General features: G+C 72.6%; 59 protein-coding genes and 1 pseudogene (1 of these 60 only partly in view). 38 read left to right on the plus strand and 22 right to left on the minus strand.

Annotated elements, in window-relative coordinates:
* On the minus strand, window positions 1-595 hold the 5' portion of the coding sequence (locus ACA514_RS16350; protein ID WP_375041975.1) for a class I SAM-dependent methyltransferase. Its footprint begins 215 nt before the window's first position; 595 of the gene's 810 nt are visible here — the first part of the coding sequence; its start codon is at window positions 593-595; the stop codon falls past the left edge of the window.
* Between the two features lie 89 nt (window positions 596-684).
* Window positions 685-1560, minus strand: a complete 876-nt coding sequence (locus tag ACA514_RS16355) for a LysR family transcriptional regulator (RefSeq protein WP_375041976.1) — start codon at window positions 1558-1560, stop codon at window positions 685-687.
* A 75-nt stretch (window positions 1561-1635) separates the two neighbouring features.
* Here ACA514_RS16355 and ACA514_RS16360 point away from each other — a divergent pair, with 75 nt between their 5' ends.
* Window positions 1636-2352 (plus strand): hypothetical protein, encoded by a 717-nt coding sequence (locus tag ACA514_RS16360; RefSeq protein ID WP_375041977.1) that lies wholly within the window; start codon window positions 1636-1638, stop codon window positions 2350-2352.
* A gap of 176 nt (window positions 2353-2528) precedes the next feature.
* Here the strand turns inward: ACA514_RS16360 and ACA514_RS16365 are convergent.
* Window positions 2529-3797, minus strand: a pseudogene (locus tag ACA514_RS16365) (MFS transporter); the annotation flags it as partial.
* A gap of 68 nt (window positions 3798-3865) precedes the next feature.
* Here ACA514_RS16365 and ACA514_RS16370 point away from each other — a divergent pair.
* The gene (locus ACA514_RS16370; RefSeq protein ID WP_375041978.1) at window positions 3866-6769 is read left to right on the plus strand and encodes an AAA family ATPase; all 2904 of its coding nucleotides are present in this window, start codon (window positions 3866-3868) and stop codon (window positions 6767-6769) included.
* Between the two features lie 17 nt (window positions 6770-6786).
* On the opposite strand, the gene ACA514_RS16375 is transcribed toward ACA514_RS16370, so the two are convergent.
* Window positions 6787-7980, minus strand: coding sequence for an FAD-dependent monooxygenase (locus tag ACA514_RS16375; protein ID WP_375041979.1), 1194 nt, complete (start codon window positions 7978-7980; stop codon window positions 6787-6789).
* Between the two features lie 84 nt (window positions 7981-8064).
* On the opposite strand from ACA514_RS16375, the gene ACA514_RS16380 reads away from it, so the two are divergent.
* Genes ACA514_RS16380 through ACA514_RS16390 form a run of 3 tightly spaced genes read left to right on the plus strand, consistent with a single transcriptional unit; the run spans window position 8065 to window position 10408 of the window.
* Window positions 8065-8640, plus strand: coding sequence for a TetR/AcrR family transcriptional regulator (locus tag ACA514_RS16380; RefSeq protein WP_375041980.1), 576 nt, complete (start codon window positions 8065-8067; stop codon window positions 8638-8640).
* Window positions 8641-8673: 33 nt separating this feature from the next.
* Window positions 8674-9315, plus strand: a complete 642-nt coding sequence (locus ACA514_RS16385) for a TetR/AcrR family transcriptional regulator (RefSeq protein ID WP_375041981.1) — start codon at window positions 8674-8676, stop codon at window positions 9313-9315.
* Window positions 9302-10408 (plus strand): winged helix DNA-binding domain-containing protein, encoded by a 1107-nt coding sequence (locus tag ACA514_RS16390; RefSeq protein WP_375041982.1) that lies wholly within the window; start codon window positions 9302-9304, stop codon window positions 10406-10408. The genes ACA514_RS16385 and ACA514_RS16390 overlap by 14 nt, the downstream gene beginning before the upstream one ends.
* Before the next feature lie 57 nt (window positions 10409-10465).
* Here ACA514_RS16390 and ACA514_RS16395 read toward each other — a convergent pair whose 3' ends face one another.
* Window positions 10466-10954, minus strand: coding sequence for a MarR family transcriptional regulator (locus tag ACA514_RS16395; protein WP_344270538.1), 489 nt, complete (start codon window positions 10952-10954; stop codon window positions 10466-10468).
* Window positions 10955-11061: 107 nt separating this feature from the next.
* Between ACA514_RS16395 and ACA514_RS16400 the strand changes: the two genes are divergently transcribed.
* Window positions 11062-11823: a dioxygenase gene (locus ACA514_RS16400; RefSeq protein ID WP_375041983.1), complete on the plus strand. Its 762-nt coding sequence runs from the start codon at window positions 11062-11064 to the stop codon at window positions 11821-11823.
* Window positions 11824-11879: 56 nt separating this feature from the next.
* On the opposite strand, the gene ACA514_RS16405 is transcribed toward ACA514_RS16400, so the two are convergent.
* A complete protein-coding gene (locus ACA514_RS16405) occupies window positions 11880-12731 on the minus strand; it encodes an NAD-dependent epimerase/dehydratase family protein (RefSeq protein WP_375041984.1) in 852 nt (283 codons plus the stop codon).
* 207 nt (window positions 12732-12938) lie between these two features.
* On the opposite strand from ACA514_RS16405, the gene ACA514_RS16410 reads away from it, so the two are divergent.
* Window positions 12939-13451, plus strand: coding sequence for an O-acetyl-ADP-ribose deacetylase (locus ACA514_RS16410; protein ID WP_375041985.1), 513 nt, complete (start codon window positions 12939-12941; stop codon window positions 13449-13451).
* Here ACA514_RS16410 and ACA514_RS16415 read toward each other — a convergent pair.
* From ACA514_RS16415 to ACA514_RS16425, 3 genes are all read right to left on the minus strand, one after another.
* Window positions 13448-13915: a universal stress protein gene (locus ACA514_RS16415; protein WP_375041986.1), complete on the minus strand. Its 468-nt coding sequence runs from the start codon at window positions 13913-13915 to the stop codon at window positions 13448-13450. The genes ACA514_RS16410 and ACA514_RS16415 overlap by 4 nt on opposite strands.
* 63 nt (window positions 13916-13978) lie before the next feature.
* A complete protein-coding gene (locus ACA514_RS16420; RefSeq protein WP_375041987.1) occupies window positions 13979-14767 on the minus strand; it encodes a TIGR03084 family metal-binding protein in 789 nt (262 codons plus the stop codon).
* Window positions 14768-14822: 55 nt separating this feature from the next.
* Window positions 14823-16445, minus strand: a complete 1623-nt coding sequence (locus ACA514_RS16425) for an AMP-binding protein (RefSeq protein WP_375041988.1) — start codon at window positions 16443-16445, stop codon at window positions 14823-14825.
* Window positions 16446-16556: 111 nt separating this feature from the next.
* Here ACA514_RS16425 and ACA514_RS16430 point away from each other — a divergent pair, with 111 nt between their 5' ends.
* On the plus strand, window positions 16557-17372 hold the full coding sequence (locus tag ACA514_RS16430; RefSeq protein ID WP_375041989.1) for a class I SAM-dependent methyltransferase: 816 nt from the start codon (window positions 16557-16559) through the stop codon (window positions 17370-17372).
* Window position 17373: 1 nt separating this feature from the next.
* On the opposite strand, the gene ACA514_RS16435 is transcribed toward ACA514_RS16430, so the two are convergent.
* Window positions 17374-18135, minus strand: a complete 762-nt coding sequence (locus ACA514_RS16435; protein WP_375041990.1) for an SDR family NAD(P)-dependent oxidoreductase — start codon at window positions 18133-18135, stop codon at window positions 17374-17376.
* A 134-nt stretch (window positions 18136-18269) separates the two neighbouring features.
* Here ACA514_RS16435 and mshA point away from each other — a divergent pair, with 134 nt between their 5' ends.
* From mshA to ACA514_RS16455, 4 genes are all read left to right on the plus strand, one after another.
* A complete protein-coding gene (mshA, locus tag ACA514_RS16440; protein WP_375041991.1) occupies window positions 18270-19613 on the plus strand; it encodes a D-inositol-3-phosphate glycosyltransferase in 1344 nt (447 codons plus the stop codon).
* Between the two features lie 53 nt (window positions 19614-19666).
* Window positions 19667-20161: a YbjN domain-containing protein gene (locus tag ACA514_RS16445; protein ID WP_375041992.1), complete on the plus strand. Its 495-nt coding sequence runs from the start codon at window positions 19667-19669 to the stop codon at window positions 20159-20161.
* Between the two features lie 28 nt (window positions 20162-20189).
* A complete protein-coding gene (locus ACA514_RS16450) occupies window positions 20190-21011 on the plus strand; it encodes a phosphoglyceromutase (RefSeq protein ID WP_375041993.1) in 822 nt (273 codons plus the stop codon).
* 71 nt (window positions 21012-21082) lie between these two features.
* Complete coding sequence (locus ACA514_RS16455; RefSeq protein WP_375041994.1) at window positions 21083-21472, plus strand: VOC family protein; 390 nt, start codon at window positions 21083-21085, stop codon at window positions 21470-21472.
* A gap of 3 nt (window positions 21473-21475) precedes the next feature.
* Here the strand turns inward: ACA514_RS16455 and ACA514_RS16460 are convergent, their stop codons facing one another.
* Both ACA514_RS16460 and ACA514_RS16465 read right to left on the minus strand, forming a co-directional pair.
* A complete protein-coding gene (locus ACA514_RS16460; protein ID WP_375041995.1) occupies window positions 21476-22729 on the minus strand; it encodes an MFS transporter in 1254 nt (417 codons plus the stop codon).
* Between the two features lie 92 nt (window positions 22730-22821).
* Window positions 22822-24003: an MFS transporter gene (locus tag ACA514_RS16465; RefSeq protein ID WP_375041996.1), complete on the minus strand. Its 1182-nt coding sequence runs from the start codon at window positions 24001-24003 to the stop codon at window positions 22822-22824.
* Between the two features lie 80 nt (window positions 24004-24083).
* Here ACA514_RS16465 and ACA514_RS16470 point away from each other — a divergent pair, with 80 nt between their 5' ends.
* Window positions 24084-24518 carry a MarR family winged helix-turn-helix transcriptional regulator gene (locus ACA514_RS16470; protein WP_375041997.1) on the plus strand — a complete coding sequence of 145 codons (435 nt, stop codon included), beginning with the start codon at window positions 24084-24086 and terminating at the stop codon, window positions 24516-24518.
* Between the two features lie 14 nt (window positions 24519-24532).
* On the opposite strand, the gene ACA514_RS16475 is transcribed toward ACA514_RS16470, so the two are convergent.
* The gene (locus ACA514_RS16475) at window positions 24533-25411 is read right to left on the minus strand and encodes a LysR family transcriptional regulator (protein WP_375041998.1); all 879 of its coding nucleotides are present in this window, start codon (window positions 25409-25411) and stop codon (window positions 24533-24535) included.
* Between the two features lie 111 nt (window positions 25412-25522).
* Here ACA514_RS16475 and ACA514_RS16480 point away from each other — a divergent pair, with 111 nt between their 5' ends.
* The gene (locus ACA514_RS16480) at window positions 25523-25924 is read left to right on the plus strand and encodes a carboxymuconolactone decarboxylase family protein (RefSeq protein ID WP_375041999.1); all 402 of its coding nucleotides are present in this window, start codon (window positions 25523-25525) and stop codon (window positions 25922-25924) included.
* A gap of 24 nt (window positions 25925-25948) precedes the next feature.
* Here ACA514_RS16480 and ACA514_RS16485 read toward each other — a convergent pair whose 3' ends face one another.
* The gene (locus ACA514_RS16485; RefSeq protein WP_375042000.1) at window positions 25949-26944 is read right to left on the minus strand and encodes a hypothetical protein; all 996 of its coding nucleotides are present in this window, start codon (window positions 26942-26944) and stop codon (window positions 25949-25951) included.
* 106 nt (window positions 26945-27050) lie between these two features.
* Here ACA514_RS16485 and ACA514_RS16490 point away from each other — a divergent pair, with 106 nt between their 5' ends.
* Window positions 27051-27662, plus strand: a complete 612-nt coding sequence (locus ACA514_RS16490) for a TetR/AcrR family transcriptional regulator (RefSeq protein ID WP_375042001.1) — start codon at window positions 27051-27053, stop codon at window positions 27660-27662.
* A gap of 36 nt (window positions 27663-27698) precedes the next feature.
* Here the strand turns inward: ACA514_RS16490 and phoU are convergent, their stop codons facing one another.
* Window positions 27699-28361 (minus strand): phosphate signaling complex protein PhoU, encoded by a 663-nt coding sequence (gene phoU / locus ACA514_RS16495; protein ID WP_375042002.1) that lies wholly within the window; start codon window positions 28359-28361, stop codon window positions 27699-27701.
* Between the two features lie 179 nt (window positions 28362-28540).
* Between phoU and ACA514_RS16500 the strand changes: the two genes are divergently transcribed.
* Window positions 28541-29743: a sensor histidine kinase gene (locus tag ACA514_RS16500; RefSeq protein ID WP_375042003.1), complete on the plus strand. Its 1203-nt coding sequence runs from the start codon at window positions 28541-28543 to the stop codon at window positions 29741-29743.
* Window positions 29740-30420: a winged helix-turn-helix domain-containing protein gene (locus ACA514_RS16505; RefSeq protein ID WP_375042004.1), complete on the plus strand. Its 681-nt coding sequence runs from the start codon at window positions 29740-29742 to the stop codon at window positions 30418-30420. Before ACA514_RS16500 ends, ACA514_RS16505 begins: the two co-directional genes overlap by 4 nt.
* 77 nt (window positions 30421-30497) lie before the next feature.
* Here the strand turns inward: ACA514_RS16505 and ACA514_RS16510 are convergent, their stop codons facing one another.
* Together ACA514_RS16510 and ACA514_RS16515 are read right to left on the minus strand one after the other, a co-directional pair.
* Window positions 30498-31391, minus strand: coding sequence for a hypothetical protein (locus ACA514_RS16510; RefSeq protein ID WP_375042005.1), 894 nt, complete (start codon window positions 31389-31391; stop codon window positions 30498-30500).
* A gap of 123 nt (window positions 31392-31514) precedes the next feature.
* Window positions 31515-32276: a hypothetical protein gene (locus ACA514_RS16515; protein ID WP_375042006.1), complete on the minus strand. Its 762-nt coding sequence runs from the start codon at window positions 32274-32276 to the stop codon at window positions 31515-31517.
* A gap of 409 nt (window positions 32277-32685) precedes the next feature.
* On the opposite strand from ACA514_RS16515, the gene ACA514_RS16520 reads away from it, so the two are divergent.
* From ACA514_RS16520 to rlmB, 10 genes are all read left to right on the plus strand, one after another.
* Entirely contained in the window at window positions 32686-33168 is a 483-nt protein-coding gene (locus tag ACA514_RS16520) for a CarD family transcriptional regulator (protein ID WP_067459337.1), read from the plus strand.
* A gap of 22 nt (window positions 33169-33190) precedes the next feature.
* Window positions 33191-33661, plus strand: a complete 471-nt coding sequence (ispF, locus tag ACA514_RS16525; protein WP_375042007.1) for a 2-C-methyl-D-erythritol 2,4-cyclodiphosphate synthase — start codon at window positions 33191-33193, stop codon at window positions 33659-33661.
* A 159-nt stretch (window positions 33662-33820) separates the two neighbouring features.
* Entirely contained in the window at window positions 33821-35140 is a 1320-nt protein-coding gene (locus tag ACA514_RS16530) for a hypothetical protein (RefSeq protein ID WP_375042008.1), read from the plus strand.
* A 70-nt stretch (window positions 35141-35210) separates the two neighbouring features.
* Window positions 35211-36431 (plus strand): fumarylacetoacetase, encoded by a 1221-nt coding sequence (gene fahA, locus ACA514_RS16535; RefSeq protein WP_375042009.1) that lies wholly within the window; start codon window positions 35211-35213, stop codon window positions 36429-36431.
* Window positions 36432-36820: 389 nt separating this feature from the next.
* On the plus strand, window positions 36821-37726 hold the full coding sequence (locus ACA514_RS16540; protein ID WP_375042010.1) for a DUF6585 family protein: 906 nt from the start codon (window positions 36821-36823) through the stop codon (window positions 37724-37726).
* Between the two features lie 171 nt (window positions 37727-37897).
* Window positions 37898-38254: a YciI family protein gene (locus ACA514_RS16545; RefSeq protein WP_375042087.1), complete on the plus strand. Its 357-nt coding sequence runs from the start codon at window positions 37898-37900 to the stop codon at window positions 38252-38254.
* Window positions 38251-39522: an RNA polymerase sigma factor gene (locus ACA514_RS16550; protein WP_375042011.1), complete on the plus strand. Its 1272-nt coding sequence runs from the start codon at window positions 38251-38253 to the stop codon at window positions 39520-39522. Before ACA514_RS16545 ends, ACA514_RS16550 begins: the two co-directional genes overlap by 4 nt.
* Window positions 39497-40348, plus strand: coding sequence for an alpha/beta fold hydrolase (locus ACA514_RS16555; RefSeq protein WP_375042012.1), 852 nt, complete (start codon window positions 39497-39499; stop codon window positions 40346-40348). The genes ACA514_RS16550 and ACA514_RS16555 overlap by 26 nt, the downstream gene beginning before the upstream one ends.
* A gap of 115 nt (window positions 40349-40463) precedes the next feature.
* Window positions 40464-41861 (plus strand): cysteine--tRNA ligase, encoded by a 1398-nt coding sequence (gene cysS / locus ACA514_RS16560; protein ID WP_375042013.1) that lies wholly within the window; start codon window positions 40464-40466, stop codon window positions 41859-41861.
* A 164-nt stretch (window positions 41862-42025) separates the two neighbouring features.
* On the plus strand, window positions 42026-42946 hold the full coding sequence (rlmB, locus tag ACA514_RS16565; RefSeq protein WP_375042014.1) for a 23S rRNA (guanosine(2251)-2'-O)-methyltransferase RlmB: 921 nt from the start codon (window positions 42026-42028) through the stop codon (window positions 42944-42946).
* Between the two features lie 20 nt (window positions 42947-42966).
* Here the strand turns inward: rlmB and ACA514_RS16570 are convergent, their stop codons facing one another.
* Genes ACA514_RS16570 through ACA514_RS16580 form a run of 3 tightly spaced genes read right to left on the minus strand, consistent with a single transcriptional unit; the run spans window position 42967 to window position 44646 of the window.
* Window positions 42967-44139, minus strand: coding sequence for an RNA polymerase sigma factor (locus tag ACA514_RS16570; protein WP_375042015.1), 1173 nt, complete (start codon window positions 44137-44139; stop codon window positions 42967-42969).
* Window positions 44129-44476 carry a YciI family protein gene (locus ACA514_RS16575; RefSeq protein WP_375042016.1) on the minus strand — a complete coding sequence of 116 codons (348 nt, stop codon included), beginning with the start codon at window positions 44474-44476 and terminating at the stop codon, window positions 44129-44131. Before ACA514_RS16575 ends, ACA514_RS16570 begins: the two co-directional genes overlap by 11 nt.
* Window positions 44473-44646 carry a hypothetical protein gene (locus ACA514_RS16580; RefSeq protein ID WP_375042017.1) on the minus strand — a complete coding sequence of 58 codons (174 nt, stop codon included), beginning with the start codon at window positions 44644-44646 and terminating at the stop codon, window positions 44473-44475. Before ACA514_RS16580 ends, ACA514_RS16575 begins: the two co-directional genes overlap by 4 nt.
* 310 nt (window positions 44647-44956) lie before the next feature.
* Between ACA514_RS16580 and ACA514_RS16585 the strand changes: the two genes are divergently transcribed.
* The 3 genes from ACA514_RS16585 to ACA514_RS16595 all read left to right on the plus strand — a co-directional run bounded on the left by ACA514_RS16585 (window position 44957) and on the right by ACA514_RS16595 (window position 46472).
* Window positions 44957-45427 (plus strand): DUF4352 domain-containing protein, encoded by a 471-nt coding sequence (locus ACA514_RS16585; RefSeq protein ID WP_375042018.1) that lies wholly within the window; start codon window positions 44957-44959, stop codon window positions 45425-45427.
* Between the two features lie 56 nt (window positions 45428-45483).
* A complete protein-coding gene (locus tag ACA514_RS16590) occupies window positions 45484-45891 on the plus strand; it encodes a PASTA domain-containing protein (RefSeq protein WP_375042019.1) in 408 nt (135 codons plus the stop codon).
* 221 nt (window positions 45892-46112) lie between these two features.
* Complete coding sequence (locus tag ACA514_RS16595; protein WP_375042020.1) at window positions 46113-46472, plus strand: excalibur calcium-binding domain-containing protein; 360 nt, start codon at window positions 46113-46115, stop codon at window positions 46470-46472.
* A 97-nt stretch (window positions 46473-46569) separates the two neighbouring features.
* On the opposite strand, the gene ACA514_RS16600 is transcribed toward ACA514_RS16595, so the two are convergent.
* Window positions 46570-46947, minus strand: a complete 378-nt coding sequence (locus ACA514_RS16600; RefSeq protein WP_375042021.1) for an SCO4225 family membrane protein — start codon at window positions 46945-46947, stop codon at window positions 46570-46572.
* A gap of 78 nt (window positions 46948-47025) precedes the next feature.
* Window positions 47026-47187, minus strand: a complete 162-nt coding sequence (locus ACA514_RS16605; RefSeq protein ID WP_375042022.1) for a hypothetical protein — start codon at window positions 47185-47187, stop codon at window positions 47026-47028.
* A gap of 253 nt (window positions 47188-47440) precedes the next feature.
* On the opposite strand from ACA514_RS16605, the gene ACA514_RS16610 reads away from it, so the two are divergent.
* The 8 genes from ACA514_RS16610 to ACA514_RS16645 all read left to right on the plus strand — a co-directional run.
* Window positions 47441-47893, plus strand: a complete 453-nt coding sequence (locus tag ACA514_RS16610) for a hypothetical protein (protein WP_375042023.1) — start codon at window positions 47441-47443, stop codon at window positions 47891-47893.
* Window positions 47890-48057: a hypothetical protein gene (locus ACA514_RS16615; protein WP_375042024.1), complete on the plus strand. Its 168-nt coding sequence runs from the start codon at window positions 47890-47892 to the stop codon at window positions 48055-48057. Before ACA514_RS16610 ends, ACA514_RS16615 begins: the two co-directional genes overlap by 4 nt.
* 91 nt (window positions 48058-48148) lie before the next feature.
* Complete coding sequence (locus tag ACA514_RS16620; RefSeq protein WP_375042025.1) at window positions 48149-48493, plus strand: hypothetical protein; 345 nt, start codon at window positions 48149-48151, stop codon at window positions 48491-48493.
* Window positions 48406-48810, plus strand: coding sequence for a phosphotransferase (locus ACA514_RS16625; protein ID WP_375042026.1), 405 nt, complete (start codon window positions 48406-48408; stop codon window positions 48808-48810). The genes ACA514_RS16620 and ACA514_RS16625 overlap by 88 nt, the downstream gene beginning before the upstream one ends.
* 419 nt (window positions 48811-49229) lie before the next feature.
* Complete coding sequence (locus ACA514_RS16630; protein ID WP_375042027.1) at window positions 49230-49658, plus strand: hypothetical protein; 429 nt, start codon at window positions 49230-49232, stop codon at window positions 49656-49658.
* A gap of 259 nt (window positions 49659-49917) precedes the next feature.
* Window positions 49918-50604, plus strand: a complete 687-nt coding sequence (locus tag ACA514_RS16635; RefSeq protein ID WP_375042028.1) for a tyrosine-type recombinase/integrase — start codon at window positions 49918-49920, stop codon at window positions 50602-50604.
* Window positions 50605-51131: 527 nt separating this feature from the next.
* The gene (locus tag ACA514_RS16640) at window positions 51132-51524 is read left to right on the plus strand and encodes a hypothetical protein (protein WP_375042029.1); all 393 of its coding nucleotides are present in this window, start codon (window positions 51132-51134) and stop codon (window positions 51522-51524) included.
* The coding region (locus tag ACA514_RS16645) for a tetratricopeptide repeat protein (protein ID WP_375042030.1) at window positions 51521-52660 on the plus strand (1140 nt) is incomplete at its 3' end. The genes ACA514_RS16640 and ACA514_RS16645, both read left to right, overlap by 4 nt.

Here is a 52660-nt window from a genome sequence, read left to right on the forward strand (position 1 = left end):
GGAACCCGGCGGCGTCGAGGATCTCGTGGACGCGGGCCGGATCGGCGAGCGAGAGCGGCCCGCCGTGCCCGGTCACGGTCTCGGCCTGCGGCGCGATCGCGGCGAACACGGTGCCGAGGTCGGTGTCGGCGAGCGATGTCATGGCCAGGAAGGCCAGCCGCCCGCCGTCGCGCAGCGCGCGGCGGACGTTGCCGAAGGCGGCGACGGGGTCGGCGAAGAACATGATCCCGGCCCGGCTGACCGCGGCGTCGAACGCGGCGTCCGGGAACGGGTGCACCTGGGCGTCGCCCTGCTCGAACGTCACGTTCGGGACGCCCTCCCGCGCGGTGAGGGAGCGGGCGCGGGCGAGCATCGGCGCGGACAGGTCGACGCCGAGCGCCTCGCCGAGCGGGGCCCGGCGCGCGGCGCGCCGGGTGGTGTAGCCGTTCCCGCAGCCGACGTCGAGAACGCGGTCGCGCGCGCCGATCGCGGCGGCCTCCAGCAGCGCGCCGTCGAAGCCGTTGTTGACGGCGTCGTACCGGTCGTGGTGGTCGGCCCAGTGCTCGCCCTCGTAGCCGTTCCATGCCTCGGCCTGGCCTGTGTTGACGACGTCCATCGGAGCCTCCCGTAGTGTGAACGCATGTTCATGAACGTCTGTTCATAATGAGCGCAGGCCGCCGGAAGGTCAAGCGGGGATGCCTTCGCTCAGCTCAGCGCGCTGACGAACGCGGCTGTCGCGGGGTCGGTGGCGCGGGAGTGCAGCAGCTCCGTCCGGTGGAGGACCCGGGGCGCGCGCACGGGCACCTCCGCGAGCCCCTCGCCGCGCGCCAGGCCCGCAGGGAGGACGGCGAGGCCGTGGCCTGCGGCGATGAGCGCGAGAAGGAGCGGCAGGTCGCCGCCCTCGCAGGTCAGGGACGCGGTGAACCCGTCACGGGACCCGGCGGCCCGGCGCAGCGCGGGGAGCGGGACGGCGACGTCCGGAACGTCCAGCCACAGCGCGTCGACCAGATCGCCCAGGTCGACGCCGGGACGGGACGCCAGCGGATGCGCGGACGGCAGCACCAGCGCGAGCGGCCGTTCCGCGACGGCGACGGCCGCCAGCGGGACGGTGTCGGTCAGCCGGAGCGGGTCGTTCGGGGCGGCGATGCCGTCGACGAGGCCGATGTCGAGATCGCCCGCCGAGACCGCCGCGTCGATCTCCGCGCGGGGCATCACCCGCACGGCGGCCTCGACGCGCGGGTTCGCGCGGCGCGCGCCGGCGAGCGGCGCCGCGACGTGCGCGGCGGCCAGCGGTGACGCGCCGATGCGCAGCCGCGACCGCGGCGCGCCGGACATCCGGACGATCTCGGACCGCGCCGCCTGGAGCCGCAGCAGGATCGGACCGGCGTGCTCCAGCAGCCGCGCCCCCGCCTCGGTCGTGCCGACGGGGCGGCGGTGCAGCAGCGTGACCTTGAGGTCGTTCTCCAGCGCCGCGATCTGCTGCGACACGGCGGCCTGCGTGTAGCCGAGCTCGGCCGCGGCGGCGGAGAACGAGCCCGTCCGCACGACGGTGACGAAGGTCCGGAGCAGGTGCGGGTCCATGAGATAAGTGTTGCTTATGACCGCATCGGAAATCATCGTTGGCGCTTAAGCGGGGTGCGGCGCCAGGATCGTGGCATGACCTTCACGGCACGCATAGCCCTGGTGGGGGAGCGGTCCCCGAACGTCCAGTCGCACGTCAGGATCCCCCGGCTGCTGGAGGCCGTCCGGGAGCGCGACGGCCTCCTCGCGGAGGCGTACTGGATCCCGACCGACGAGGCCGGCGGCGGCCTGGACGGCTTCGACGGCGTCTGGCTGCTGCCCGGCAGCCCGTACCGCAGCGAGGCGGGCGCCCTCGCCGCGATCCGGTCGGCGCGGGAGGGCGGGATCCCGCTGCTCGGAACGTGCGGCGGCTTCCAGCACATGGTCCTGGAGTACGCGCGCGACGTCTGCGGCATCGCCGGCGCCCGGCACGCCGAGTACGGGGCGGCCGGCGACGACGCGGTGATCATGCCGTTGGCCTGCTCCCTCGCGGGGCACGAGGGTGAGGTGAACGTGGCGCCCGGCTCGTCCGCCGAACGGATCATGGGGACCGCGCGCAGCATCGAGCGCTTCAACTGCACGTTCGGCCCGAACCCCGCGTACATCGGGACGCTGGAGGCGAGCGGCCTGCGGTTCACCGGCCACGACGACGAGGGGCAGGTGCGCATCGTGGAACTGCCCGGCCACCCGTTCTACTTCGCGACGCTCTTCCAGCCGGAGCTGGCGGGTGACGGGAGCCGCCCGCATCCCGTGGTCACCGCGTTCGTCGCCGCCGCCTGCGCGGCGGTGGGCGAGAGGGCGGCCGCCGGCTGACCGGCGCCCCGGGCGGCGGGGCGCAGGAAGAGCAGGGCGAGGACGACGGTCACCAGCGTCAGGCCGAAGTCGGCCCAGATCGCGGTCTCGGCGGCGGACGCGAACGCGGCCCGGCCGGGGTGCGCGCCGAGCGCGGCGAAGAAGACCGCACCGAGCACCGCCACGCCGGTCGCGCCGGAGAACTGCTGGGCGGTGCTCAGCACGCCGGACGCGGCGCCGGCCTGGGCGGGCCGGATCCCGGACATGACCGCGCCGATCACCGACGGCAGCGTCAGCCCGCCGCCGAGGCCGACGAGGCCGAGCGGCGCGAGCAGCCCCGCGGCGGTGACGCCGCCGCCGAGGGCGTGCAGCTGGACGGCGAGGGCCAGCACGCCGAGCGCGGTGACGACCGTCCCGCAGACCAGCACCCTGGCCCCGAACCGCGCGACGAGCGGGCGGCCGAACAGCGAGGCGACCATGGTCAGCAGGGCCATCGGCCCGAACTCCAGGCCAGCCTCCAGCGGCGTCAGGCGAAGGCCGCCCTGCAGCAGCATGGTCAGCACCACGTTCATGCTGCCGAACGAGGCGAGGAACGCCACGTTGATCGCCAGCCCGAGGTCGAACGAGCGGGCCCGGAACAGGCCGAGGTCGAGCAGCGGCTCGCCGCCGGTACGGGCGAGGCGGCGCTCCCACAGCAGCGTCGCGGCCATGACCGGGACGGACGCGGCGAGCGAGATCCACGTCCAGGCGGGCCAGCCCTGCTCGCGGCCCATGGCCAGCGGGACGAGCGCGAGCGCGAGGGCGCCGGAGATCCCGGCGGCGCCGGCCGGGTCGAGGCGGGGCCGCCGGCCGGAGCGGGCGCCGGGCAGCGAGCGGGCGGCGAGGACGATCGCGGCGGCGCCGACCGGGACGTTCACCAGGAAGATCGTCCGCCAGCCGAGCCCGAACGGGTCGGCCTGGAGCAGCAGCCCGCCGCCGACCTGCCCGGCGATGCCGCCGCCGCCGAGGACGACGCCGTACCAGGCCATCCCGCGCGGCCGGTCCGCCGCCGGGAACGCGGACGTGATCAGCGCGAGCACCTGCGGGACCATCGCCGCGCCCGTCAGCCCCTGGAGCAGCCGCGCCGCCACGAGCTGGCCCGGCGACTGCGCGAGCCCGCACAGCAGCGACGCGGCGGTGAAGGCGGCCATGCCGAACAGGAACAGGCGCCGGTGGCCGAACAGGTCGCCGAGCCGCCCGCCGGTCACCATCCCGCTCGCGTAGGTGAAGGCGTAGCCGGCGATGACCAGTTCGAGGGCGACCGGCCCGGCGTGCAGGTCGCGCTGGAGGGACGGTGTCGCGACATTTACCACCATGTAGTCGAACGACACCATGAACGTCGCTGAGAGGATGACCGGCAGGACCAGCCGGCCGTGCTTTCCGGATGCCATGCGGACCACGGTCGTGGCGCGGAGCCCGTGCCGCATGGAGAGGAATACGTAGTCCGGCGGGCCGGGTTCTTCAGATTTCCGGGCCGGGTTGCTTAGGGGGTGTGGTGGCGTCCGTCTTCGTCGCCCGCACGGCCGAGCTGGCCGCGCTGTCGGACGCCTTCGCGCGCGCGTGCGAGGCCGGTCCCATGGCGGTGCTGATCGGCGGGGACGCGGGGATCGGCAAGAGCCGGGTGGTCGCCGAGTTCGCGGCCCGGCTGCCGTCCCGGACGCGCGTCGTGCGCGGCGACTGCCTGGAGGCCGGCGGCGGCTTCGCCTACGCGCCGTTCATCGCAGCGATGCGCGCCCTGGTCCGCGACCTCGGCCCCGATCACGCCGCCGGCCTGCTCCCCGGCGGCGGACGGCTCGGGCTGGCGCACTGGCTGCCCGTGCTCGGCGCCGCACCGGACGAACCGGACCCGGTGTACGGGAAGGCCCGGCTGTTCGAAGACGTCCTGACGCTGATCGAAAGGGCGGCGCGGGAACGGCCGCTCGTCCTGGTCGTGGAGGACCTGCACTGGGCCGATCCGTCGAGCCGCGAGCTGCTGGTGTTCCTCGTCCACAACCTGGCCGGGCCCGGTGTGCTGCTGGTCGGCACGTACCGTTCGGCCGACCTGGACGAGCGGCATCCGCTGCGTCCGGTGCTGACCGGGCTGGCGCGGTCGCCGCGCGTCCGGCGGACGGAACCGGCACCGCTGACGTGCGCCGAGGTGCGCAGGTTGGTCGCCGGTCGGCTCGGATACGAGCCTGACCGCGACGTGGTGGAGGAGATAGCGCGGCGTAGCGAAGGCAATCCGCTGTTCGTGGAGGCGTTGGCGGACGCCGGCGCACAGGGCGGAACACCGCGTCGCCTGCGGGACCTGCTGCTGGCGGGCTTCCGTTCCCTGCCGGACGGGTCCCGGAGCGTGCTGCACGCCGCGTCCGTGGCGTCGGCATGGGGTGGTGGGTTGGCGCATCGGTTCCTGGCGTCCGTGACAGGGCTGGACGACCTGGCCCTAGAGGACGCGATACGTCCGGCGGTCGAGCACGGTCTGCTGCTGACGGAAGGCGACGGATACGCGTTCCGGCATGCGCTGCTACGCCAAGCCGTCTACGAGGACGTGCTTCCAAGCGCGCGCGCACGCATGCACAAGCGGTCCGGCGCCGCCTTGCAGGCCGACCCCGACCTGGTGCCGGACGGCCGCGCCGCAGCGGAGGAGGCGGCGCATTGGTGCGCGGCAGGCGAGAAGGAGCGGGCGTTCGACGCCCTGTGGCGTGCCGCCGCAGCGGCGCGCGCCGTCCACGCCCATCCGGAACGCCTGCGGATCCTGGAACGCGTGCTGAGGCAGTGGGACGACGTCGCCGGACCCGAACGCGTCCTGGGCGTGGACCGGGCGGAGGTCCTGCACCGCGCGGCGGAGGCGTGCCTGTCGGCGGGCGAGGCGGCGCGCGGCGTCGCCCTCGCGACCGAGGCGCTGGCGGCGCTCGACCGGGAGAGCGATCCCGGACGCGCCGCGCTGCTCCTCGAACTGCGGAGCCTGCTCCGCCACCGGCTCGGCGACCCGGCGCTCGACGACCTGCGCGCGGCCGTGGCGCTGCTCCCGGCGTGGGCGCCGGCGGCGGTCCGGGGCCGTCCGCTGTCCACGCTGGCGAACCGGCTGTTCCTGCTGTCCAGCCCGGACGAGTCGCGGGCGCTGGCGACCGAGGCGCTCGAGGCGGGCCGCGAGTCGGGGGACGCGCGGGTGCGGGCGTGGGCGCTGCTGACGCTCGGTTCCCTCGACGGTGCCGCAGGCGACCTGGACACCGCGCTCGCGCGGATCGCGGAGGCGGCGCGGATCACCCGGGCGGCCGGGGAATCGGCGGTTCCGCTCGTCATCGCGGCGATGGCGGAGGCGGACGCGCTGCACGGCATGGGCCTGGACGAGCGGGCCGTGGAGGCGGCCACCGCCGGCCTGGAGACCGCGCGCCGTTCCGGCCTGGACCGCGACCAGGGGGCGGGCCTCGCCGCGAAGGGCGCCGAGCCGCTGTGGGCGCTCGGCCGCTGGGACGAGGCGGCCGCGCTGCTGCGGGGCGTCCTCGCGCTCGACCCGCCGCCGCTGTTCGCCGCGCTGGCCCAGGTCAACCTGGGGACGGTCGTGCTCGCCCAGGGCGACGTCGCGGCGGCCGGACAGGCCGCCGATGCCGCGTACGCGATCATGGGGGACACGTACGAGGGCAAGGCGTTCCGGCTGCCGCTGCACGACCTGCGCTGCCGGATCGCGATGGTCCGCGACGACCTCGCCGGCGCGGACGGGATCCTCGGCCGCGCCCTCGACGGGCCCGGGCTGCTCGCCACGTCGCGCTTCGCGTGGCCGCTGCTGCTGACCGGCGCCCGGCTGTGCGGGGAGCGCCTCGCCCGCCCGGACGCGGCGGACGGTGCCCGCGAACGGCTGGCTCAGCTGCATGACCTGGCCGGACGGCTGCCGGTGATCGGCCCCGTCCAGCGGGCGTACCGGACCGGGTTCCACGCCGAGGCGGGCGACGGGACCTGGGACGAGGCGGTGCGCGCCTGGCGCGAGGTCGGCCGCCCCTATCCGCTCGCGCAAGCCCTGTTCCGCGCGGCGGAGGCGCCCGGCGTCCCGTCCGCGCAGGCGGCCGAACGGTGCCGCGAAGCCGCCGCGATCGCCGCGCGGCTCGGCGCGAAACCGCTGCTCAGGGAGATCGAGCGGCTCGCCGCCCGCGCGCGCCTCTCCCTGGCCGAACCCGAACCGGAAAAGGAGCCCGCCGCGCCCGATCCGGCTCGCCGCCTCGGCCTGACGCGCCGCGAGACCGAGGTGCTGCGGCTCGTCGCGGACGGGCGCAGCAACCGGCAGATCGCCGAGGCGCTGTTCATCTCCGTCCGGACGGCGGGCGTGCACGTGTCCAACATCCTGGCGAAGCTCCAGGTCGCGTCGCGGACGGAGGCGGCGGCGCTCGCCCACCGCCTGCGCCTGTTCGACCCGCCCGCCGACTGAATCGCTGCGTTCCGGGCCTAGTAGTCCTTGAGGGCGATGGCGGTGGCGGCGGCGTGGATGGGCGCGATGACCTTCGCCATCATCCGCTCCCGCCCCGGCATCCGACCCATCACGGCGAGCATCGCCATGGAGATGCGGACGCCCCGCGCGGTCCGCATCACCATGCGCTTGAGGTTCGCCGGCCCGAGCTTCTGGTTCCGCGCCACGAACGGCCGCATCTCCCGCTCGTACGCGGCGAAGGCGGCCTCGTGGTCGCCCTGCGCCGCCGCCAGCTCCCCGGCCAGCACGTAAGCGCCGACCAGTGCCAGGCTCGTGCCCTGGCCGGACGCCGGGGACGCGCAGTACGCCGCGTCGCCGAGCAGCACGACCCGCCCGTCCGACCAGCGGTCCATGTGGACCTGGGCGACCGAGTCGAAGTAGAAGTCCGGCGCCGCGCCCATCCCGTCCAGCAGCCGCGGGACCTCCCAGCCCTCGCCCGCGTACGCGGCGGCCAGCGCCCGCTCCTGCGCGGCCCGCCCGCGCGGGACGCCCGCGTCGCCGGACCGGAACAGGAACATCGCCTTGGCGTCCGCGTCGCCGTCGACGCTGTAGGCGAGGGTCGTCCGGCCGGGGCCGATGCAGGTGACCTCCTCGCGGTCCAGGCCCAGGTGGTCGGGGACGCTGAAGATCGAGATGCGGTGGCCGAGGTCGCGGACGAAGCGCTCCTCCGGCCCGAACGCCAGCGAACGGGTGGCCGAGTGCAGCCCGTCCGCGCCCACGACCAGGCCGAACGTGCGCGAGGCGCCGCTTTCGAAGGTGACCTCGACGCCGCCTGCCGTCTGCTTCAGCTCGGCGACGGAGTCGCCGAAGAGGTACTCGGCCTCGGTGCGCTCGAACAGCAGCCGGTGCAGGTCGCCGCGCAGGACCTCCGCGTCGCCGTGGACGCGGCCGCCGAACGTGTCGCCGTCCATGCTCGCGACCCGCCGGCCCGCCGCGTCCACGACCGTCCCGCTCCGCACGCCGGTGCGCATGCCGCGGAGCTCGTCCAGCAGGCCCATGCGCTCGGCGACGGTCAGCGCCGCGCCCCGGACGTCGACCTTGTAGCCGCCCGCGCGAATCGCGGGCGCCCGCTCGACCACCGTCGGCGCGAAGCCGTGGCGGCGCAGCCAGAAGGCGAGGGCGAGGCCCGCGATGCCGGCGCCGGAGACCAGGACGCTCGTGTTCTCGTTCATGCCGCGAACGGTACAGCCGTCTGAGACAAATGTGCAAGACGTGCGTCTAAGACGAATGTGCCAGAAATCGGCTAGGGTCCTCCCATGGGCAACCGCGAGGACCTCCTGGCCGGCGCGAGGCGCTGCCTGCTGACCAAGGGCTACGCACGCACGACGGCGCGCGACGTCGCCACCGAGTCGGGCGTCAGCCTGGCCGCGATCGGCTACCACTTCGGCTCGAAGGACGAGCTGCTGCGCGCGGCGCTGCGCCAGGCGATCGAGGAGTGGGGCGGGGAGATCGCCGCGATCCTGGCCGCCGAGACCGGCCGCGGACTGTCCGGCGCCGAGCGCTTCGAGGCGACCTGGGCGCGGGTGCTGGAGTCGTTCGCGCGGACCCGCCCGCTGTGGGCGATCCAGTTCGAGGTGATCGCGCAGATCGAGCGGACCCCGGAGCTGCGCGACGCCTTCCCGGAGGCGAACCGGGAGGCGCGGCTCGGGCTGGCCGAGCTGTTCGGCGCCGGCGCGGCGGAGCTCGGGGAGCGGCGCGCCGAGCTGGTCGGCGCCTGCTACCAGGCGCTGCTGGCGGGTCTGGCGGCGCAGGCGCTGGTCGACCCGGGCGGCGTGCCGGCCGCGTCCGACCTGCTGGAGGCGGTGCGCGCGATCGCCGCCGGGATTATGTAGAACGGAATTCTTCGTTCCCCTAATATGGACGGCATGGAGACCACGACGCCGGCGCCGATGAGCGGCCGCAAGGCCCAGGCGGCGCGCAACGACGAACTCATCCGGGAGGCGGCCCGGGCGGTTTTCACCGCCGACCCGGGCGCCCCCATCGCGGCCGTCGCCGAGCACGCGGGGGTGGGCATCAGCGCCCTCTACCGCCGCTACAAGAGCAAGGAGGACCTGCTCCAGAAGCTCGCCGACGACGGCATGGACCGCTACCTCGCCGAGGTCGAGGCGGCGCTCGCCGACCACGGCGACCCGTGGGAGGCGTTCGCCGCGTTCATGCGCCGCTGCCTGGACATCGGCGCAGGCTCCCTGACGATGCGGCTCGCGGGCGGCTTCCCGGTCACCCAGGCGATGAGCGACAAGGGTCGCGAGATCCACCTCGCCACGATGCGGCTGCTGGAGCGCACGAAGGAGGCCGGGGCGCTCCGCCGCGAGGTCGAGGTCGGCGACATCTCGGTGATCCTGGAGTACCTGCACGGCATCCGGATCGGCGACGACGACCGGATGAACCGGCTGCAGCACCGCTACCTGTCCCTGATGCTCGACTCGCTCCGCCTGGCCGAGGCCGGGGAACTCCCCGGACCGGCCCCCACCTGGCAGGAACTCCGAGGACGCTATGACGGCCGATAGGCTCGACGGCCGCGCGCTCAACCGGGCGCTGCTGGACCGGCAGCTCCTGCTGCGGCGGCACGACATGACCGCCGTCGAGGCGGTCGAGCACCTCGTCGGGATGCAGTCGCAGGCCCCGAACCCGCCGCACGTCGGCCTCTGGAGCAGGCTCGAAGGGTTCGGCTTCGACGACCTCGCGGCGCCGATGACCGACCGGCGCGTCCTGCGGATCGTGCTGATGCGCGGGACGCTGCACCTGGTCAGCGCCCGCGACGCGCTGATGCTGCGGCCGCTGATCGAAGTGGTCCTCGACGGCCACCTCAGGAGCCCGCGCGCCGCCGGCCTCGCCGCCCTCGACCTCCCCGCCGCCGTCGCCTACGCGCGGAAGATCCTCGAGGACGAGCCGCGCTCGGACAAGGAACTGCGCGCCGCCCTCGGCGAACGCTGGCCGGACGCGGACGCCGCGCTGCTCGTCTGGGCCGTCCGCCTCTCCCTGCCGCTGGTGCAGGTCCCGCCGCGCGGCATCTGGGGCGCGTCCGGGGTCGCCCGGCACACGACGCTGGAGACGTGGCTGCACGGCCACGACGTCCCGGAGCCGTCCGTGGAGGAGATGGTGCTGCGCTACCTCGGCGCGTTCGGGCCGGCGACCGTCCAGGACGTCCAGCAATGGTCGGGCCTGACCCGGCTGGGCGAGGTGGTCGAGCGGCTCCTGCCCCGCCTGCGGGTCTTCCGGGACGAGGACGGCCGCGCGCTGTACGACCTGCCGGACGCGCCGCGTCCCGGCCCGGACGCGCCGGCGCCCGTCCGGTTCGTCCCCGACTTCGACAACCTGCTGCTCTCGCACGCCGACCGGTCCCGGATCATCAGTGCGGAGCACCGCCGCCGGGTCTTCACCGTCAACGGCATCATCCGCGCCACCTACCTGGTGGACGGGTTCGTGCACGGGATATGGAAGATCGAGAAGGAGCGCGGCGAGGTGACGCTGCGGATCTCCCCGTTCGCCCCCGTCCCGGGCCGCGAGCGGGACGCGCTGGCCGAGGAGGGGGCACGCCTGCTCAGCGCCGCGTACCCGGACGCGAAGGCGCGCCGCGTCGAATTCGAGAGGCCGGGCTGAGGGCGGCGCCCGGGGTCAGCCGCACCTCGCGGTGCCCCGGGTCAGCGGCGCCCCGGGTCAGCCGCGCCCCTTCGCGCAGGGTGCCTCGCGGTTCGGGTCGAGCGACTCCAGCAGCGTGCGCAGCGCCTGCTGGAACTGCAGCATCTGCTCGCGGGTCAGCGGGTCGAACAGGTTCCGGCGGACCTCGGCGACATGGCCCGGGGCGGCCTTCTCCAGTGCGGTGAACCCCTCGTCGGTCAGCTCGGCGATCGTCGTCCGGCGGTCCGCGTCGTCCTTGGACCGGCGCACCCAGCCGGCCTCCTCCAGCCGGTTGACCGCGTGGGAGAGCCGGCTCGGGGACGAGTGGACGATCGTGGCCAGCTCCGTCATCGTCAGCGCGCGGCCGGGCGACTCCGACAGCATCGCCAGGATCATGTAGTAGGCGTGCGGCATGCCGGAGTCGTGCTGGAGCTGGCGGTCCAGGGCCTCGCTCAGCAGCCGCGAGGTCCACAGGAACGCGCGCCAGGTCTCCTGTTCCTCGTCGTCCAGCCACCGCGTGTCCGTCATGTCTTTATTTTACGTGATACTTGAAGCCTCAAGGCTTGAACGTTCAATCAATCTGGAGGTATGGTTCAAATCTGAACTTTTTATGGTCTTGATCTCTTGGGGGCGACATGACCCGGATGCCGGTGCTCTACCTCAGCCACGGCGCGCCGCCGCTGGCCGACGACGCCGTCTGGACCGCCGAACTCGCCCGCTGGTCGGCCGACCTGCCGAAGCCCGCGGCGATCCTGATGGTGTCCGCGCACTGGGAGGAGGCGCCGCTGTCGATCGGCGCGACCCGTCCCGTGCCGCTCGTCTACGACTTCTGGGGCTTCCCGGAGCACTACTACCAGGTGCGCTACGCCGCGCCCGGTGCTCCGGAACTTGCCGCTGACGTGCGCAAACTCATTCCCGGCGTGCACCAGGACGAGCAGCGCGGCCTCGACCACGGCGCGTACGTCCCGCTCGTGGAGATGTACCCGGACGCGGACGTGCCGGTGCTGCAGATGTCCATGCCGACGCTGGACCCCGAGCGGCTCTTCGAGATCGGCCGGACGCTCGCGCCCCTGCGGGACCAGGGCGTCCTGATCGTCGGCAGCGGCTTCACCACGCACAACCTGCGCGAGATGAGCCCCGCCCCGGACGCGCCGGCGCCCGCCTGGTCGGCCGAGTTCGCCGAGTGGACGGGCCGCGCCGTCGAGGGCGGCGACATCGACGCGCTCCTCGACTTCCGCGCCAAGGCGCCCGCCGCGCGCATCGCCCACCCGCGCACCGAGCACTTCGCACCGCTGTTCGTGGCGCTCGGCGCCGACGCCGACGCCGCGTCCGGGCGCCGCTCCGTCATCGACGGCTACTGGTTCGGGATGGCGAAGCGCTCGTTCCAGTTCGGCTGAGCGCGCAGCGGAGAAGCCCCGGCGGCGATGTCACGTTCCGCCGGGGCCCTACCTGCTCACTTCATGTCGGCGAAACCGGTGCGCCACGACGGCGTCCGCGGCTTCCAGCCGAGGCCGAGCGCTTTGGCGTTCGACACCGGACGGCCCGTCATGGCGGCGTGCTTGCCCGCGTTGCCGGGCGTCGGGGCGCCCAGGGCCGCGCTGTAGACCGGCAGCCACTCCGCCGTCGTCGCCGGCTCGTCGTCGACGACGTTGACCGGCCCGGCCGGCCAGTCCAGCGCGGCGAGCGCCGCCGCGGCGGCGTCGTCGGCGTGCACGAACGACGTCCACGCGGGCGCCAGCCGCAGGCTGCCCGCCTTCACCCGCTGCGCGATCGCGCCGTCGGGCGCGTACCAGGTGCCGGGGCCGTACAGCGCCCCGTACCGCAGCACCACGCCGCGCGGCATCTCGGCCACCGCGTTCTCCAGCGCGGCGATACCCGCGAAGGGCGGGAGCGAGGGGTCCAGCGGATCGGTCTCGGCCGCGGGCGTGTCGCCCGGCAGGTACAGCCAGGCGATGCTCTGCGCGACCATGGTCTCGACCCCGGCCGCCTTCGCGGCGTCGACCAGGTTGCGGGTGCCCTCGACGCGCAGCCGCGAGTTGGCCTCGAAGTCCTCACCGGTCAGGTCGGTGAGCTGGTGAACGACCGCGTCGGGCCGCGCCTCGGCGACGGCCTCGCGGACGGCCGCGGCGTCCATGACGTCCACGACGACCGGCGCGGCGCCGAGCGCGGCGATGGAGCCGGTGCGCTCCGGGCGGCGTGTCGTCCCTGCGACCTCGTGGCCCGCCTGGACGAGCAGCGGGATCAGCCGGCGGCCGATGACTCCGGTCGCTCCGGCGAGGAAGATCTTCAAGGGGGTAACCTCCACGACTGTCACGCCTTTGTGGTCGTTCGACGGCAGGATAGGCAGGAGTCCTGATCCAGGTCACGCGCGGCCCCGGCGCGGGCCGCCCCCCGTGGCCGCCGGACGACGGGCGGACGAGCCGCACCGCCCCGTGGAGGCCCGTCCGCCACGAGGGTACCGCCGGAGACCGCCCGTGTGCGTTTCGTGCCCGGCCTGGGGACAATTCTGTGCATGCACATCACTCTCGTCCGGGGCGATATCACCGAGCAGGACGTCGACGCCGTGGTGAACGCGGCGAACTCCTCGCTCCTCGGGGGCGGCGGGGTCGACGGGGCGATCCATCGCAGGGGCGGCCCGGAGATCCTGGACGAGTGCCGCAGACTGCGCGCCTCGCACTACGGCGGCGGGCTGCCGACCGGGCGGGCGGTGGCGACGACGGCGGGCCGGCTGCCCGCCCGCTGGGTGATCCACACCGTCGGCCCGGTCCACTCCGCGTCCGAGGACCGCTCGGGCCTGCTGGCCTCCTGCTACCGCGAGTCGCTGCGGGTCGCCGACGAACTCGGCGCCGCCTCGGTCGCGTTCCCGGCCGTGTCGGCGGGGATCTACGGCTGGCCGATGGACGACGCCGCCCGGATCGCGGTGGGCGCGGTGCGGGCGGCGCAGACCAAGGTGGCGGACGTGCGGTTCGTGCTGTTCGGCGAGGACGCCTACGCCGCGTTCGAGCGCGCCGCCGGCGTGCCCTAGCCCTCTTCCTTTGGCGGCGGGACGACCAGCACGGGCCGGCCGGCGTGGTGCAGCACCCGGGTCGACACGCTGCCGAGGATCATCGACCGGGCACCGGCCAGGCCTCGCGAACCCGTCACGACCAGCGAGGCGTCCAGTTCCTCCGCGACGTCGACGATCGCCGCCCACACCGGGCCGCCGCCGCGTTCGGCGCGCGGCGTCACCTGCGTCGCACCGGCGGCCTCGGCGAGTTCGGCGCCCTTGCGGGCGAGCACCTCGGCCTGCTTCTCCTCCTCGAACCTGCCGTCGTCGCCCTGCTCGACGGCGACCGGGACGCCGGCGGCGAGCGGCATCCAGGTGATCTGCGTCAGCAGCGGCTCCCAGACGCTCAGGATCACGATCGGCTCCGGGCTCAAATGCCGGGCCGCGTATTCGATCGCCGTCTTGGCGTCGTCAGAACCGTCAAATGCAATGAGAACTGTCATGCCGTGGATATGTCCAAGATCAGCTCGCGCCGAACCCGTGCCGCTCCGGCAGTGGCCAAGCTCTCACCCGGCCGCCGGCGGCCGCCCGGCGCCGGGCGGCCCCGCGAACGCCTGCGCCACGTCCAGCCACCGGTCGGCGTCCGCGCCCGTCGCGACGACCGCGAGGTCGGCGCGGTTGCGCCGCTGCGTGGCCAGCAGGCAGAAGTCCAGCGCGGGCCCGGTGACGGTCTGCGCCGCGCCGTCCGGCCCCCACGTCCACTTCTCGCCGTCCGGGCCGGTCAGTTCGACGCGGAACTCCCCGGCGGGCGGCTCCAGGCCCCGGTTCCGGAACGCGAAGTCGCGGGCCCGGACGCCGATGTGCGCCACGTGCCGGAGCCGGGCCGTCGGCTCGCGCCGGACGCCGAGCGCGTCCGCGACGTCCTCGCCGTGCGCCCACGTCTCCATCAGCCGCGCCGTCGCCATGGACGGCACGCTCATCGGCGGCCCGAACCACGGCAGCCGCGTGCCCGGCGGGACCTCGGCGAGCGCCTCGACCATGCCGCGGCGCGTGTCCCGCCACCAGGCCAGCAAGTGGACGGGTTCGCGGGCCGCGCCCTCGCGCGCGCCCCGCTCGACATAGCCGCCGGGGTCCGCGGCGGCCTGTTCGAGGTGGTGGGCGAACGTGTCGGCGTCGGTGGCCGCGTCGACGGCCTGCCCGTCGGTCCAGGCGAGGTGGGCGATCTGGTGCGCGATGGTCCAGCCCTCGGCGGGGGTCGGGTCGGCCCAGCGCGCGGCGGGCAGCGGCGCCACCAGGGCGTCGAGGGAGTCGCCTTCGGCGGCGAGGTCGGCGAGCAGGCTGTGCAGATCCGGCATCCGACCAGGATTCCGTGCCGGGCGCCGTCCCGTACAGCCCCGGACAGAACGCGGTTCAGTCCAGGGCGTCCGCGAGCGCGCGGGCGGCGGCGTAGTCGGCCTTGCCGTTGGGCAGCCGCAGCGACGCGTCCGTCCGGGCGAACGCCTTGGGGATCTTGTAGCGGGCCAGGTGCGCGGCGCATCCCGCGCGCAGCGCGTCGTCGTCCGGGGCCGCCGCCGGGCGCACCACCGCGACGATCTCGCTGCCCCAGCGCTCGCTCGGACGGCCCACGACCAGCGCGTCCTCGACCCCGGGTAGGCCGCGCAGCACGCCCTCGACCTCCTCGGCGAACACCTTCTCGCCGCCGGTGTTGATCGTGGTCGCCTCCCGGCCGTGCACCTCGACGGTGCCGTCGGCGAGATGGCGGGCCCGGTCGCCCGGGATCACGAGCCGGTCGCCGCCGATCGTCAGGAACGTCGCGGCGGTCTTGCCCGGGTCGCCGAGGTAGCCGAGCGGGACCGCGTCGCCGCCCTTGGCCAGCCAGCCCAGCTCGTCCTCGCCGGGCGCGAGCTTGCGGGTCCGGTCGGCGCTCACGACCGCGCCGCCCGGCGCCATCGCGAACGTGCGCGCGTCCGCGCCCGCACGGGTCACCGCGAAGCCGCTCTCCGACGAGCCGAGGACGTCGACGATCCGCGCGCCCGGGATCAGCTCCAGCAGCCGGCGCTTCACCTCCGGGCTCACCGCCGCCGCCGAGTTGACCAGCGAGCGGAGGGAGCCGAGGTCGTGCGGGCGGCGCTCCAGCGCGTCCGCGATCGGGCGGGCGAACGCGTCGCCGACCAGCGGCATCCGGGTGGCCCGCTCGCGCTCCGCGGTCGCCATCAGGTCGGCGGCGTCCAGGCCGTCCACCCGGTCGGGGAAGATCACGCAGCCGCCGCCGCACCACGCGCCGAGCGCCGACCAGGTGCCGGCGCCGTGCATCAGCGGCGGCCCGACGACGACCCGATGGTCACTGCGGACGGCCTTCGCGACCGCCTCGTCCAGGTCGTCGAGGGGCGAGCCGTCGCGGCGGCGCATGCCGAGCGGCCCGATCATCAGGTCGCCGATCCGCCACAGCACGCCCTTGGGCAGCCCGGTCGTCCCGCCGGTGTAGAGGAGGTGCAGGTCGCCGGGCTGCGGGCGGACGCCGTCGAGCGGGTCGGCGGACGCCGCCGCGAGCGCCTCCTCGTAGTCGAGCGCCTCCGGCACCAGGTCGCCGCCGGACTCGTCCGCCACCTGGAGCAGCAGCGGCCGGGCGTCGAGCCGCTTGACGACCCGGGCGATCACGTCGGCGAACCGCGCGTGGTACATGATCGCGGCCGGGCGCGCGTCGCCGAACAGCTGCGCCAGCTCGTCGTCGACGTACCGGTAGTTGACGTTGAACGGGGCGACGCGGGCCTTGTGCGCGCCGACCAGTCCCTCGACGTACTCGGGGCCGTTGTGCAGGTAGAGCGCGAGGTGGTCGTGCGGCGACTCCCAGGGGCGGGCCGGGCGCTCGTCGCGGATCCCGAGCCCGTGCGCGTGCAGGACGCGCGCGAGCCGCCGGGTGCGCTCGGCCGTCTGGCTCCAGCTCAGCCGCCGGTCGCGCCAGACCATCGCCTCGCGGTCGGGGACGGCGGCGGCGACGGCCTCGTGCAGGGTCGCCAGGTCGAGCTGGGGCATGCGGGCTCTCCTCGGGGCCAGGGGGCGATCTCGGGAGGACCAGCGTAAACGACCGCTTACCGAATCCGGTTCGATTACCGGCATGTCGCGTCAAAGCCCGACAATCTGGAAGTGGTCGCATCGCAAAAGCCCGTGGGGGAGGTGACCCGCGGCACCACGGCCCCCAACCGCCTGCGCCGGATCGACGGCTGGATCGCCGCCACGCAGGCCGCCGCGCTGCGCACGGGCGAGCGCCCGCTGGCCGTCGACCTCGGCTACGGCGCGTCCCCCGTCACCACCTACGAGCTGCACACGCGCCTGCGCACCATCTCGCCCCGGCTGGAGGTCATCGGTGTCGAGATCGAGCCCGACCGCGTCGCCGCCGGCCACGCCTTCCTCGCGAGGACCGGCCCGCACGACGGGCTGTCGTTCCGGCGCGGCGGCTTCGAGGTGCCCGTGCCGCGCCGTCCCGTCCTGATCCGCGCCTTCAACGTGCTGCGGCAGTACGACGAGGCCGCGGCCTGGCACGCCTGGGACCGGCTCCGCGGGCGGCTCGCGCCCGGCGGCGTCCTGGTCGAGGGCACCTGCGACGAGATCGGCCGCCGCGCCGTCTGGGTCGCGCTCGCCCCGGACGGCCCGCGGACGATCACCTTCGCCGCCCACCTGCCGACCCTCGGCCGCCCCTCCGACCTGGCCGAACGCCTGCCCAAGACGCTGATCCACCGCAACGTGCCGGGCGAGCCCGTGCACGACCTGCTCGTGGCGTTCGACCGCTGCTGGGCGACGGCCGCCCCGCACTCGGCCTTCGGCCCGCGCGCCCGCTGGATCGAGGCGGTCCGCCTGCTGGCCCGCACCCGTCCCGTCCTCACCCGTCCGCCCTACGGCCCCCGCCGGCGCTGGCGCCAGGGCGAGGTCACCTTCCCGTGGGCGGCCGTCTCCCCTCGTTGATTCAGCTCTCGCGGTGGAGCCTGTGGGGGGCCGCCTGGACGCGGGGCTGGACGTCGATCCGGTCGATGTTGACGTGCGGCGGGCGCGTCACCGCCCATGCGACGCAGTCCGCGACGTCCTCGGCCACCAGCGGCTCCGGCACGCCCTCGTACGGCTTGGCGGCCCGCTCCTCGTCGCCGTGGAAGCGGACCAGCGAGAACTCCTCCGTCTTCACCAGCCCCGGCGCGACCTCCGTGACCCGGACCGGCTTCGCGACCAGCTCCAGCCGCATGACCTCGTTCACCGCGTAGGCGGCGAACTTCGCCGCGTTGTACCCGCCGCCGCCCTCGTACGGGACGTGCGCCGCGAGCGAGGTGATGTTCACCACGTGGCCCGCGCCGCTCTCGATCAGCTTCGGCAGCAGCGCCTTCGTCACCCGGACGAGCCCGAGCACGTTCGTGTCGTACATCGCGCGGTAGTCGTCCAGGTCGGCGGTCTCCACGGTGTCCAGGCCGAGCGCGCCGCCCGCGTTGTTCACGAGCACGTGGCAGCCGCCGACCGCCGCCGCGAGCGCGTCCACCGACTCCTGCGAGGTCACGTCCAGCTCGATCGGCACGATCTTGGCCGCGCCGGGGACCTCATCCGAGATCTCCTTGGTGAGCGCGTCGAGGCGCTCGCGGCGCCGCGCCGCCAGCACGACGTTGAAGCCCTCCGCCGCCAGCCGCCTGGCCGTGGCGGCCCCGATTCCGCTGCTTGCTCCGGTCACTACCGCGGTCTTACGCATGCCTCCAGCCTCCCAGGTGGGCACCTCCGGCGGCCCGGTGAGGTCGATCACTGTGGCGAGAAGTGACGATTGTCCACCTTCCTGAGGGAACAGGTAACGCGGCCGATAGGTTGCACTACCGGAGGTGGTGTCCGGTGTCGCGTCGTATCAACCGAGTTGCGACGGTCAGTGTTCATACTTCCCCCCTGGACCAACCCGGTACCGGCGACGCGGGCGGCATGAACGTCTACATCGTCGAGGTGGCGAAACGGCTCGCCGCCCGGGGCGTCGAGGTGGACATCTTCACCCGCGCCACCTGCCGCGCCCTGCCGCCCGTCGCCGAACTCGCCCCCGGCGTCCTCGTCCGGCACGTCGTCGCCGGCCCGTTCGAGGAGCTGGACAAGGGCGAGCTGCCCCGCCAGCTGTGCGGCTTCACCTCCGGAGTCCTGCGCGCCGAGGCGTCCTTCGAGCCCGGCCACTACGACCTCCTGCACACCCACTACTGGCTGTCCGGGCAGGCCGGATGGGCCGCCAAGCAGCGCTGGGGCGTCCCGCTCGTGCACTCGATGCACACGATGGCCAAGGTCAAGAACGCCGCGCTCGCCGATGGCGACAAGCCCGAGCCGGAGGAGCGCGTCCTCGGCGAGGAGCAGGTCGTCGCCTCCTCCGACCAGCTCGTCGCCAACACCCGCGAGGAGGCCGACGAGCTGATCGGCCTCTACGGCGCCGACCCCCGCCGCGTCGCCGTCGTCAGCCCCGGCGTCGACCTGTCGCTGTTCCGCCCCGAATCCCCGGTCCTCGCCCGCAGCACCGGCCTCCTCCCGCACCGCACCGGCCCCGCCCGCCGCCGCCTCGGCCTGCCCCGCGAGGCCTACGTCCTGCTCTTCGTCGGCCGGATCCAGCCCCTCAAGGCGCCCGACGTGCTGCTGCGCGCCGCCGCCCGCATGCTCGCCGACGACCCGGCGCTGCGCTCCAAGCTCGTCGTCGCCGTCGTCGGCGGCCCGAGCGGCTCCGGACGGAGCCGCCCCGAAGGCCTCCAGGCCCTCGCCGCCGAACTCGGCATCGCCGACGTCGTCCGGTTCGAGCCGCCCAGCCCGCAGGGGGACCTCGCCGACTGGTACCGCGCCGCCGACGTCACCGTCGTCCCGTCCCACAGCGAGTCGTTCGGCCTCGTCGCCGTCGAGTCGCAGGCCTGCGGGACGCCCGTCGTCGCGTCCCGCGTCGGCGGCCTGTGCACCGCCGTCGCCGACGGCGAGTCCGGCGTGCTGATCTCCGGGCACGACCCGGCCGACTACGCCGCCGTCCTGCACCGCCTGCACGCCGAGCCCGGCCGGCACAACCGCCTCGCCCGCGGCGCCGTCCGACACGCGCAGGACTTCGGCTGGGACGCCACCGTCGACCGCCTCCTGGACGTGTATACCGGTGCCATGTCGCTACCCGCCGTCCGCCTCGCCCCGCCGACGCTGTCTCCGCAACTGACGGCGGAGGTGACGGCATGAGCGGAAGCGAACCGGGGGGCGTGGGGGGGCGTCCCCCCTCGAAGGGAGCACGCATGAGCGGCACCGTCGAGACGATCCGGGAGGCGCTGAAGGCCGCCGAGCTCGAGTTCGACGAGCCGCGCGAGAACGCGTTCTTCGTCAAGCTGCCCGGCCAGCACAAGCTCGCCACCATGACCTGGCTGATCGTCGGGGACCACAGCCTGCACGTCGAGGCGTTCTTCTGCCGCCGCCCCGACGAGAACCACGCCGAGTTCTACCGGTTCCTGCTGGAGAAGAACGGCCGCATGTACGGCGTCGCGTTCGCGCTGGACGACGTCGGCGACGTCCACCTCGTCGGCAAGGTGCCCCTCGAGTCCGTCAGCGCCGACGAGATCGACCGGCTGCTCGGCTGCGTCCTCACCTACTCCGACGAGAACTTCGACAAGGCACTGGAACGCGGCTTCAAGTCGTCCATCCAGCGCGAGTGGGATTGGCGCGTCAAGCGCGGCGAGAGCCTCGCCAACCTGCAGGCCTTCGCCTCCTTCGCCGACCCGGCCAATCGCGAGTAGATCCGACCGGGCCGATAGGCTCTGCACCATGGCGACCCTGGTATTGCTGCGGCACGGCGAAAGCGTCTGGAACGCGGAGGGACTGTTCACCGGCTGGGTGGACGTCGACCTTTCCACGAAGGGCGAGAGCGAGGCGACCCGCGGCGGCGACCTGCTGCTCGACGCCGACATCACCCCCGACGTGGTACATACCTCGCTGCTGAAGCGGGCCATCCGCACCGCCAACATCGCCCTGGACGTCGCGGACCTGCTGTGGATCCCCGTCAAGCGCTCGTGGCGGCTCAACGAGCGCCACTACGGCGCCCTCCAGGGCAAGAACAAGGCGCAGACGCGCGAGGAGTTCGGCGAAGAGCAGTTCATGACCTGGCGCCGCTCCTACGACACCCCGCCGCCGCCCATCAAGGACGACGACCCGCTGTCCCAGGTGAACGACCTGCGCTACGCGGAGCTGCCGTCCGAGCTGATCCCGCGCACGGAGTGCCTCGCCGACGTCGTCGACCGGCTGCTGCCGTACTGGTACGACTCGATCGTCCCCGACCTCGCCGTCGGCAAGACCGTGCTGGTCGCCGCGCACGGCAACTCGCTGCGCGCCCTGGTGAAGCACCTGGACGACATCTCCGACGAGCAGATCGTCGGCCTGAACATCCCCACCGGCATTCCGCTCGTCTACGAGCTGGACGACGACTTCGCCCCCCTCAAGCGCGGCGGCGAGTACCTCGACCCGGCCGCCGCCAAGGCCGCCATCGAGGCCGTCAAGAACCAGGGCGGCGGGAGCAAGAAGCCCGTCGCCCCCAAGAAGGACGAGCCGAAGAAGGACGCCCCGAAGACCAGGCGGGGCCGCAAGAAGTAGCTGCCGCGAGTGGACCGCCGGCGACGGCGGTCCCCTCGTTCGCCATGATCCACAGCGGTTACCGTGGCGGGATGGCATGCCGCATCACCGAGTTCGTCATCGACTGCCGGGACCCCGGGACCCTCGCCGACTTCTGGTGCCGGGTGCTCGACTACGCCGTCCTGGAGCGCGACGACAACGGCGACATCGAGATCGGGCCCGCCGGAACCGAGCGGGGCGGTTCCGGGCTGATTCTGGTCTTCAGCCGCAGCGACGAACCGAGGCGCGGCAAGCTGCCGCTGCATTTCGACGTGAACGCGACCGACCGCGACCAGGACGAGGAGCTCCAGCGCCTGTTCGACCTCGGCGCCCGGACGGCCGACGTGGGGCAGACGGGCGAAGAGTCCTGGCACGTCCTCGCCGACCCGGAGGGCAACGAGTTCTGCCTGCTGCGCCGGACGGTGGCGCCGGCGGCAGGCTGACCCTCACGACGCCGGGGACACGGCCGGACGGCGGATGGCCGGGGTCGTGGCGGCGACGGCGGCGACGGCGCAGAGGCACAGCAGGCCGCCGCTGACGGCGGCCGCGGCGCCCGAGGTGGCGTCCGCGACGAGGCCGGCGCGCAGGTTGCCGATGTCGGGACCGGCCCGGCCGACGATCTGCTCGGCCGCGCCGACCCGGCCGAGGAGCTCGCCCGGGGTGTGCGTCTGGACGACGGTGCCCCGCGACACCACGGCGACGGTGTCGGCGGCGCCCGCCACGACGAGGCAGGCCAGGCCCGTCCACGGGCCGGGGGACAGGCCGAACAGGGTGAGCGCCGCTCCCCACGCCGCGGATCCGGCGAGCATGACCAGGCCGGGGTGGGGGAGCCGGGTGAAGGCCCCGGAGAACAGGGACGCGGCGACGCCGCCGACGGCGATGGCGGTGAGGAAGAGCCCGAGCGTGCGCGGGTCGCCGCCGAACCGTTCCGCGTTGATCAGCGGGAACAGGCTGACCGGCATCGCGAGCACGGTGGCGGCCAGGTCGGTGAGCAGGGCGCCGCGGATCACCGGGGTCCGGACGAGGAACGCCAGGCCGTCCAGCACTCCGCGCAGGCCGGGACGTGCGGGCTCGTCGCCCATGGGCATCGGCGGCAGGCCGGACGCGCCGTACAGCGCGGCGGCGAAGGTGAGCGCGTCGACCAGGTAGCAGCCGCCGACGCCGAGGCCGGCCACGATCAGCCCGCCCAGCGCGGGCCCGACCAGCATGGCGCCCTGGAAGGCGATCCGCCGCAGCGCGAGCCCGGCGGCCACCTGGTCCTTCGGCAGCAGCCGGGGGACGAAGGTCCGTGAGGCGGGCGCGCCGCCGGCGGTGAAGCAGGACTGCGCCGCCACCACCCCGAGCACCCCGGCGGGCGGGAAGTGCCCGAGGAGGCCCTGAAGTGCGAGGACGAACGAGCACACTGTCTGCCCGCTGGTCGTGAGCAGGTAGAACCTCCGGCGGTCCACGCGGTCGACGAGCGATCCCGCGAAGAGCCCGAGCGCGATGAGCGGGACCGCCTGTGCCAGGCCGACCGCGCCGGTCCAGGCGGTGCTCCGCGTCGCCTGCCAGATCTGGAGCATCACGGCGACGAGCGTCATCTGTCCGCCGAACCCGGAGAGCGTCTGGCCGATCCACAGCCGCCTGAACTGCGGCGACTCCCGCAGCGGGACCACGTCGAGCAGGAGGCCCTTCATGCGGGGCTTACGGGGGTCGGTCACTGTGATCCTCCGAGGCAAGAATGCCAGGCTCGGGAACGCCCCTGCTCGCGCAGGCGTGGGCCCGCCGCCGGGCGACGGCGGGCCCACGCGAGTCAGGAAGCCGCGCCTTCGAGGTGCCGCTCCCGGTCGCGGGCCGGACGGCGGTCACGGCGCAGGATGTGGAGGGCGATGCCCAGGCCCGCGATGGTGAGGGCCGCGCCGACCAGGTACAGCGGGCGCGGCCCGGAGCCGTGGTCGATGACGGTGCCGCCGAGCCAGCCCGCGAACGCGGCGGCGACCTGGAAGCCCGAGGCGTTGACCGCGACGGCCAGCGTCGGCGCGGCGCCCGCGGCGGTCAGCACGCGGGTCTGCATGCCCGGGATGATCGCGAAGGCCAGCAGCCCGAGGACGAAGAGCAGCGGGACGGCGAGCGGCTGAACGCCGCCGGCCGCCCAGAACAGCACGAGGACGGCGGCCAGCACGGCGAGCAGGCCGGCCAGGGACGGCATCAGCGCCCGGTCCGCCAGCCGCCCGCCGAGGAAGTTGCCGGCGACCGCTCCCGCGCCGTAGACCAGCAGCAGGACGGGGACGGCGCCCTCGCCGAAGCCGCCGACCTCGGTGAGCAGCGGCGCGATGTAGGAGAAGACGGTCACCACGCCGACGTTGCCGACGGCGGTGAGGGCGATCGCGAGCCGCACGTCGCGTCCCGCGAAGACCCGCAGCTCGCCGCGCACCGATCCCGCCGCGGCGGGGATCGCGGGCACGAACCGCAGCACCATCAGCAGGCCGGCGGCGGTGACGGCGGCGACGGCGGCGAAGGCCGCGCGCCAGCCGAGGTGCTGGCCGACGAGGGTGCCGAGCGGGGTGCCGAGGACGATGCCGAGGTTCATGCCGAGGGCGACCTTCGCCACGGTGGAGGCCTGCCGGCCCTCGGCGGCGGTGGAGACGGCGGTGGCGACGGCGACGGCGAAGAACGTCGCGACGACGAGCCCGGCGGTGAACCGGGCGGCGAGCAGCGGCCCGTAGCCGGGCGCCACCGCGGAGCCGAGGTTGGCCAGCACCGAGACGGTGACCAGCCCGGCGATGAGGGGGCGGCGGGGCAGCCGCGCCGTCAGCACGGTGACGACCGGCCCGCCGACGATCATGCCGAGCGCGTACGCGGTGACCAGCCGGCCGGCGGCGGGCACCGGTACCGCGAGACCGGCGGCCACGTCGGGCAGGATGCCCGCGATCACGAACTCGCCGGTGGTCAGGCCGAACACCACCAGCATCAGGGACAGGACGGGAAGCGGCACGCGCCCTCCAGATAGTTCGAACTCGTATAGTTCGAACTATCATTATCATGACTCGAATCACGCGCGGTAGACTGCCGGGCATGGCGAAGGGGTCCGCTGCGGCGGGGGACGTCGAGATCGACCGGGACGTGTGCAAGCTCGTCCACCAGTTCGTGCAGCGGCTCGACGCGCATGTGCGCCGCGTCGCCGACGAGCTCGGCATGACCGCCTCGCAGGTCGTCGCGCTCCGCGAGCTGTCCGACCCGATCACCGCCCGGGAGCTGGCCGCGCGGATGGCGTGCGAGGCGTCCAACGCCACGTTCGTCCTCGACCGGCTCGAGGGGCAGGACCTGATCGAGCGCCGCCCGCACCCGACGGACCGGCGCGCCAAGCAGATCGTCCTCACCCCGGCGGGCGAGCGCGCCCGCGCCGGCGTCCTCGCGCGCCTCGAGACGCATTCGCCGCTCGCCCCGCTCAGCGGCGACCAGCAGGAGTCGTTCCGCGACCTGCTCCAGGCCCTGCTCGCCGACCGCTAGCACCCGGGACGCGATCAGGCGAGGGCGGCGAGGGTGTCCCTGAAGCGGTGGACGAGGGGGTTGGCGTCGCCCGCGCGCCAGACGAGGTAGAGGGTCGTGTTCGTGCCGGCGAGCGGGCGGGGCGTTACGCCGACGCGGCGCAGCGCGCGGTGCGAGTCGGGCATCACCGCGCCGCCGAAACCGGCCGCGACCAGGGCGAGGACCGTCTGCACGCTGCGCCCCCGCGCGCCGATCCGGGGGACCACCCCCGCCTGGTCGCAGAGCGCGAGGATCTCGTCGTGGGAGTGCGGTGACGCCTCGCGCGGCCACACGACCAGCGGGACCTGGCCGAGCGCCGCCAGCGGCGCCGGGCCGGGCGCGTGCGCGAGAGGGTGCGCGGACGGCAGGAACAGCGTGAGCGGCTGGTTCCACCACGGCCGGGTGGCGAGCCGCGCGTCGCGCGAGGGAAGCCGCTGCACGGCGATGTCGAACCGCCCGTCGAGCACGCCGTCCGACATCTCGGCGTCGTTGAAGCTCTCCTCCAGCCGCAGGTCGACGCGGGGAAGCTCGCGGCGGAGCCGGCCGAGCGCGGCGCCGAGCGGGCCGTTGATCCCGGATCCGGCGAACGTCACCGTCACGCGTCCGGCCAGTCCCTGCGCGGCGAGCCGGACGTCCTCCAGGGCCGCCTCGGCCTCGGCCAGGACCACCGAAGCCCGCTTCACCAGGGCTTTCCCGGCCGCGGTCGGGGTGAGTCCGCGCCCCTCGCGGAAGAACAGCTCCGTGCCCAGGCGGCGTTCCAGCTCTCGCAGCTGGCGGCTGAGGGTCGGCTGGGTCAGCCGGAGCCGGCGCGCCGCGCCGCTGACCGAGCCCTCCTCGGCGATCGCGACGACGTAGCCGAGCATCCGCAGATCCATCCATGCCTCCCAAGCATGGGAAGCATATCTGCGCATGCCTTCAAGGCAGCCATGGCGCTCATCCGCGACACGATCGAGTCATCCGAACGGAACGAACCGAGGGAGAACAGAATGAACCGCGAAGAGCGCTACCAGCACGGGATGAAGGTTCTGGAGCAGGTCGACGGGGAGGCCGGCCAGCGCGTCGTCGACTCGCTCGCCGACGTCTCGCCCGAGCTGGGCCACCAGATCGTCGCGTGGGCGTTCGGCGACATGTACGACCGGCCCGAGCTGCCCCCCCGCGACCGCCAGCTCGTCACGCTGGGCGTGCTCGCGGCGCTGGGCGGGGCCGAGATCGAACTGGAGGTGCACATCAACGCCGCACTGAACGTCGGCCTGACCGCCACGGAGGTCGCCGAGGCGCTGCTGCACACCTCCGTCTACGCGGGCGTGCCCCGCTCGCTCAACGCCACGCTCGTCGCCAAGAAGGTGTTCGGCGAGCGCGGCCTGCTCCCCATCTCGAACCTGTCGTGACCGCCGGCGGGGCGGGTGCGGGGGTCAGGTGAGCGCCGGTTCCGGGACGCGGGCGGCGGACGCCTGCCCGGCGCGGGCGCGCCGGGCACCGAGCACGATGAGGACGGCCCCGAGCACGGTCCAGCCGGCCAGCACCGCGAGCGGGCGGACGGCGCCGGCGCCGTCGAAGAACGCGACCGAGCGCAGCAGGGTCGCGCTCGCGCCGGGCGGGAGGTACTGGCCGATCTCGCCCCACGGTCGCGGCAGCAGCTCGGGGGCCGAGGTCGCGGCGGACAGCGGGTTGCCGACCAGCAGGAAGGCGATGGCGCCGAGGCCGAGCCCGGCCCGTCCGACGGCGGCGGCCAGGCCGGCGACGGTGCCGGTGACGGCGGCGATGGTGAACGCCATGACGCCGGCGATGGCGAGGTACGGGCCGGGCAGCAGCGACATCCAGCCCTGCGCGATGGCCGCCGAGCCGAGCCCGCCGAGCAGCGCGAACAGCAGCACGCCGGCGGCGCGCCAGGCCACCCGGCGGACCGCGAAGGTCAGGAAGGCGGCCGCGGCGATCGACGACATGATCAGCGGGAGCGCCATGCCGCCGAACCCGGTGCCGCGCGGGTCGTCGGGGTCGGCGGCGACGACGTCCTGGACCGCGGGCATCGCGTTCGCCGCCGCGTCCCGCTTCGGCGCGAACTGCTGGGCCAGGGCGTCGAGCTGCTGCGCGACCGCCGGGGAGGCGGCGGAGGCGGTGAGCACCCGCGTTCCGGACGGCGTGGCGATGATCGCGCCGTAGGCGTCGCGGTCGGTGAGGGCCCTGCGCGCGGACGCCTCGTCCGGGCGGGTCGTGATGGCGAAGGCGCCGGGCCGGGCGTCCGCCAGCCGTTCGGCGACGGCGCCGGCCGCCGGTCCGGCGACGACGACGGGCAGGCGGCGCGGCGCGAGGTGGGCGGACGGCCACGCGAAGGGGATGATCATGACGATCTGCAGCAGTGCCGCGCCGATGGCGACGCCCAGGGCGCGCACGGCGGGAGAGGACTTCATGGCCGCCTCCTCAACAAAAGCGAATGTCCGTTCTTTTATATGCCGCCAGCGTCGCACCGGGCCGAACGGCTTGTCAAGAAACGAACGTCCGTTTTAGATTGGGGGCATGCCACGGGTCAGCGAGGAGCACCTCGAACGCCGGCGCCGCCAGATCCTGGACGCCTCGCGCCGGTGCTTCGTCCGCAAGGGCGTCCACGAGACGTCCATGCAGGACATCTTCACCGAGTCCGGGCTGTCGGCCGGGGCCGTCTACCGGTACTTCAAGAGCAAGAACGAGATCGTCGCCGCCAACCTGATGGCCGTGGTCGGCGACCTGCAGGCGTTCCTGACCCGCCTCACCACCGGCGACCGGCTGCTCCCGCTCGACGAGATCCTCGAGTCGCTCGCCGACGAGCTCACCGGCCTGTCGGGCGAGGACGGGCCGGTGCGGCTCGCCCCGCAGGCCTGGGCCCTCGCCATGTACGACCCCGACCTCGCCGAGCACCTCACCCGGTCGTTCGCCGGGCTGCGCGAGATCTGGAGCGGCTACCTGCGGCGGCTCGTCGACGAGGGGCGGCTGCCGCCCGGCACCGACGTGGGAGCCGCGAGCAAGACCCTCTTCGCGATCATGCCCGGATACCTGCTGCAGCGGCTCCTGATCGACGACGTCACGCCGCGGGACCTGAAGCTCGGCATCAGGGCGCTCGCCAACGGCGCCCTCGTCGCCCCGCCGGCCTGACCCCGCCGCGGCGGGGCCGGCGGCCGGCGGCGGCGGTCAGGAGAGGTCGGTGATCTCTGCGGGGCGCTGGCCGGTGACCAGGTAGACGACGTTCTCCGCGACGTGGACGGCGTGGTCGGCGAAGCGCTCGAAGTAGCGGCCGGCGAGGGTGATGTCGACGGCCGGCTCGACGCCGTGCTTCCACTTGGGGGACAGCAGGATGTCGAACAGCCGGCGGTGCAGGCGGTCCATCTGGTCGTCGTCGGCGTCGAGCTCGAGACCCATCTCGACGTCCTGGGACGCGATCACGCTGCCCGTCTTGGCGATCATCCGCTCGGCGATCTGCCCCATCTCCAGGACGGTGGCCTGGAGCTCGGGCGGCACGGCCGTCTCGGGGTGGCGGCGGCGGGCGGTCTTGGCGATGTGCACCGCGAGGTCGCCCATCCGCTCCAGGTCGCCGCTCATCCGCAGCGCGGTGATCAGGGTGCGCAGGTCGCCGGCGACCGGCTGCTGCCGGGCCATCAGGTCGAAGACCGTCTCCTCGATCTCATTGTCGATCTTGTTGACCTGCTCGTCCCCGCTGATGACCTCCTCCGACAGCCGCAGGTCCGCGTCCAGCAGCGCGGTGACCGCGCGGGCCATCGCGGAGCGGACGAGCCGGGTCATCTCCACCAGCTTGTCGGAGAGGGAGTCGAGCTCCTCGTGATACGCGTCACGCAATTGGGATTCCTCGGGGCAAAGAGGGGCAAGAGTGGCAATCCGGGCGGACTCGCCCACGCAACAGCCTGCCCCACCAGCATGAACCGGCGCGTATAAGAAGGTGAACTTTCGGGGAACGAGACCCCGTTCGAGCAGGCCACCGGGCGGCAACGCTCGCAACGCCGCTTACGATCCGTGGTGTGGAGGTCGAAATCGTCGCGAGCCTGACCGGGCTTGCCGGGCTCGCGATCGGGCTCGCTACTGGATTGGCGGTGCGCGTGAGCGAGCGAGCCCAGCGGACGGCGTCCCCGGCGGCGCCGGCCGGAGGCGTGCCACCGGGGGTCGCCTCGGTGCTCAGCGTGCTGAGGTCCTCGGCCGTCGTCGTGGACGCCGAGGACCGGGTGCTGCGGGCCAGCTCCGCCGCCCGCGCGTTCGGCATGGTCAGCGGCGAGCGCCTGGTCGTGGACGAGCTGCTGGCGATGGCCCGGCTCGTCCGCCGCGACGGCGAGATCCGGGAGACCGAGATCCAGGTCGGGGAGACCCGCCGGCGCGGCCGGGCCGAGGGACGCTGGTTCGCGGTGCGGGTCGCGCCGCTCGGCTCGCACGGGCTCGTCCTCGTGCTCGCCGAGGACCTCACCGAGATGCGCCGCACCGAGGCCATCCGCCGCGACTTCGTCGCCAACGTCAGCCACGAGCTGAAGACCCCGGTCGGCGCGCTGTCGCTGCTCGCCGAGACCGTCGAGGGCGCCGCCGACGACCCGGAGGCCGTCCGCCGCTTTGCCGGGCGCATGCAGTACGAGTCCGTCCGGCTGACCAACCTCGTCCAGGACCTGATGACCCTGTCGCGGATCCAGGGCGACGAGCCCCTGCCCGAGCTGGTCCCCGTCCGGCTGGACGAGATCACCGCCGAGGCCATCGACCGCTGCCAGATCAAGGCGGCCAGCAAGGACATCGAGCTGGCCGCCGGCGGGCAGGAGGGCCTGCGGGTGCGCGGCGACGAGGAGCTGCTGATCACCGCGCTGCGCAACCTGATCGACAACGCCGTCGCCTACAGCCCCGAGCACACCCGGGTCGTCGTGTCGGCCCGCCGGTGCGAGGACCGGTACGTCGAGGTGAACGTCACCGACCAGGGGATCGGCATCCCGGAGACGGAGATCGAGCGCATCTTCGAGCGGTTCTACCGGGTCGACCCGGCCCGGTCGCGGCAGACCGGCGGCACCGGCCTCGGACTGGCCATCGTCAAGCACGTCACCACCAAGCACGGCGGAGAGGTGACGGTGTGGAGCAAGGAGGGGTCCGGTTCGACGTTCACGCTCCGGCTCCCCCTGCTCGACCCGCCCGTGCCCGCAGTGAGGCCCGTCGGAAGGGCCGCAATGGAAACCGCCCGGGAGGCAACACCGTGACCCGCGTGCTCGTCGTTGAAGACGAGGAGTCGTTCAGCGACGCACTGTCCTACAACCTGCGCAAGGAGGGCTTCGAGGTGGCCGTCGCGGCCACCGGCCCCGACGCGCTCGACATCTTCGAGCGCAACGGTGCCGACCTCGTGCTGCTCGACCTGATGCTGCCCGGCCTGCCCGGCACCGAGGTGTGCCGGGAGCTGCGGACGAGGTCCAGCGTCCCGGTGATCATGCTGACGGCCAAGGACAGCGAGGTCGACAAGGTCGTCGGCCTCGAACTCGGCGCCGACGACTACGTCACCAAGCCGTTCTCCACCCGGGAGCTGATCGCCCGGATGCGGGCCGTGCTGCGCCGCCAGGGCGAGGTCGAGGAGCTGGCCCCCGCCACGCTCGAGGCCGGCCCGGTCCGGATGGACGTGGAACGGCACGTGGTCAGCGTCGCCGGCGAGGCCGTCCAGCTCCCGCTGAAGGAGTTCGAGCTGCTGGAGGTGCTGCTGCGCAACGCGGGCCGCGTCCTGACCCGCATGCAGCTGATCGACCGCGTGTGGGGCGCCGACTACGTCGGGGACACCAAGACCCTGGACGTCCACATCAAGCGGCTCCGCGCCAAGATCGAGGCGACCCCGTCCACACCGCGCTACATCGTCACCGTCCGCGGCCTGGGCTACAAGTTCGAGCCCTAAGAATCCGAGACAGCCGTCGCAAAAGGAACGGCCCGTACGGCGAGTGCCGTACGGGCCGTTCCTTTTTGTTCAGTGCCTCACTGGGAGGGGGAGATGGACGGCGTCGGCGACTCGCCGTTCTCACCGGAGCCGCCCGACACGTTCGGCGTCGGGGTCGCGCCGCCGCTCGGCGTCGCGGCACCGCCCGGGGACGGCTCGGCCGCGGCCGGGTAGGTCACGTACTCGCCCTGCTGCGGGATGACCGGGACCTCGACCTGGATCGACCCGGCCTGCTCGAACTGCAGCGTCACCTTGAGGTGCTCGCCGCCGTACAGCTGCTGGGACAGCCCGGTCAGCACCACGAGCGGGCCCGTCCCGCCGGCCGGCGCCGGCACGTTCGGGGTCTGCTGCGGCGCCGACGGCGTGTTGCTGGACTCCTGCGAGGGGTTCCCGCTCGGCGCCTCACCGGTGCCCGTCGGGGCGGGCGTCACGGGCGAGCCGGTCGCGCTCGGCGTCGCGGACGCGCCGGGCGACTTCTTCCCCTTCTTGGTGGTCGGCGTCGCGCTCGGCCCGGTGCCCGGCGCGGTCGTCTGCCCGACCAGCTTGACCGCGCCGCCCTCGCCGGACGGCGCGGCCGGCGGGATCACCACGCCGCCGCCGGCGATCTTCACCTGGGAGAACGCGGGCGAGGCGACGGACACGAGCTTGTCGGGCCGGCCCTTCACCTGGTTGATGATCGTCGCGTACAGCGGCGCGGCGGCGCCCTGCGCCAGCGTCTGGCCCGGCTTCGGGCCGAGCACGAACAGGTTGCGGATGTCGATCTGCGCCGCCGCCGGCTTGTTCTTCGGGAGCGACGCGTTGACGCCCTCCGTCAGCTGGGTGGGAGCGGAGGTCTGAGGTTCCTCGCCGGCGCCGCAGCCGGAGATCACCGGTGCGATCGCGACGGCGCCCGCGACGGCGAGCGCGACCACTCGACGGCTGTTTCGGATCACGGCGTCGGTCTCCTCGCGAAAAAAGGCGTTGGACGTTTCGAGAGCGGCGTGAGATACGCCAGGGGAAGCGTAGCGAGGTCCGGGTCCGAGGCCCGATCCGGGGTGGTGACACGCCGGAACTTGTCAGCCGTATCCCAGTGACTTGACCTTCTGGGAGAGGTCCGGGCCGGGAGTGGGGGCGTTCACGACCTCCTTGACGATGCCGTCCGGCTGGACGAACACGGCGGTCAGCCCGGCCGCCGGCGAGCCCGGGGCGGGGGCGTAGGCGCCAGCCAGCAGGGCTTTGCCGTCCTGGAGGACCAGCGGCGTCCCGTCGTGGGCCGTGCCCGCGCACGCCTTCAGCTCCTTGAGCGGGACGGGCTCCCGGCCGGCCGCCCCGCGCGGGTCGGCGACCAGCAGGAACTTGATCCCGTACTCGTGCGTCCGGCCCGCGAGCGCGGCGACGACGTCCTGGCACCGGTAGCCCGGCGGCACGATGCCGAACACCGCCGGGCGCAGGTCGCGCAGGTTCCGGGCGCTCTTGTGGCCGTTCACCTCGTCCACCGGGCCGACCGGGAGCAGGCCGCCGATCGCGCCCGGCGCCGCGGTCGGGTGCGGGGCCAGCGGGACGCCCTTCGGACGCGGCGCCGGGCGCGGCCCGAACGCCGTCATCAGCGCGCCGCTGATCAGCGCGACCAGCAGCGCCCCGGCGATGATCGGGATGGCGACGCCGAACCGGGTGACCGGGCGGAACAGCCGCCGCACCCGCCTGCGGCGGCGCCGCCGGCGCTCCTCGCGGCGGTAGGCGAGGACGTCCCGGTCGAGTTCGCGGGCGTCGTCCGGCACGACGACGTCCACATGAGGGAGCCCGTAGTCATCGGGATCCGGGTCGCCGTCCGGCCTCACGCCGCACCTCCTCGCCGTCGCTCCGCCGGCACCGCCTCGCCGCCCGCCACCGGCCCGCCCCCCGGGGCGGCGGCCCCTGGGCTCCAGGAGGTGGTTCGGTCCCGTTTCGGTCCCGTCCGGGCGCTTCGTACCCGCCCGGGGCGGCATGTTCACCTCCAGTATGGGGCGCGTCCGCCCGATCGGCGGCGGCGACGCTTGTATCCCGGGGGCCGTTGGCGGTAAGGGGGCGCAGGTGGAGGCAGGTGGTGCGGCGGTCACGCAGAGTGGGCGGAACAGGTGCCAGATGCACCATTAAAGAGCTTTGTCAATACCCCAATAAGGGGGTTGACCTGCGCATATGTACCCAAGGTCGGTTCGGCCACGCCGGTTTCCGTGCTATCCTGGTTCTAGCGGAAGGGGTACTTGTCACATGACTTTCCAGGTCGGCGACACCGTCGTCTACCCCCACCATGGGGCTGCTCGGATCGAGGCCATCGAGACTCGCACCATCAAAGGTGAGGAAAAGACCTATCTGGTCTTGAAGGTCGACAAGGGCGACCTGACAGTGCAGGTCCCGGTCGAGAACGTCGAGGACGTGGGCGTCCGGGACGTCGTCGGCCAGGAGGGTCTGGAGAAGGTGTTCGAGGTGCTGCGCGCACCCTACACCGAAGAGCCCACCAACTGGTCGCGCCGGTACAAGGCGAACCTTGAGAAGCTCGCCTCCGGCGACGTGAACAAGGTGGCCGAGGTCGTCCGCGACCTCTGGCGGCGCGACAAGGAGCGCGGCCTGTCGGCGGGCGAGAAGCGGATGCTCGCCAAGGCGCGCCAGATCCTGGTCAGCGAGCTCGCGCTCGCCGAGAAGACCAACGAGGACAAGGCCGAGGCCCTGCTCGACGAGGTCCTGGCCAGCTGAGTTGAGCGCACGGATTCCACGGGTGGGCGTCGGCACCGACGTCCACCCGTTCTCGTCGTCCCCGCGCCCGCTCTGGGTCGCGGGTCTCGAATGGCCCGGCGAGGGCCACGGCCTGACCGGCCACTCCGACGGCGACGTCGCCGCGCACGCCGCCTGCGACGCGCTGCTGTCGGCCTGCGGCCTCGGCGACCTCGGCGCCGTCTTCGGCACCGCCGACCCGCGCTGGGCCGGCGCGTCCGGCACCGACCTGCTGCGCGAGGTCGCCCGGCTGGCCGGCGACGCCGGCTTCACCATCGGCAACGTCGCCGTCCAGGTCGTCGGCAACCGGCCCAAGATCGGCAAGCGCCGCGCCGAGGCCGAGAAGGTGCTCGGCGAGGCGCTGGGCGGCGCTCCGGTGAGCGTCTCCGCCACCACCACCGACGGCCTCGGCCTCACCGGCCGCGGCGAGGGCCTCGCCGCCGTCGCGACCGCTCTGGTCCTGCCTCCCGCCTGATCCACCCCACCCCAGCGCCGCGCCGCATAGCGGGCGTCTCGGGGCCTATGGTGCGCGGCGGCGAGTGATCGCGGCGAAGATGCGGGTGAGCGCCGTCCGGGCTGGCTAGGGTCGCCTTGAAGGCCCACCCCGCAAGGCGCTCACCCCGGAACGAGAGTCATGCCATCTGATCCCACGCGGCCCGGCGGCCCCCGCTACAGCCCGGCCCAGCGGCGGCTGCTCACCGCGACCGCCGGCCTCGTCGTCGCCGCGCTGGCGGCCGGCGCCTACGTGCTGACCTACCCCGTGCTCCGCGAACTCGCGCTGGCCGGGCGGGCGAGTCACCGGTGGGCGCCGGTCTATCCCGTGATGGCCGACGCGCTCACCGCCATGACGATCCTGGCGCTGGTCGTCGCCCGCAACGCCCGCTGGTGGACACGGCTGCTCCGCTGGGCCCTGCTGCTGCTCCTGCTGGCCGGAGCCGCCGCTGCCGCCGTCCAGCACGCGGTGTGGGGGTTCGGGTCGCTGCCCCGCACCCCCGTCCGCGCGGGCGTCGCCGTGGCGCCGCATGTGCTGCTGGTGATCGCCGTATGGCTGTGGCTGACGATGATCAAGCAGATCCGGGTGGCCCGGCCCGCCGACGGTGAGCCCGAGCCCGTCGAGACGCAGCGCGGCCACGTCCGGGTGCTCCCGGCCCTGGAACCGCCCGCCGCGCTGGACGCGCCCGCCGGCGACGGCTCCCGGTACGCCGACGAGCGCGAGCCCGTGCGCCCGCTGGACCTGCTGCCGGTCTCCGGCCCGGACCACGACTTCGAGCCCGGGACCGTCCACGACCGCGAACCGGCTCACGAGTACGAGACGGCCGGGGAGGCCGAATACGCGGCGGTACGCGAGTACGGGGCCGCGGACGAGCACGGCTACGAAGAGGCGGCCGTGCCCGTGGCCGCCCGCGAGGGCGGGCACGACGGCGGATACGACGACGAGGACTACGGCGACGAGGAGGAGAGGGCGCAGGAGGCCGGATACGACACGGAGCGCGGGGACGGGCACGACGACGGGGACGGGCACGACGAGGACGAGGACTACGGCGTCGAGTACGCGGAGGAGTTCGACCGGGAGCCGTCCCCTCCGCTCGATCCGCTGCCCGCGCCCCGGCCGGCGCCGGCGCTGCTCGCCACCGACGTGGAACTGGTCAGGAGCCGCGACGCCGGCGGGCCCGAGCCGCTCGATCACGCCCGGACCACCCGTCCCGACATCGTCATGCCGGGACACGAGGACGAGGCCGACCCGTCCGACGCGGGGGAGCACGACGGCCCGCCCGCCGACCGGGCCGAGGACCCCGACGCGGGCGGCGACGGCGACGCGCCGCCGATTCCGCGTGTCCCGCGCCCGTCGCCCAGCCCGGAAGACGAGTCGGAGCCGGGCGAGGGCCGCATCTGGGACTGGAACCCGCCGCCGTCCGGCAACTTCCGCAGCGGCCCGATCCCGCCCGCCGAGTAGGCCCCGAGCGGGCGGATCCGGCGCGGCTCGGGCCGGTCAGAATTGGGCACTGCGGGGAAGATACGTCTGCATGACGACGGTTTCGTGGGTTGAGGTCGACGAGGACGACGGCTTCGGTATCGAGAACCTGCCGTACGGCGTGTTCTCGCGTCCCGGGGAGATGCCGCGCGTGGGCGTGGCGATCGGGGCGTACGTCCTCGACCTCGCGGGGTTGTCGGCCGCCGGGCTGGTGGAGGACCGGCACTACTTCGCGTCCGGCTCGCTGAACGCCTTCATGGTGGCCGGACGGGCCGCCTGGCAGGCCAACCGCGCCCGGCTCACCGAGCTGCTGACCGGCGAGGCGCACCGGGACCAGGTCCTGCCGCACCTGATCCCGGTCGCGGACGTGGAGCTGCTCCGGCCGATCGAGGTCGCCGACTACGTGGACTTCTACTCCTCCGAGCACCACGCCTCCAACGTGGGCCGGATCTTCCGCCCCGAGGCGGAACCGCTCAAGCCCAACTGGAAGCGGCTGCCGGTCGGCTACCACGGGCGCGCGGGCACGGTTTACCCGACGGGGACCCCGATCGTCCGGCCGTCCGGGCAGCGCATGACCGGTCCGGGCGAGCCCGAGCCGTCGTACGGGCCGTCGCTCCGGCTGGACTTCGAGGCGGAGGTCGGGTTCGTCACCGGCGTGCCGTCCGTGGCGGGACGCGGGGTGCCGACGGCCGCCTTCCGCGATCACGTGTTCGGGTTCCTGCTGGTCAACGACTGGAGCGCGCGGGACTTGCAGGCATGGGAGTCGCAGCCGCTCGGGCCGTTCCTGAGCAAGTCGTTCGCGACGTCGATCTCCTCGTGGGTGGTGCCGGTCGCCGCGCTGGAGCACGCCCGGCTGGCCCCGCCCGCCCAGGATCCGGAGCCGCTCGGCTACCTGCGCTGCGACGAGCCGTGGGGCCTCGACCTGCGGCTGGAGGTCCTGATCAACGGGCACGTCGTCGCGGAGCCGCCGTTCGCCGGGATGTACTGGACGGCGCCGCAGCAGCTCGCGCACGCCACGGTCAACGGGGCGCCGCTGCGGACCGGCGACCTGTTCGCGTCCGGGACGGTGTCGGGCCCCGAGCGCGGGCAGCGCGGCTGCCTGCTGGAACTCGCGTGGAACGGCCGCGAGCCGGTGGCGCTGGGCGACGGGACGGAACGGACGTTCCTGGAGGACGGCGACACGGTGACGATCCGCGCGAAGGCCCCGGGCGCGTCCGGCTCGGTCATCTCCCTGGGCGAGGTCGTCGGGACGGTGCATCCGCCGCTGCCCTGACGGCGCGGGTTATCCACAGAACGATGTTCTGCTTCCGTCGGTGGCGGGCGGCCGCCAACATGGAGCCGTCGGGCCCGCTGGAGCCTGGCACGGCAGGGGTGAAGACGTACGGTAAGGGGACGAAGGCGTCCCCGATGGGAGGCGGCGATGCCGCACTGCAGGGCCGTGGGCCAGACCCCACGCAGACGTCACACGCGGTACGCCGATCGCCCGCCCGGCATCCCGCGCGCAGATCGGCCGCACGTCCCGCAGCGCCCTCGCCGGACGACGTCCAGAACCCGCCCGACCTGGCCCCACCCCGCTCCCGGCCGGGGTCTGGGTCGCTTTCACCGTGGGGTGGGACGTCCCGGCCTAGGTTCGGGTACGAGCCGCTGGTCAGCGGGAGGGTGATGGCTGAGCCACCTGCGATCGGCGAGTTGGTCCGGACCTTCGACGGGCGGCCGGCCCGGCGCCGCGCGCTCACCTGGCTGGCCGCGCTCGCCACGGCCGTGGTCCTGCTGGTTCCGGCCGCCGTTGCGGCCTTCCTCACCGGGCGCGCGTGGCTCGGCGCACCGCTCACCGTCATCGCGATGGGGTGCGCGGCGGCGGCCGGCTGGATCGCGGGGTGGAGCACCGTGTGGAAACGCGCTCAGGTGGTCCACCTCTTCACCGGCGGCCTGATCGTGGCCCCGGCCCCTCGCCCGAACGGCGGTCCGCGTGACAACGCTGTCGCACGAGACCGCCGCGCCTGGCAGGCGGACGGCGGGGCCTGGGGTGGTGAGGATGCACGCGGTGCCGGCGGCGATGCGGGGGTGTTCGTGTGGGACGACCTGGCCTCGGTGACCGTGTCCGGTGTCCAGACGGGAGCCGGCCCTCCGGCGCCGCCGGGCCGGGCCGCCGCCACGACCCGGGTGGGCGTTTCCGGGGCGGGCGGCGGGACCCGATGGCGGTTCACGGTCGTGGCGTCGGACGGACGCGTGCTGCGCTTCGGCGACGAGTTGCCGGGCGTGCGGACGCTCGGCGAGACGGTCGCCGCCGAGGTGACGCGCCGCGCGGTGCCCCGGCTCCTCGCGTCGGTGAAGGCGGGCGAGCCCGTGCGGCTGGGGCCGTTCACCGTCGACCTCGACGGCGTCGAGAAGGACGGGCAGCGGCTCCCATGGCCGGCCGTCCGCGAGGTCGGGATCGGCGGCGGGCTGGTGACCGTGCACGGCTACGGCGGCCACCCCGACCTGGCCGCGATCGCCGGTCACATGCCGGACGCGCTGCCCTTCACCCTGCTCTGCGACCAGATCAGGAAAATGCTCGGCCCCGTCTAGGGCGCGCACCGGGGGCGTTTTTCGGTGGGGTTGGAGATTTCTTCGGGGAGGATGTCGAGGAACCGGCCGCGGCTCCGATCACCGGGTGACGCGCGGCCACCGAGGGCCGCACCGAGACCCGCGCGCCGGCCGTGCGAGGCCGCCGCGGGAAGAGGAGACACCGTGAAGTACATGCTGCTGATCTTCAACCGGCCCGGGTTCGTCGAGGAGTTGACCGAGCAGGAGCGGCAGCGGCTGTTCGGCGAGGTCGACGAGATCATGAAGGAGATCACCGAGCGGGGCGAGCTGGTGGTGACCGAGGCGCTCGCCGACCCGTCCACCACCCGGGTCGTCCGGGAGCGGGACGGGCTGCCCGCGGTGACCGACGGCCCGTTCGTGGAGGCCAAGGAGCACCTCGCCGGCTACCTCACCGTCGACTGCGAGAGCCTCGAGCGGGCCGTGGAGATCGCCTCGCGCTGGCCCGACGTCCGGTTCGGCGGGCGGATGGAGGTCCGTCCCGTCATGCACCACGCCGGGAGCGAGATGTGACCCTCGCCGTCGCGGTCGAGGACCTGCTGCGCGAGCTCGCGCCGCAGGTCCTCGGGACCCTCGTCCGCCGGCACGGCGCGTTCGACCAGTGCGAGGACGCCGTCCAGGAGGCGCTGCTGGCCGCGGCCGTCCAGTGGCCGGGGGAGGGCGTCCCGCAGAACCCGCGCGGCTGGCTGCTGACCGTCGCGACGCGCCGGCTCACCGACCAGTGGCGCAGCGACCGCGCGCGCCGCGACCGGGAGGCCGCCGTCGCGCTGCGGGAGGCGCCGGCGGACGAGGACGGCCCCGGGGAGGACCGGCCCGGCGACCGCGACGACACGCTGACCCTGCTGTTCCTGTGCTGCCATCCCGCGCTGACGCCGTCCTCGCAGGTCGCGCTCACCCTCCGCGCGGTCGGCGGGCTGGGCACCGCGCAGATCGCGCGGGCGTTCCTGGTGCCGGAGGCGACGATGGCGCAGCGGATCAGCCGGGCCAAGCAGCGGATCAGGGCGGCCGGCGCCCGGTTCGCGCCGCCGCCGCCGGCCGAGCGCGACGAGCGGCTCCGCGCCGTCCTGCACGTGCTGTACCTGGTCTTCAACGAGGGGTACACCGCCTCCAGCGGCCCCGACCTGCAGCGCGCCGACCTGACCGCCGAGGCGATCCGGCTGGCCCGGGCGGTGCACGGCCTGCTGCCCGGGGACGGCGAGGTCACCGGGCTGCTCGCCCTCATGCTCCTGACCGACGCCCGGCGCCCCGCCCGCACCGGCCGCGACGGCCTGCTCGTCCCGCTCACCGAGCAGGACCGGACGCGGTGGGACGCCGCGTCCATCGCCGAGGGCACCCGGCTGATCACCGACGCCCTCACCTGGTCGCCGCCCGGCCCGTACCAGGTGCAGGCCGCGATCGCCGCCGTCCATGCGGAGGCCGCGCGCCCCGAGGACACCGACTGGCCGCAGATCCTCGGCCTCTACCGGTTGCTGTCGCACCTGGCGCCGAACCCCGTGGTCACGCTGAACGAGGCCGTCGCGCTCGCGATGGTGCACGGTCCGCGGGCCGGCCTGGACCTGCTGCGGACGCTGGACGGCGACGAGCGCCTGTCCGAGCACCACCGGTTGGCGGCCGTCCGGGCCCACCTGCTGGAACGCGCGGGCGACACGGCCGCCGCCCGTGACGCCTACCGGGAGGCCGCCCGCGGCACCACGAGCCTCCCCGAACAGCGCTACCTCGAAGCCCGCATCGCACGACTCGACGGAGAAGACCACGATGGAAACGACGACGCGAACCCTTGACGTCCCCGGCGCCTCCCTGCACTACGAGGTGCGCGGCTCCGGTCCCGTCCTGCTGCTGATCTGCGGCGGGATCTACGACGCCGCCGGGTACGCCGGCCTCGCGGCGCTGCTCGCCGACCGGTACACGGTCGTCACCTACGACCGGCGCGGCAACTCGCGCAGCCCCCTCGCCGGCCCGCCGGAGCCCCAGGACGTCTCCGTCCACGCCGACGACGCGTCCCGGCTGCTCGCCGAGGTGGCGGGCGCGCCCGCCTTCGTCTTCGGGAACAGCTCGGGTGCGCTGATCGCCCTCGAACTGGCGGTGCGGCACCCGGAGCAGGTCCGCGCGGTCGTGGCGCACGAGCCGCCGCTGCTCGGGCTGCTGCCGGACGCCGATCACTGGGAGTCGGTCATCTCGGACGTCGAGCAGGCCTACCGGGACGGCGGTGCCGGCCCGGCGATGGGTGTGTTCGGCGCCGCCATGGGCATGTCCGGCGGCGACGACTCCCCAGACGCGGCCGAGCCCGCCGAGCCCGCTGAGTCGCCGAGCCCTGAGATGCTGGAGATGTTCGCGCGCTTCGAGAAGAACACCGGCTTCTTCATCGGCTACGAGGTGCCCTCCTTCGGCCGGCATGCCCTCGACCTCGACGAACTGCGCGCGGCGCCCGTCGAGATCGTCGTGGCGGTCGGTGAGAGGTCCGCCGGCGAGCCGCCCCACCGGGCCGGCCTCGCCCTGGCCGAGCGCCTCGGACGGCCCGCCGAGACCTACCCCGGCGACCACGGCGGCTTCGGCGCCGAGGCCCCGGCGTTCGCCGCCAACCTGAGCAGGACCTTCACCACCCCCTGAGTCCGCCCGGCCGCCGCGCGCCGCCCCGCCCCATCGGCCTCGTACGCGGTGAGGCGGCGGGGCGCGGGTGTGCGAGAGCCCACGCGGGCGGGCGTCGATCCAATAACCTGGAGCCGTGAGTCTGCGCCTTTACGACACCGGTACCCGTAGCGTCCGTGCGTTCGAGCCCCTGGAAGAGGGCCGCGTGGGGATGTACGTGTGTGGTGCGACGCCGCAGGCCTCGCCGCACATCGGGCATCTGCGGTCCGGTGTCATCTACGACGTGCTGCTGCGGTGGCTGCGCAGGTCCGGCTACCAGGTGACGTTCGCGCGGAACGTCACCGACGTCGACGACAAGATCATCGCGGTGGCGGCGGCACGCGGCGTGCCGTGGTTCGCGATCGCCGAGGGCAACCAGCGGGTCTTCACGCAGGGCTACGACCTGCTCGGATGCCTGCCGCCGACGATCGAGCCGCGCGCCACCGGGCACGTCCCGGAGATGATCGTGCTGATCCGCCGGCTGATCGAGAAGGGGCACGCCTACACCGCGGCCGGCGACGTGTACTTCGACGTGAAGTCGTGGGCGGACCACTACGGCGAGCTGTCCAACCAGCGGCTGGAGAACATGCGGCCGACCGGCGACACCCCGAACGAGGACGCCAAGCGCGATCCGCGCGACTTCGCGCTGTGGAAGGGCGCCAAGCCGGGCGAGCCGTCCTGGGAGACGCCCTGGGGCGACGGGCGGCCCGGCTGGCACCTGGAGTGCTCGGCGATGGCGACCAAGTACCTCGGGTCCGCCTTCGACATCCACGGCGGCGGCGTCGACCTGATCTTCCCGCACCACGAGAACGAGATCGCCCAGTCGCGCGCGGCGGGCGACGGGTTCGCGCGGTACTGGCTGCACAACGGCCTGCTGACCGTGGACGGCGAGAAGATGAGCAAGTCGGTCGGGAACGTGGTGCTGCTGCCCGACCTGCTCGGGAAGGCCCGTCCGGCGGAGATCCGCTACTACCTGGCCTCCGCGCACTACCGGTCGCTGATGGACTACACCGACGCCGCGCTGGCGGAGGCGGTCTCGGCCTACCAGCGCATCGAGGGGTTCGTGACGCGGGCGAGCGAGGTCGTGGGCGCGGTGGAGCCGGCGGCCTCGGTGCCGGCGGCGTTCGCGTCCGCGATGGACGACGACCTCGGCGTCCCGCAGGCCCTCGCCACGCTGCACGAGACCGTCCGGGAGGGCAACAGCGCGCTCGCGGCCGGCGACGAGGGCGCGGTCCGCGGGCAGCTGGCGTCCGTCCGGGCGATGGCGGACGTGCTGGGCCTCGACCCGCTGTCGGAGCAGTGGAGCCAGGCGGTCGGCGACGACCTGCGCCCCGTCGTGGACGCCTTGGTCGCGGTGGCCCTGGAGCAGCGGCAGGCGGCGCGGGCCCGCAAGGACTACGCGTCCGCCGACGCCATCCGCGACGGCCTCGCCGACGCCGGGATCATCGTCGAGGACACCCCGCACGGCGCCCGCTGGGAGCTCAAGCGCGACTAGCCGGGCGTGCGCGGTGTGCCAGGCGCGATGCGCGATGTGCATGGCGCATCGCGCGGTAAAATTGAATGTTCGCGGGCGTCCGCATGTGCGCCGCCCCGGAGATCTCAGCCGCCCGATCAGCCGCGAGGGCGCGCACGCAATCGTCGCGAGGGGCGTACCGAACAATGGCCAAGAGCAAGGGCAAGGGACCGACCCCCAAGGCCGAGGACCGGCACTGGCACGGCAAGCGCCAGAAGGCGCGCGCCGTCAAGAACTCCAGGCGGACCGGCACGCCGACGACGGGTCCGGGCAGCCGCGGCCGGGCGGCCGAGGGCGGCCGGCCGGCCGCGACGGGACGCCCGGCCGGGGCGCGCCGGGCGAACGGTGACGTCCCCGAGCTGGTCACCGGCCGGAACCCGGTCGTGGAGGCGCTGCGCGCGGGGGTTCCCGGCAGCACGCTGTACGTGTCGTCGGGGACGGACGACCGGGTCCGCGAGTCGATCCAGATCGCCGCCGACCGCGGCATCCCGCTGCTGGAGACCGGTACGAGGGAGCTGGACCGGCTGACCGACGGGGCCGTCCACCAGGGCATCGCGCTGCAGGTCAAGCCGTACCGGTACGCGCACCCCGACGACCTGCTCACCGGGACGGCGCCGCTGATCGTCGCGGTGGACGGGATCACCGACCCGCGCAACCTCGGCGCGATCGTCCGGTCCGCGGCGGCGTTCGGCGCGACCGGCCTGGTGGTGCCCGAGCGGCGCGCCGCCGGGGTGAACGCGGGCGCGTGGAAGTCGTCCGCGGGGACGCTCGCGACGGTCCCGGTGGCGCAGGCCACGAACCTGACGCGGCAGCTCAAGGCGTACCAGAAGGCCGGCTGCTTCGTCGCGGGCCTGGACGCCGCCGGCGGCGTCACCGTCGCCGACCTGGAGATCGCGGGCGGACCGTTCGTGCTGGTCGTGGGCTCGGAGGGCAAGGGGCTCGGGCGCCTGGTCGCCGACACCTGCGACATGCTCGTGACGATCCCGATGCCGGGCAAGGCCGAGTCGCTGAACGCCGGGGTGGCCGCCGGGATCGCGCTGTACGAGATCAGCCGCCTGCGGTCCTGACGGCGCGACCTGCGTCCGGGTCACTCTTCCGGGCGCAGGGCGAGGCGTCTCCGCCCGAGGAACGCGATCTCGGTCTCGTCCCCGGTGCGCGTGATCGCTTCGGTGTAGGCCGCGGCGGCCTCCGCGTCGCGGCCCGACCGCCGCAGCAGATCGGCACGGATCGCATGAAACAGGTAATAGCGGCCTAGGTCGAGCCCGTCGACCAGCGCGAGCGCGGCGTCCACACCCTCCACCTCGGCCACCGCCACGGCCCGGTTCAGCGCCACCACCGGGCTCGGCGCCACCGCCATGAGCTGGTCGTACAGCGCGAGCACCTGCCACCAGTCCGTCGGCGGACGGCTGTGCACCGCGTTGATCGCCGCCTGGATCTGGTACGGACCGGGACGGTTGCGCCGCAGGCACCACCGCACCAGCTCCCGGCCCTCCTCCGCCATCGCCTCGTCCCACAGCCCCGGATCCTGATCGGCGAGCAGCACCAGCTCCCCGCCGCGCACCCGGGCCGCCCGCCGCGACTCCACCAGCAGCATCAGCGCCAGCAGCCCGCGGACCTCCGGCCCGTCCGGCACCAGCTCCAGCAGCACCCGGCCCAGCCGGATCGCCTCCGCCGCCGGCCCCTCCCGCCGGTACCCCTCGTTGAACACCAGGTAGATCACCGCGAGGACGCCCGCCAGCCGCTCCGGCAGATCCTCCGCGTCCGGCACCCGGTACGGGATCCGCGCCTCGCGGATCTTCGCCTTCGCCCGCACCAGCCGCTGCGCCATCGTCGTCTCCGGTACCAGGAACGCCCGCGCGACCTCCGCCGTCGACAGCCCGCCCACCATCCGCAGCGTCAACGCGACCCGCGCCGCCATCCCGAGCGCCGGATGGCAGCACGTGAACAGCAGCCGCAACCGGTCGTCGTCCATCGCGGACGCCTCGGCCGCCGGCCCCTCCAGCAGCGCCGCCTGCGCGTGCTTGCCCGCCCGCGCGCCCTCCCGCCGCAGCCGGTCGACCGCCCGGTTCCGCGCCGTCGTGATGATCCACCCCGCCGGGCTGGGCGGCGGCCCGTCCACCGGCCACCGCCGCACCGCCTCGGCGAACGCGTCCTGCACGGCCTCCTCCGCGACGTCCAGATCTCCGACCGCCCGGACCAGCACCGCCACCGCGCGCCCGTGCTCCGCCCGGAACGCCCGCTCGACGTCGTCAGCACTCACCCTCGAAGGGTCGCACCTCCACCGGCAGCCCCGTCACCCTCGAATACCGCCCGGCCCACCACAGCGCCTCGTCATGGGTCTCCATCTTGACGATCGTGAGGCCGCCGATGTGCTCCTTGCCCTCGGTGTACGGCCCGTCCGTCGCGATCACGTCCTCGCCCTCGAGCCGCACCACCGCGCTCTCCCCGGGCCCGCGCAGCGGGCACCCGAACACCCACGCCTCCGAGAGCTCCAGCTCCCGCCGGATCTCCGCGAGCTGCGCCATCACCTTCTCCAGCTCCTCCGGCGGAGGCTTCTCGCCCACGGGCTGGATGATGTTGAACACGTACCGCTTCATGCGTCCTCCCCTTCCCCATAGGTCCCGATGACGACCCCGGTCGTCGTCGGGACGGAGTCCACGAGCCCCGGCCGCGCCGGCGACCGCACGAGCTCCCCGCTGCCGATCACCGCCGGCCCCTCCTCCCGCTCCTCGATCGCCGCGACCGCCCCCGCGTCGTCCACGAGCACCGAGTTCGCCCACGGCAGCGGTCGAGCGTCACATGCTCCACCACCGTCAACTTCCCCACGAGCCGATCTCCTCACCTGCGGCCGACCTCTCGCCCCCTACACGAACGCCCTCCCCCCAAAACGACACCGAACCCCCGAAACCTCGCCCTGCCGGCTTCGCGTCGGTGCCGGGGAACCACGGCCCCTGCTCTGGCGGCTTCGTGACACCACCCTCACCAAGGTGAACGCCAGGTAAACGCCCCACGTCACAGAACCGCCGCCAGAGGACGAGCCCCCCGCCACGGAACGTCCAGAGAGCAAGGGAGCCCTCATGCGCACCATCGCCATCGCCGTCCTCGCCGGTGCCGCCATCCTCGGCCTGGCCGCCTGCGACCCCGCCGCCGGCACCACCCCCGAGACGCAGACCAGCACGAAGGCCGCCGGCAAGACGTCCGGCAAGCCGAAGACCGTGCCGATCAAACTGGTCGCCAAGCGCGCCCACGCCTCCAAGTCCGTCCTGTCGGACGGCGGCGCCCTGTCGTGCGTGAAGGTGACGGTCACCAACCAGACCAGGAAGTCCCTGGAGGTGAACCCGCTGTACTTCAGCATCACCGACGCCAAGGGCGTCAAGCATTCCGTGGACGAGGCGATGGGCGAGTACGACGGCGAGATCGACGCGACCACCCTCGCTCCACGCGAGAAGGCGGTTGGGCTGGTGTGCGGAAAGGGCACATTTGTCCCGAAGACCCTCGCGATGACCAACCCGCTTTTCAGCGAGGCCGCTCGCGCCGAAGTCGCCTGACGCAGAAACGATCACGCCCTTGACGGGCCATGAACAACGACACGGGGGAGAGACCCATGCCACGCATCATCCTCACCGCGGTCGTCGTCGCTGCGACCGTCGCACTCACCGCCTGCGGACCGGCCACGTCCACCGCCGCCGCCCCGGCCAAGACCGTCACCGTCACCCCGACACCGTCGGACACCGTGACGCCCGGCTCCAAAGCCGCACCCGCGCCGGTCAAGACCAGAACCGAGCCCGTCCGGATCCGCGTCCCGAACGTCGTCGGCCACAACCATCAACAGGCCCAGAACGAGATGCAAGCGCACGGCCTGTACATGCTCGCGGAGAAGGACGCGACGGGTCAGGGCCGACTGCTCCTCTGGGACCGGAACTGGGTCGTGGTTCGCCAGACCCCACGCGCCGGAACCCTCGTGAAGCCAACGGCCACGATCACCCTCTACTCAAAGAAGATCGGCGAATAGCACGGCCAACAGCCCCAGAGGCCCCCTGCGCCCACCGCAGGGGGCCTCTGGCGCGTGGCCGGAAGGTGCCAGACACCCCGAGGGACGTCAACGGGGCGCGAGCGGCGAACGTCTCAGGTGCACTGTCCACTCGATCCCGGCAGCGGGAGGCCCAAAGCGTGTACCCGCCACCACCCCAAATGCCGCCGCCGCGTCAGCAGCACCACATCCCCACCGGCGGCGTGATCGTGCTCATAGTGTTGTTCCTGCTGTTCGGTATCTGGATCGGCGCCAGCGCCAAGGGATCGGACAACGACTCTCCGACGACATCCGCTGCGGCGCCGAGCCCGATCCCTTCCACGGTGACTATGACGATCACCGAGTACGAGGACGCCACCCCACCGTCACAGACGCCCACGAAGGCGAAGCCCCGGCCGAAGCCGCACCCAACGAAGGAAGCGCCGGCGGCACCGAAGACAGACCCCCGCTACGGGACCTGCACAGAAGCGAAAGCCCAGGGGTACGGACCGTACGTCGAGGGCGTGGACCCCGAGTACTCCTGGTACATCGACCGAGACCACGACGGCACCGTCTGCGAGTAACACCCCGAGGACAGCCGCGCTGAACGACGCCCCTTCGATGGGCGCGTACCCGACCGATCTCCCGCCAGTGCGCGATCAGCTTCTTGCACGCGCTTCATCAAGTGGCCGAGCAGGGCGAGGGATGGGGAACGGTGTCCTTCTTCCCGGGGCCTCGGGTGATGCGCCAGAGCAACCATGCCTGAAGCAGGCCGGCCACCGTGCAGGGAAGGTCGAACAACACCACCCCTAGCGCCCGTGATGGCCCCTCGTCCGGGATCAGGGGGAAGGTGAGGCTTGTGATGAGGAATGACGACGGCGCACTCACGAGTAGGAGCCAGATGCCGCTGAACGTCGGGTCATCGGCGAAGATGCCCATGGTCACGCTACCTGCGGCGTTGGCCAGGACCAGGACTGCATAGGCGCCAGAGATGGCGGCTGCCACACGTCCGCGCTCGTATCGGGATGCCCTTGAGCGGACGCGGTTGAAGATCGACATGCGTCCATGCTGGTCAGCCGCAGTGGTGTCGCCATGAGTACAGATACTCGGGTTGGCGTAGGTAGTGCCTGCCGGCCTCTAGGTGCGACGGCGAGGACGGCGGATCCGGAGTCGCCACAGGACGCCGAGCCGCCTGATCATCAGGACGGTGACGACGCTGTGGACGAGCGTCCGGCCGACCTCGTCTCCGGCCGTGGGCGGCGGCGCGGCGAACAGTTGCAGCGGCTGACGTGGGCCCACGGCTGCGACGACGTGGCGGCCTGTACCGAGAATCGACGCAAGCGGCCCTGCCCGGCCCGCTGAGCCAAGGCCAAGAGCCGCACGTCTGTGTCCCCAGGGACGCTGAGGGCCTGTGCCTGAAGAACTGCACGCGGCACGTCGTCAGCTGCCCCGAGCGCACCGGCAAATCCCGCAAGTGCTACCCGCCCGCGGGCACAGCGGACCCCTGGATGCACGTCGCGAACCAGCTAATCAACCCATGGAGGACCCTGCCATGTCCGAACAGCGCCCGCCCGCTCTGCCCCACCGGAACGTATGGGCGCGCATCGGCCCGCTGCACGCCGCGCTCCGCCGCATCGCTCCGGTGATCACGGCGGCGAAGATGCTCGGCGAAGTGCCCGTCAGCGGGCCGGGTCCGTTCGTGTGGGTCTCCTTCCCGCAGCGCGGCCCGTACAAGATCCAGTGGTGCGGTGACGGTTACCAGTGGACGCCACGCCAGTGGCGCGGCGAGAGCCTAGACCCCGATCCCGAGGTGGCAGCCCGGCAGGTCGCCGAGCGGTTCGGCGCGCCGGTGCACTCTCCCACCCCTAGACGTGGGGGCGGCGGCGCGGGCGGGATCGGCATCTTCGACGGGCTCGCCGCCCCCACACAGAACCCCGCCGCTCAGGCCAGCAGGCGCGCGCCTGGGCCGCGGCATCAACCACAGGCGCGCCGGAGGTGTACATGAGCATCACACTCGAGCGGGCGGCCCTGACCGCCCGTGACCCCCGCGAGCTGGCCGATCCTGCACTGTTCGGCAAGCTCTCCAGCTACGTCGCCAAGGACCGAGTGGTCACCCGCCCCTACGCCGAAAGCGTGGGAGGCAGACCTTCGTCTGGCTGCGGGCCGTGAAGCTGAATCCCGGCGTGCGGCTGGCCATGTCGGAGACCGTGGACTTCGGCTGGCACGCCTTCGTCCTCCACTCCCCGGACTACGTCCCCTGGTGCGACGAGAATCTCGGCTACTACCGGAACGCGGCGTTGCCCAGCTCGCTCGTGAGGCCGCCGTCAACCAGCACGTCCGGGCAATCACCCCGGAGCTGCTGGCAGACATCGAGGCCGGCGGGTGGAGGGTCCTCGTCTTCGAGTACGTCGAGGGCAGGCACGCCGACTACCGGCCCGGTTCGCGGGATCTGGACACCGTCCTGGACACCCTCGCAGCCGTCGGCGAGGTGGCCCTTCCCGAGGACGCGGAGGTGATGTGGTTCGAGGGCCGCTGGTCCGACTACGCCGTCGTCCCGCAGCGCCTCACCAGCTCGCCGGTGAGACGCTGCTGCACACCGATCTGAACCCTGGCAACGTCATCAGCACCGGCGCCGGCGCGCGGCTGGTCGACTGGGGCATGGCCTCGCGCGGTGCTCCGCTGGTGAACTCCGCCGACCTGGTGGTGAACCTCATCGCGCGCGGCCACGCGCCCAAGGACGCCGAAGCAGTCGTGAGCGCGCTGGCGACCTGGCGGAGGGCCGATCCAGAGGTGATCGACTACTACGTCCGGCTGCTGGCCACGACGTGGCTGGAGGCGTTCTGGACACCCACACACCCGTGGGCGCGCGCGGTCGTCGACGCCGCCGTCCGCTGGGCGATGTACCGGCGCGACCTGCACTGAACTGAGTCCAACCCGAGACGCCCCCGCCCGAGCTTCGGACGGGGGCGTCGTCATCTCCGGCGCCGGTGCTCTCACGCGGCCATGCCGGCGACCGCGAGCGCGCTCGCGATCTGTGCGAGGTGGTCAAGGGCATCGAGCGTGTGCGTCACCATGCGTTCGACGCTAGGAGTTTCGGAGGCCCCTCCCGCATAGAACGCGATTCTGTAGATAAGTCCGCGATCTTGTTGCGATGCGACCATACTCGCCGTCTACAAACTTAGACTGTCTAATTGAAAATTCATGCATAGCGATCGAATTGGCGGCCTCAAATAATCAACGGTCCCTAGGCTGCGACTTGAACAGCGATTGACCTCCACGAGAATACTGTCATATACGTTGAATGGGGAAGATGGGGAAGAGCGAGCCGTCAAGGAGTCAAAATGACCAAGAACGTCAGCGTCACACTTCAGGGCATCAAATGCGTCGCCGTGGGACCTGACCCGGGATCGGCGCTGGAGATCTACGGCGACCTCGGCGCGAAGCGCACGACAATCAACGAGAACGGGGACTTCGAGGCCATCGAGAATTTCCCCCTCTGGCATCTGGGTCCGCACGACTGGGTGAACATCGCGCGAGACAATACCCTGACGGTCAACAACACGACCCCGACCTTCAAAATCAACGAGGACGAGTGGCTGTGGGTGGGCGGCCACCTCGCAGAGGAAGATGATTGGCCCAGCAACAATGACAACCTAGGCTTCCTGGATAAGAAGCTAGGGCACGACCAAGTCGACACGGGCCAGCAAATCATCACCTTCTCTGAGGAGGGCCAGGTCGCAGAGGCCAGGTTCATGGTCCGAGTGATCTAGCTAGCTCTCCTGAGCCGGGAGTTGGTCTGAATTCATCTTGGCGGGGGCCTCGCTCGACCGGGGGCTTCCCGCCAAGACCCGTGGCTGAGCGCATAAGGCGATGCAGTAGCGGGCATCACCGCCTACCTAGCCGGTGTCCCGCTCGTCACCCACGGCTGGGGCCTCGGCCAGAAGTGCCACTAGGACGCTCCCGGGCGCCGGTGCGGGTCGCCGCATTCGACTCATACATCGAGGCCGAGCTGATGATCGACTGGAACCCGTGCCTGGCGGTGGAGCTACCGCCAGAGACCCGGACCCGGCGCGGGTGTGGTCGCCCGCCCAGGTCGTCGTCTTCCTGGAGCATGTGGCCGGCCAGCGGCTGGGGCTGCTGTACCGGATCGTGCTGCTGCGCGGCCTGCGCCGTGGTGAGGCGCTCGGCCTGAAGTACGGGGATCTGGCGCGCGACCCGCACCGTGCCCCGATCCGGCAGGCCATCCTTCAGGTCGCCGGGAAGATCGTCTGGGACACGCCGAAGACCCGGTCGGGTGTGCGAGTGGCGTCGCTGGACTCCAGGTGCGCCGGGCTGGTCCCGTCGCACCTGACGATGCTGAAACGGGAATGGCTCGCCGCCGGCAAGGCGTACCAGGATCACGGGCTGATGTTCTGCCGGGAGGACGGCACCCCCTACACCCCGGACGCGGTGAGCAAGGACTTCCAGAAGCAGGCCGCTGCGGCGGGCCTGCCGGTGATCCGGTTGCACGAGGGGCGGCACACGGCGGCGACTCTGGGCCTGGAGGGCGGGATCGACATCAAGGTGGTGTCGGATCAGCTGGGGCATTCGACGACGCGGATCACGCAGGACCTGTACACGCATGTGCGGCAGGCGTTGCATGATGAGGCGGCTGAGACGGTGCTGAAGCACCTGTCCGGCGGGGAGTCGTCGTCGAGCGCTGGGACAAGATCATGATGGCGTGGATGCATTCTGGATGCATCGGCCCCGATTCCGGGGGTGGAGAGCCCCTCGGTTCAAGATCGCAATCGGGGCCTGACCTGCTGGAGCCGGCGAGGGGACTTGAACCCCTAACCTTCTGTTTACAAGCAAGATCAGCGCCGTCCAGGCCCGTCCCCACAAGTCCCCTGACCAGCGCGGCAGCCTCCCGGACGTCCACACCCGTCCAAGATCATCCGACCCCGTTGTTAGCACCGCCGTTAGCACCCACACCCATCCCGGAGGGTGCGCCCGCGCGAACGACGAGACGCTGTGACAGACCGATTCGCGCGGGCGTACCCTCCGGTCCGCGGGGGGCTGGGGGCCGCGAGGCCCCCGCTTCACGCTCCCTCAACCGGTTATGGCAGACGACGCTTCCAACTTTGACCATCGGGACCATGGTCCGCACCCACTTCGAGACATGTACCGTCGCGAGATCACGTGGATCATCCTGAGGCTCCTGCTCTTCTCTGCTCCCCGGGCCCGATTCCTACTATGCTCACACCATGGTGCAACCACAACTACCAGATGAGTTGCGAATTACTATTGTTGGGACTTCTGCACTTCCTGATACCACACGCGCAGCTTTCCGTACAGTGATCATAGAACACGGCAAGAGCCTGCTAAATGAGGCACAGAGACTGGCGACGGGTAATTCAGAAGAAGAGACGCCAATGATCACACCGACCCTGATAATGGATACTTCGAAGTTCATGCTGAGGGGTTACATACAGAAGAAGCCGAGCAAGTATAGAGGCATGGCTACTCTCATCGGAGGAATAACAACCTTTGCAGGCGGCGTTTTTGTGAACAATGTTGACAAAGGGTGGGGTGTTGCAGGATTTTGCGCCTGCGTAGTCGTGGTGGCGATCTGCATTATCTGGGGTATTGAGAAATGAAGAACGATCACATTCAGGATCGACATGCCTTCATCAGGATACTGTCGAAGTATCCGATGATCGTTTTTGTATTCCTCCTGACGTGCCTTACTTTGGCCATCTACCTGACTTCCGACAACGTCAGACACACTGCTGACCTCGCGGGACTAGTTATAGGACTGACAAGCTTCATCATCGCAGTTTACAGCCTCATCTTGGCAAGGCGGGCGGATCGCCTACTTGAACATGCTTCCAGAGAGAAAGAATCCGGGTCGATAACGCTGGTAGAAGCTTGGTCGAAAATGGAAAAGGAATTGCGGTCCCGATACAGTGGCTCAGAACTTCCCTCCAGAGGGCTCGATGCGATGCTTCGCAAGTATGTAGATGAGACCTCATCGTCGAAGGCTGATGCCGCCACTATTCGTGCAGCTCTCCGAGTTCGCAATAGTGTGGTACACGCGACGGAGCCGCGTCCAAGTGACGCCGAGATTGAACGCAGTCTTGCCGCGATTCTGCGTCACCTCGGCAAGATTCGCGCGTTCTCTTCGGAGTCGACAGTGGAGCATAATGTGTCACTGGACATCGGCCGAGCACAGTTGACCACCTCGACACCCGGCGATCACTCTGGTGCTTCCTACGTGAATACCGGGATAATAATATCCGGTTCCGGTCGAATCGGCATCGATCAGGCCAAATCTCGAGTCTCACATCTTCGTGAGCGCGCTTCAATTGATCCTGACCGCAACCTTGCGCCTCTCGCGCGGGCCTTGAATAACCTTGCTACGGATTTGATGGAGGACGGCCGTACCTTCGAGGCTTTCCCCGTCGCAGAGGAAGCTGCAACTAATTACCGTTGGCTCGCTGAAGCCAACCCCGAGCGCTACCTCCCTGACCTCGCGCAATCCCTAAGCAAGCTCGGTATAGCTCTTTCTGACCTGGGACGTGCCACCGAGGCTGTAGAAGCTACGCAAGAGGCCGTTACCCTGCACAGGCAGCTCGCTCAGAACAACCCCGAGCGCTACCTCCCCGACCTCGCGCAATCCCTAAGCAAGCTCGGTATAGCTCTTTCTGACCTGGGACGTGCCACCGAGGCTGTAGAAGCTACGCAAGAGGCCGTTACCCTGCACAGGCAGCTCGCTCAGAACAACCCCGAGCGC

It is taken from the genome of Actinomadura sp. NTSP31 (assembly GCF_041951385.1).
In the GTDB taxonomy this organism is placed as follows: Bacteria; Actinomycetota; Actinomycetes; order Streptosporangiales; family Streptosporangiaceae; genus Spirillospora; species Spirillospora napierensis.

Excerpts from the sequence above, each read along its gene's own strand:
- ACA514_RS16355 (WP_375041976.1), bottom strand. The coding sequence starts at position 1,560 with ATGGACCCGCACCTGCTCCGGACCTTCGTCACCGTCGTGCGGACGGGC.
- ACA514_RS16360 (WP_375041977.1), top strand. The coding sequence starts at position 1,636 with ATGACCTTCACGGCACGCATAGCCCTGGTGGGGGAGCGGTCCCCGAAC.
- ACA514_RS16375 (WP_375041979.1), bottom strand. The coding sequence starts at position 7,980 with ATGAACGAGAACACGAGCGTCCTGGTCTCCGGCGCCGGCATCGCGGGC.
- ACA514_RS16380 (WP_375041980.1), top strand. The coding sequence starts at position 8,065 with ATGGGCAACCGCGAGGACCTCCTGGCCGGCGCGAGGCGCTGCCTGCTG.
- ACA514_RS16385 (WP_375041981.1), top strand. The coding sequence starts at position 8,674 with ATGGAGACCACGACGCCGGCGCCGATGAGCGGCCGCAAGGCCCAGGCG.
- ACA514_RS16390 (WP_375041982.1), top strand. The coding sequence starts at position 9,302 with ATGACGGCCGATAGGCTCGACGGCCGCGCGCTCAACCGGGCGCTGCTG.
- ACA514_RS16395 (WP_344270538.1), bottom strand. The coding sequence starts at position 10,954 with ATGACGGACACGCGGTGGCTGGACGACGAGGAACAGGAGACCTGGCGC.
- ACA514_RS16400 (WP_375041983.1), top strand. The coding sequence starts at position 11,062 with ATGACCCGGATGCCGGTGCTCTACCTCAGCCACGGCGCGCCGCCGCTG.
- ACA514_RS16410 (WP_375041985.1), top strand. The coding sequence starts at position 12,939 with ATGCACATCACTCTCGTCCGGGGCGATATCACCGAGCAGGACGTCGAC.
- ACA514_RS16415 (WP_375041986.1), bottom strand. The coding sequence starts at position 13,915 with ATGACAGTTCTCATTGCATTTGACGGTTCTGACGACGCCAAGACGGCG.
- ACA514_RS16420 (WP_375041987.1), bottom strand. The coding sequence starts at position 14,767 with ATGCCGGATCTGCACAGCCTGCTCGCCGACCTCGCCGCCGAAGGCGAC.
- ACA514_RS16425 (WP_375041988.1), bottom strand. The coding sequence starts at position 16,445 with ATGCCCCAGCTCGACCTGGCGACCCTGCACGAGGCCGTCGCCGCCGCC.
- ACA514_RS16435 (WP_375041990.1), bottom strand. The coding sequence starts at position 18,135 with ATGCGTAAGACCGCGGTAGTGACCGGAGCAAGCAGCGGAATCGGGGCC.
- ACA514_RS16445 (WP_375041992.1), top strand. The coding sequence starts at position 19,667 with ATGAGCGGCACCGTCGAGACGATCCGGGAGGCGCTGAAGGCCGCCGAG.
- ACA514_RS16450 (WP_375041993.1), top strand. The coding sequence starts at position 20,190 with ATGGCGACCCTGGTATTGCTGCGGCACGGCGAAAGCGTCTGGAACGCG.
- ACA514_RS16455 (WP_375041994.1), top strand. The coding sequence starts at position 21,083 with ATGGCATGCCGCATCACCGAGTTCGTCATCGACTGCCGGGACCCCGGG.
- ACA514_RS16470 (WP_375041997.1), top strand. The coding sequence starts at position 24,084 with ATGGCGAAGGGGTCCGCTGCGGCGGGGGACGTCGAGATCGACCGGGAC.
- ACA514_RS16475 (WP_375041998.1), bottom strand. The coding sequence starts at position 25,411 with ATGGATCTGCGGATGCTCGGCTACGTCGTCGCGATCGCCGAGGAGGGC.
- ACA514_RS16480 (WP_375041999.1), top strand. The coding sequence starts at position 25,523 with ATGAACCGCGAAGAGCGCTACCAGCACGGGATGAAGGTTCTGGAGCAG.
- ACA514_RS16485 (WP_375042000.1), bottom strand. The coding sequence starts at position 26,944 with ATGAAGTCCTCTCCCGCCGTGCGCGCCCTGGGCGTCGCCATCGGCGCG.
- ACA514_RS16490 (WP_375042001.1), top strand. The coding sequence starts at position 27,051 with ATGCCACGGGTCAGCGAGGAGCACCTCGAACGCCGGCGCCGCCAGATC.
- ACA514_RS16520 (WP_067459337.1), top strand. The coding sequence starts at position 32,686 with ATGACTTTCCAGGTCGGCGACACCGTCGTCTACCCCCACCATGGGGCT.
- ACA514_RS16530 (WP_375042008.1), top strand. The coding sequence starts at position 33,821 with ATGCCATCTGATCCCACGCGGCCCGGCGGCCCCCGCTACAGCCCGGCC.
- fahA (WP_375042009.1), top strand. The coding sequence starts at position 35,211 with ATGACGACGGTTTCGTGGGTTGAGGTCGACGAGGACGACGGCTTCGGT.
- ACA514_RS16540 (WP_375042010.1), top strand. The coding sequence starts at position 36,821 with ATGGCTGAGCCACCTGCGATCGGCGAGTTGGTCCGGACCTTCGACGGG.
- ACA514_RS16545 (WP_375042087.1), top strand. The coding sequence starts at position 37,898 with ATGCTGCTGATCTTCAACCGGCCCGGGTTCGTCGAGGAGTTGACCGAG.
- ACA514_RS16555 (WP_375042012.1), top strand. The coding sequence starts at position 39,497 with ATGGAAACGACGACGCGAACCCTTGACGTCCCCGGCGCCTCCCTGCAC.
- rlmB (WP_375042014.1), top strand. The coding sequence starts at position 42,026 with ATGGCCAAGAGCAAGGGCAAGGGACCGACCCCCAAGGCCGAGGACCGG.
- ACA514_RS16575 (WP_375042016.1), bottom strand. The coding sequence starts at position 44,476 with ATGAAGCGGTACGTGTTCAACATCATCCAGCCCGTGGGCGAGAAGCCT.
- ACA514_RS16585 (WP_375042018.1), top strand. The coding sequence starts at position 44,957 with ATGCGCACCATCGCCATCGCCGTCCTCGCCGGTGCCGCCATCCTCGGC.
- ACA514_RS16590 (WP_375042019.1), top strand. The coding sequence starts at position 45,484 with ATGCCACGCATCATCCTCACCGCGGTCGTCGTCGCTGCGACCGTCGCA.
- ACA514_RS16600 (WP_375042021.1), bottom strand. The coding sequence starts at position 46,947 with ATGTCGATCTTCAACCGCGTCCGCTCAAGGGCATCCCGATACGAGCGC.
- ACA514_RS16610 (WP_375042023.1), top strand. The coding sequence starts at position 47,441 with ATGTCCGAACAGCGCCCGCCCGCTCTGCCCCACCGGAACGTATGGGCG.
- ACA514_RS16615 (WP_375042024.1), top strand. The coding sequence starts at position 47,890 with ATGAGCATCACACTCGAGCGGGCGGCCCTGACCGCCCGTGACCCCCGC.
- ACA514_RS16630 (WP_375042027.1), top strand. The coding sequence starts at position 49,230 with ATGACCAAGAACGTCAGCGTCACACTTCAGGGCATCAAATGCGTCGCC.
- ACA514_RS16640 (WP_375042029.1), top strand. The coding sequence starts at position 51,132 with ATGGTGCAACCACAACTACCAGATGAGTTGCGAATTACTATTGTTGGG.